The 54,817-nt window shown below is 69.4% G+C and carries 51 protein-coding genes and 1 pseudogene (2 of these 52 running past the window's edge); 29 read left to right on the top strand and 23 right to left on the bottom strand.

The genetic code is table 11. From position 1 onward, the window contains the following. The 5 genes from ACFSCU_RS02430 to ACFSCU_RS02450 form a co-directional block, all read left to right on the top strand. Position 1: a 1-nt sliver of a branched-chain amino acid ABC transporter permease gene (locus ACFSCU_RS02430; RefSeq protein WP_180549997.1), read on the top strand. 1,076 nt of this gene lie to the left of the window's left edge; just 1 of its 1,077 coding nucleotides falls inside the window; the start codon falls outside the window, past its left edge; the stop codon is cut by the window's left edge — 1 of its three bases falls inside, at position 1. A gap of 633 nt (positions 2 to 634) precedes the next feature. After that, complete coding sequence (locus ACFSCU_RS02435; RefSeq protein WP_377559795.1) at positions 635 to 1,450, top strand: ABC transporter ATP-binding protein; 816 nt, start codon at positions 635 to 637, stop codon at positions 1,448 to 1,450. Further along, positions 1,447 to 2,220: an ABC transporter ATP-binding protein gene (locus tag ACFSCU_RS02440; protein WP_180551716.1), complete on the top strand. Its 774-nt coding sequence runs from the start codon at positions 1,447 to 1,449 to the stop codon at positions 2,218 to 2,220. Before ACFSCU_RS02435 ends, ACFSCU_RS02440 begins: the two co-directional genes overlap by 4 nt. Before the next feature lie 2 nt (positions 2,221 to 2,222). Then, the gene (locus ACFSCU_RS02445) at positions 2,223 to 4,082 is read left to right on the top strand and encodes an AMP-dependent synthetase/ligase (protein WP_377559796.1); all 1,860 of its coding nucleotides are present in this window, start codon (positions 2,223 to 2,225) and stop codon (positions 4,080 to 4,082) included. A 91-nt stretch (positions 4,083 to 4,173) separates the two neighbouring features. Continuing rightward, positions 4,174 to 5,337 carry an ABC transporter substrate-binding protein gene (locus ACFSCU_RS02450; protein ID WP_180549998.1) on the top strand — a complete coding sequence of 388 codons (1,164 nt, stop codon included), beginning with the start codon at positions 4,174 to 4,176 and terminating at the stop codon, positions 5,335 to 5,337. Between the two features lie 61 nt (positions 5,338 to 5,398). Here the strand turns inward: ACFSCU_RS02450 and asd are convergent, their stop codons facing one another. The 4 genes from asd to ACFSCU_RS02470 all read right to left on the bottom strand — a co-directional run bounded on the left by asd (position 5,399) and on the right by ACFSCU_RS02470 (position 9,301). Next, a complete protein-coding gene (gene asd, locus ACFSCU_RS02455) occupies positions 5,399 to 6,247 on the bottom strand; it encodes an archaetidylserine decarboxylase (protein WP_377559797.1) in 849 nt (282 codons plus the stop codon). Between the two features lie 85 nt (positions 6,248 to 6,332). Beyond that, positions 6,333 to 7,316 (bottom strand): Bug family tripartite tricarboxylate transporter substrate binding protein, encoded by a 984-nt coding sequence (locus ACFSCU_RS02460; RefSeq protein WP_377559799.1) that lies wholly within the window; start codon positions 7,314 to 7,316, stop codon positions 6,333 to 6,335. Positions 7,317 to 7,407: 91 nt separating this feature from the next. Beyond that, positions 7,408 to 8,106 (bottom strand): fumarylacetoacetate hydrolase family protein, encoded by a 699-nt coding sequence (locus tag ACFSCU_RS02465; RefSeq protein WP_377559801.1) that lies wholly within the window; start codon positions 8,104 to 8,106, stop codon positions 7,408 to 7,410. Positions 8,107 to 8,227: 121 nt separating this feature from the next. Then, entirely contained in the window at positions 8,228 to 9,301 is a 1,074-nt protein-coding gene (locus ACFSCU_RS02470; protein ID WP_180549999.1) for a cupin domain-containing protein, read from the bottom strand. A 143-nt stretch (positions 9,302 to 9,444) separates the two neighbouring features. On the opposite strand from ACFSCU_RS02470, the gene ACFSCU_RS02475 reads away from it, so the two are divergent. The 11 genes from ACFSCU_RS02475 to ACFSCU_RS02525 all read left to right on the top strand — a co-directional run bounded on the left by ACFSCU_RS02475 (position 9,445) and on the right by ACFSCU_RS02525 (position 22,368). Beyond that, positions 9,445 to 10,392 carry an ATP-binding cassette domain-containing protein gene (locus tag ACFSCU_RS02475; RefSeq protein ID WP_180550000.1) on the top strand — a complete coding sequence of 316 codons (948 nt, stop codon included), beginning with the start codon at positions 9,445 to 9,447 and terminating at the stop codon, positions 10,390 to 10,392. 144 nt (positions 10,393 to 10,536) lie between these two features. Further along, positions 10,537 to 11,337 (top strand): ABC transporter permease, encoded by an 801-nt coding sequence (locus tag ACFSCU_RS02480; protein ID WP_180550001.1) that lies wholly within the window; start codon positions 10,537 to 10,539, stop codon positions 11,335 to 11,337. 299 nt (positions 11,338 to 11,636) lie between these two features. Further along, positions 11,637 to 12,026, top strand: a complete 390-nt coding sequence (locus tag ACFSCU_RS02485) for a hypothetical protein (RefSeq protein ID WP_180550002.1) — start codon at positions 11,637 to 11,639, stop codon at positions 12,024 to 12,026. A 23-nt stretch (positions 12,027 to 12,049) separates the two neighbouring features. After that, on the top strand, positions 12,050 to 12,829 hold the full coding sequence (locus ACFSCU_RS02490; RefSeq protein ID WP_377559802.1) for a hypothetical protein: 780 nt from the start codon (positions 12,050 to 12,052) through the stop codon (positions 12,827 to 12,829). Positions 12,830 to 12,949: 120 nt separating this feature from the next. Continuing rightward, positions 12,950 to 13,837, top strand: coding sequence for a hypothetical protein (locus ACFSCU_RS02495; RefSeq protein ID WP_377559803.1), 888 nt, complete (start codon positions 12,950 to 12,952; stop codon positions 13,835 to 13,837). Next, positions 13,834 to 16,446: a molybdopterin-dependent oxidoreductase gene (locus ACFSCU_RS02500; RefSeq protein WP_180550005.1), complete on the top strand. Its 2,613-nt coding sequence runs from the start codon at positions 13,834 to 13,836 to the stop codon at positions 16,444 to 16,446. The genes ACFSCU_RS02495 and ACFSCU_RS02500 overlap by 4 nt, the downstream gene beginning before the upstream one ends. A gap of 12 nt (positions 16,447 to 16,458) precedes the next feature. Continuing rightward, positions 16,459 to 17,196 carry a 4Fe-4S dicluster domain-containing protein gene (locus tag ACFSCU_RS02505; RefSeq protein WP_333705127.1) on the top strand — a complete coding sequence of 246 codons (738 nt, stop codon included), beginning with the start codon at positions 16,459 to 16,461 and terminating at the stop codon, positions 17,194 to 17,196. Between the two features lie 4 nt (positions 17,197 to 17,200). After that, a complete protein-coding gene (locus ACFSCU_RS02510; protein ID WP_333705128.1) occupies positions 17,201 to 17,902 on the top strand; it encodes a TorD/DmsD family molecular chaperone in 702 nt (233 codons plus the stop codon). A gap of 19 nt (positions 17,903 to 17,921) precedes the next feature. Then, positions 17,922 to 19,007, top strand: coding sequence for a 4Fe-4S binding protein (locus ACFSCU_RS02515; protein WP_180550008.1), 1,086 nt, complete (start codon positions 17,922 to 17,924; stop codon positions 19,005 to 19,007). Beyond that, positions 19,004 to 21,010 carry a sensor histidine kinase gene (locus tag ACFSCU_RS02520; protein ID WP_180550009.1) on the top strand — a complete coding sequence of 669 codons (2,007 nt, stop codon included), beginning with the start codon at positions 19,004 to 19,006 and terminating at the stop codon, positions 21,008 to 21,010. The genes ACFSCU_RS02515 and ACFSCU_RS02520 overlap by 4 nt, the downstream gene beginning before the upstream one ends. Beyond that, positions 21,007 to 22,368 (top strand): sigma-54-dependent transcriptional regulator, encoded by a 1,362-nt coding sequence (locus ACFSCU_RS02525; protein ID WP_180550010.1) that lies wholly within the window; start codon positions 21,007 to 21,009, stop codon positions 22,366 to 22,368. Before ACFSCU_RS02520 ends, ACFSCU_RS02525 begins: the two co-directional genes overlap by 4 nt. 96 nt (positions 22,369 to 22,464) lie before the next feature. Here ACFSCU_RS02525 and ACFSCU_RS02530 read toward each other — a convergent pair whose 3' ends face one another. Continuing rightward, positions 22,465 to 24,054: a GMC family oxidoreductase gene (locus ACFSCU_RS02530; RefSeq protein ID WP_180550011.1), complete on the bottom strand. Its 1,590-nt coding sequence runs from the start codon at positions 24,052 to 24,054 to the stop codon at positions 22,465 to 22,467. A gap of 137 nt (positions 24,055 to 24,191) precedes the next feature. Between ACFSCU_RS02530 and ACFSCU_RS02535 the strand changes: the two genes are divergently transcribed. The 3 genes from ACFSCU_RS02535 (at position 24,192) to ACFSCU_RS02545 (ending at position 26,452) form a co-directional block, all read left to right on the top strand. After that, positions 24,192 to 25,046, top strand: a complete 855-nt coding sequence (locus tag ACFSCU_RS02535) for a 3-hydroxybutyryl-CoA dehydrogenase (RefSeq protein ID WP_180550012.1) — start codon at positions 24,192 to 24,194, stop codon at positions 25,044 to 25,046. Between the two features lie 147 nt (positions 25,047 to 25,193). Continuing rightward, positions 25,194 to 25,931: a cytochrome c oxidase assembly protein gene (locus ACFSCU_RS02540; protein WP_377559804.1), complete on the top strand. Its 738-nt coding sequence runs from the start codon at positions 25,194 to 25,196 to the stop codon at positions 25,929 to 25,931. Next, positions 25,928 to 26,452 carry a CopD family protein gene (locus ACFSCU_RS02545; protein ID WP_180550014.1) on the top strand — a complete coding sequence of 175 codons (525 nt, stop codon included), beginning with the start codon at positions 25,928 to 25,930 and terminating at the stop codon, positions 26,450 to 26,452. The genes ACFSCU_RS02540 and ACFSCU_RS02545 overlap by 4 nt, the downstream gene beginning before the upstream one ends. On the opposite strand, the gene ACFSCU_RS02550 is transcribed toward ACFSCU_RS02545, so the two are convergent. Beyond that, a complete protein-coding gene (locus ACFSCU_RS02550) occupies positions 26,382 to 26,951 on the bottom strand; it encodes a DUF2231 domain-containing protein (RefSeq protein WP_180550015.1) in 570 nt (189 codons plus the stop codon). The two genes, ACFSCU_RS02545 and ACFSCU_RS02550, sit on opposite strands and share 71 nt — an antisense overlap. 33 nt (positions 26,952 to 26,984) lie before the next feature. Between ACFSCU_RS02550 and coxB the strand changes: the two genes are divergently transcribed. The 3 genes and pseudogenes from coxB to ACFSCU_RS18950 all read left to right on the top strand — a co-directional run bounded on the left by coxB (position 26,985) and on the right by ACFSCU_RS18950 (position 30,794). After that, positions 26,985 to 27,647, top strand: coding sequence for a cytochrome c oxidase subunit II (gene coxB / locus ACFSCU_RS02555; protein WP_180550016.1), 663 nt, complete (start codon positions 26,985 to 26,987; stop codon positions 27,645 to 27,647). Then, positions 27,644 to 29,260: pseudogene (ctaD, locus tag ACFSCU_RS02560) on the top strand (cytochrome c oxidase subunit I); the annotation flags it as partial. The gene coxB and the pseudogene ctaD, both read left to right, overlap by 4 nt. Before the next feature lie 235 nt (positions 29,261 to 29,495). Further along, on the top strand, positions 29,496 to 30,794 hold the full coding sequence (locus ACFSCU_RS18950; RefSeq protein WP_465264376.1) for an outer membrane protein assembly factor BamB family protein: 1,299 nt from the start codon (positions 29,496 to 29,498) through the stop codon (positions 30,792 to 30,794). A gap of 9 nt (positions 30,795 to 30,803) precedes the next feature. Here ACFSCU_RS18950 and ACFSCU_RS02570 read toward each other — a convergent pair whose 3' ends face one another. Continuing rightward, entirely contained in the window at positions 30,804 to 33,065 is a 2,262-nt protein-coding gene (locus ACFSCU_RS02570) for a protein-disulfide reductase DsbD family protein (protein WP_180550017.1), read from the bottom strand. Between the two features lie 215 nt (positions 33,066 to 33,280). Here ACFSCU_RS02570 and ACFSCU_RS02575 point away from each other — a divergent pair, with 215 nt between their 5' ends. After that, a complete protein-coding gene (locus ACFSCU_RS02575) occupies positions 33,281 to 34,531 on the top strand; it encodes a class I SAM-dependent methyltransferase (protein ID WP_377559806.1) in 1,251 nt (416 codons plus the stop codon). Between the two features lie 61 nt (positions 34,532 to 34,592). Here ACFSCU_RS02575 and ACFSCU_RS02580 read toward each other — a convergent pair whose 3' ends face one another. Continuing rightward, entirely contained in the window at positions 34,593 to 35,564 is a 972-nt protein-coding gene (locus ACFSCU_RS02580) for a Bug family tripartite tricarboxylate transporter substrate binding protein (protein ID WP_180550018.1), read from the bottom strand. Positions 35,565 to 35,652: 88 nt separating this feature from the next. Between ACFSCU_RS02580 and ACFSCU_RS02585 the strand changes: the two genes are divergently transcribed. After that, a complete protein-coding gene (locus ACFSCU_RS02585) occupies positions 35,653 to 36,474 on the top strand; it encodes an IclR family transcriptional regulator (protein WP_377559808.1) in 822 nt (273 codons plus the stop codon). A 349-nt stretch (positions 36,475 to 36,823) separates the two neighbouring features. Here ACFSCU_RS02585 and ACFSCU_RS02590 read toward each other — a convergent pair whose 3' ends face one another. From ACFSCU_RS02590 to ACFSCU_RS02605, 4 genes are all read right to left on the bottom strand, one after another. Then, the gene (locus tag ACFSCU_RS02590; protein ID WP_180550020.1) at positions 36,824 to 39,163 is read right to left on the bottom strand and encodes a cytochrome P450/oxidoreductase; all 2,340 of its coding nucleotides are present in this window, start codon (positions 39,161 to 39,163) and stop codon (positions 36,824 to 36,826) included. 430 nt (positions 39,164 to 39,593) lie between these two features. Continuing rightward, on the bottom strand, positions 39,594 to 39,887 hold the full coding sequence (locus tag ACFSCU_RS02595) for a hypothetical protein (RefSeq protein WP_377559810.1): 294 nt from the start codon (positions 39,885 to 39,887) through the stop codon (positions 39,594 to 39,596). 107 nt (positions 39,888 to 39,994) lie between these two features. Continuing rightward, positions 39,995 to 40,807, bottom strand: coding sequence for a universal stress protein (locus ACFSCU_RS02600; RefSeq protein WP_377559811.1), 813 nt, complete (start codon positions 40,805 to 40,807; stop codon positions 39,995 to 39,997). Between the two features lie 131 nt (positions 40,808 to 40,938). Further along, positions 40,939 to 41,421: a DUF411 domain-containing protein gene (locus ACFSCU_RS02605; RefSeq protein WP_180550023.1), complete on the bottom strand. Its 483-nt coding sequence runs from the start codon at positions 41,419 to 41,421 to the stop codon at positions 40,939 to 40,941. 99 nt (positions 41,422 to 41,520) lie between these two features. Between ACFSCU_RS02605 and ACFSCU_RS02610 the strand changes: the two genes are divergently transcribed. Next, the gene (locus tag ACFSCU_RS02610; RefSeq protein ID WP_377559812.1) at positions 41,521 to 42,135 is read left to right on the top strand and encodes a hypothetical protein; all 615 of its coding nucleotides are present in this window, start codon (positions 41,521 to 41,523) and stop codon (positions 42,133 to 42,135) included. A 49-nt stretch (positions 42,136 to 42,184) separates the two neighbouring features. Here ACFSCU_RS02610 and ACFSCU_RS02615 read toward each other — a convergent pair whose 3' ends face one another. Next, positions 42,185 to 42,949, bottom strand: coding sequence for an alanyl-tRNA editing protein (locus tag ACFSCU_RS02615; protein WP_333705148.1), 765 nt, complete (start codon positions 42,947 to 42,949; stop codon positions 42,185 to 42,187). Between the two features lie 56 nt (positions 42,950 to 43,005). On the opposite strand from ACFSCU_RS02615, the gene ACFSCU_RS02620 reads away from it, so the two are divergent. Continuing rightward, complete coding sequence (locus ACFSCU_RS02620; RefSeq protein WP_377559813.1) at positions 43,006 to 43,845, top strand: creatininase family protein; 840 nt, start codon at positions 43,006 to 43,008, stop codon at positions 43,843 to 43,845. A gap of 344 nt (positions 43,846 to 44,189) precedes the next feature. After that, complete coding sequence (locus ACFSCU_RS02625; RefSeq protein WP_333705150.1) at positions 44,190 to 45,161, top strand: Bug family tripartite tricarboxylate transporter substrate binding protein; 972 nt, start codon at positions 44,190 to 44,192, stop codon at positions 45,159 to 45,161. A 171-nt stretch (positions 45,162 to 45,332) separates the two neighbouring features. Here the strand turns inward: ACFSCU_RS02625 and ACFSCU_RS02630 are convergent, their stop codons facing one another. Then, positions 45,333 to 45,851, bottom strand: coding sequence for a LysR substrate-binding domain-containing protein (locus ACFSCU_RS02630; protein WP_180550025.1), 519 nt, complete (start codon positions 45,849 to 45,851; stop codon positions 45,333 to 45,335). Positions 45,852 to 45,871: 20 nt separating this feature from the next. Between ACFSCU_RS02630 and ACFSCU_RS02635 the strand changes: the two genes are divergently transcribed. Next, on the top strand, positions 45,872 to 46,033 hold the full coding sequence (locus ACFSCU_RS02635) for a hypothetical protein (protein ID WP_377559814.1): 162 nt from the start codon (positions 45,872 to 45,874) through the stop codon (positions 46,031 to 46,033). Positions 46,034 to 46,383: 350 nt separating this feature from the next. On the opposite strand, the gene ACFSCU_RS02640 is transcribed toward ACFSCU_RS02635, so the two are convergent. The 9 genes from ACFSCU_RS02640 to ACFSCU_RS02680 all read right to left on the bottom strand — a co-directional run bounded on the left by ACFSCU_RS02640 (position 46,384) and on the right by ACFSCU_RS02680 (position 53,612). Next, the gene (locus ACFSCU_RS02640; RefSeq protein WP_377559815.1) at positions 46,384 to 47,145 is read right to left on the bottom strand and encodes a histidine phosphatase family protein; all 762 of its coding nucleotides are present in this window, start codon (positions 47,143 to 47,145) and stop codon (positions 46,384 to 46,386) included. Between the two features lie 439 nt (positions 47,146 to 47,584). Next, positions 47,585 to 47,905 carry a pyridoxal-phosphate dependent enzyme gene (locus ACFSCU_RS02645; protein ID WP_180550027.1) on the bottom strand — a complete coding sequence of 107 codons (321 nt, stop codon included), beginning with the start codon at positions 47,903 to 47,905 and terminating at the stop codon, positions 47,585 to 47,587. A gap of 123 nt (positions 47,906 to 48,028) precedes the next feature. After that, positions 48,029 to 48,754, bottom strand: coding sequence for a VOC family protein (locus ACFSCU_RS02650; RefSeq protein WP_308645795.1), 726 nt, complete (start codon positions 48,752 to 48,754; stop codon positions 48,029 to 48,031). Then, positions 48,751 to 49,674, bottom strand: coding sequence for a PhzF family phenazine biosynthesis protein (locus ACFSCU_RS02655; protein ID WP_180550028.1), 924 nt, complete (start codon positions 49,672 to 49,674; stop codon positions 48,751 to 48,753). The genes ACFSCU_RS02650 and ACFSCU_RS02655 overlap by 4 nt, the downstream gene beginning before the upstream one ends. Positions 49,675 to 49,736: 62 nt before the next feature. After that, positions 49,737 to 50,960 (bottom strand): aminotransferase-like domain-containing protein, encoded by a 1,224-nt coding sequence (locus ACFSCU_RS02660; RefSeq protein ID WP_377559817.1) that lies wholly within the window; start codon positions 50,958 to 50,960, stop codon positions 49,737 to 49,739. Positions 50,961 to 50,982: 22 nt separating this feature from the next. Beyond that, entirely contained in the window at positions 50,983 to 51,423 is a 441-nt protein-coding gene (locus tag ACFSCU_RS02665; protein WP_333705156.1) for a DNA-binding protein, read from the bottom strand. Beyond that, a complete protein-coding gene (locus ACFSCU_RS02670; RefSeq protein WP_180550029.1) occupies positions 51,389 to 51,988 on the bottom strand; it encodes a MarR family transcriptional regulator in 600 nt (199 codons plus the stop codon). The genes ACFSCU_RS02665 and ACFSCU_RS02670 overlap by 35 nt, the downstream gene beginning before the upstream one ends. A gap of 29 nt (positions 51,989 to 52,017) precedes the next feature. Continuing rightward, the gene (locus ACFSCU_RS02675; RefSeq protein ID WP_377559819.1) at positions 52,018 to 52,938 is read right to left on the bottom strand and encodes a DMT family transporter; all 921 of its coding nucleotides are present in this window, start codon (positions 52,936 to 52,938) and stop codon (positions 52,018 to 52,020) included. Positions 52,939 to 52,943: 5 nt separating this feature from the next. Then, a complete protein-coding gene (locus ACFSCU_RS02680) occupies positions 52,944 to 53,612 on the bottom strand; it encodes a LysE family translocator (RefSeq protein ID WP_377559820.1) in 669 nt (222 codons plus the stop codon). 423 nt (positions 53,613 to 54,035) lie between these two features. On the opposite strand from ACFSCU_RS02680, the gene ACFSCU_RS02685 reads away from it, so the two are divergent. Further along, positions 54,036 to 54,817, top strand: partial view of an aminotransferase-like domain-containing protein gene (locus ACFSCU_RS02685; RefSeq protein WP_377559821.1) — the 5' portion only. The gene runs 688 nt beyond the window's last position; 782 of the gene's 1,470 nt are visible here — the first part of the coding sequence; its start codon is at positions 54,036 to 54,038; its stop codon lies off the right edge, out of view.

Consider the following 54,817-nt stretch of genomic DNA (forward strand, 5'->3'; position numbering starts at 1 on the left):
ATCCCCCCTGAGTCGCTGCACGCCCTCCCCCCTAAGGGGGGACGCACCCCATGGCCGGGGACGCCCCGTCCATGGGTGCATTGGCGTGGCGTGCTCCGCGGCCGGTCGAGGTGGGCGCCTGTGGACGAGCGGCGTTTCCGGGTCGAACGAAGCGTTGGCCCTCACCCCAACCCTTCCCGCCTGCGGGAGAGGGAGCAAGACAGCTCGCCGCGCGAAGCAGCGGCGCAGGCCAACCGAAGGCCGAGCGCAGCGATGGCCCGTGTGGACTTCACTTCCCCTCTGGCCGTGCCGAGAAGCGCAGGGCGTGGGGCGGGCGCGGCAGCGCAGCATGCCGCGCTTCGTGCTCTGACTTGCTGCGGATGTTTGAGCGGCGTGAGCGAAGCGAACAAAGCGAGTTCCGCAGCGCCGCCCCGCGCCCGAGCATCGCAGGTTGCCCGCAGCGAAGCGGAGGGACACGGCCAGCGGGGTCGCCTTTTCTTTGGTTACTTTCTTTTGGCGAGACAAAAGAAAGTGACTGCGCCGCCGGGCGCACATCCCGGCCAGCAGCGCCTCCAATCCATGCCCGACTCGCCGCGCCGCACCCAGCCCCTCACCCCAGCCCTCTCCCCAACGGGGAGAGGGAGAAAGCCCTGAAGTGACCCAGGAAGTGTTGCTTTCCGCCCGCAACCTCAGCGTCCGCTTCGGCGGCGTGCTGGCCGTGAACGACGTCAGCTTCGACGTGCGCCGGGGCGAGGTGTTCACCCTGATCGGCCCCAACGGCGCCGGCAAGACCACGGTGTTCAACCTCATCAGCCGCATCTACACGCCCACCACGGGCGAAATCGACTACGCTGGCCCCGACGGCATGCTGAAGCTGACCGCCCAGCCGGCGCACCGCGTGGCCGGCCTGGGCATTGCCCGCACCTTCCAGAACATCGAGCTGTTCGAGCACGCCACCGTGCTGCACAACCTGCTGATCGGCCGCCACACGCACCGCCAGACAGGGTTCTGGAGCGAGCTGTTCTTCACCCCCGCCACGCGCGCCGCCGAGCTGCAGGCGCGCGAGCGGGTCGAGCGCGTGATCGAGCTTCTGGACTTGCAGCACCACCGCGACGCGATGGTGGCCGGCCTGCCCTACGGCGTGCGCAAGGTGGTCGAGCTGGCGCGCGCGCTGTGCGCCGAACCGCGCCTGCTGCTGCTGGACGAGCCCTCGTCCGGCCTGAACGTGGAAGAGACCGAGGACATGGCGTTCTGGATCCAGGACATCGTGCAGGAGCTGGGCGTGACGGTGCTGATGGTGGAGCACGACATGAGCCTGGTGTCGCGCGTGTCCGACCGCGTGCTGGCCATGAACCAGGGCCAGGTGCTGGCCATGGGCACGCCGCGCGAGGTGCAGACCGACCCGGCCGTGGTCGAGGCCTACCTGGGTTCGGTCGACGATGTGGCGTCGCTGCGCAGGGAGAACGCATGAGCGACATCATGTTGAAGCTCCTCAACGTCGAGAGCAGCTACGGCCCCATCAAGGCCATCCGCGGCGTCAGCCTGCAGGTGGAACGCGGCCAGATCGCCACCGTGCTGGGCAGCAACGGCGCCGGCAAGAGCACCATCCTGAAGACCATCTCGGGCATCATCGACCCGCGCAAGGGCTCGGTCGAGTTCAAGGGCCAGGACATCACCGCGCGCGATCCGGCCCACATCGTGCAGCGCGGCCTGTCGCACGTGCCCGAGGGGCGCGAGGTGTTTCCGCTGCTGTCGGTGCGCGACAACCTGCTGATGGGCGCCTACACCCGCCGCGACCGCGACGGCGTGGCGCGCGACATGGAACAGGTGTATGCCTGCTTCCCGATCCTGAAGGAGCGCGCCGCGCAGAACGCCGGCCTGCTGTCGGGCGGCCAGCAGCAGATGCTGGCCATCAGCCGCGCGCTGATGGCCGCGCCCGAGCTGATCCTGCTGGACGAGCCCAGCCTGGGCCTGTCGCCCAAGCTGACCAAGGAAATCTTCGAGATCGTGGTGCGCATCAACCGCGAGCGCGGCACCACCATCCTGCTGGTGGAGCAGAACGCCAACATGGCCCTGAACGCCGCCGACTACGGCTACGTGCTCGAGAACGGCCGCATCGTGATGGAAGACAGCTGTGCCGCCCTGCGCGAGAAGGACGACATCAAGGAGTTCTATCTGGGCATGAAGGACGAAGGCGTGCGCGGCGAGCGGCGCTGGAAGAAGAAGAAGACCTGGAGATAGGCATGTCGAATCTTTGGGACCTCACCCACATCCAGCCCAGGTCGGGCAGCGTGCTCGACGGCGACACCATCGCCGCGATGTTCTGGAACGCCGTGGCGCAGCGCGGCGACAAGGTGTGGCTGCGCGAGAAGCACCTCGGCATCTGGCGCAGCTGGAGTTGGACGCAGGTGGGCGAGGCCGTGCGCGAGATCGCCGGCGGGCTGATGAGCCTGGGGCTGGCGCCCGGCGACACCGCGTCGATCCTCTCCAACACCGTGCTCGAATGGGTGCTGGCCGACCTGGCCGTGCTGTCGGCCGGCGGCGTGTCCAACGGCGTCTACCCCACCGACGCCGCCAGCCAGGTGCACTACCTGTGCGAAGACTCGCGCACCAGTGTGCTGTTCGTCGAAAACGACGAACAGCTCGACAAGGCCCTGGAAGTGCGCGAGCGCCTGCCGCTGCTGAGGAAGATCGTCGTCTTCGACATGGACGGCCTGCGCGGCCTGGACGAACCGGACGTGATCGGCCTGGACGCCCTGCGCGCGCTGGGCCGCGACTACAACGCCCAGCACCCCGATGCCGTGGCACAGCGCGTGGCCGCCTGCCGGCCCGAGGACCTGGCCATCCTGGTCTACACCTCGGGCACCACCGGCAAGCCCAAGGGCGCCATGCACACGCACGCCGGGCTGACCTACACGGTGCGCGGCTTCAACACCCTGATCGCCCGCAACGAGGACGACGAGGGCATGTGCTTTCTGCCCCTGTGCCACATCGCCGAGCGCATGGGCGGCGAATACTTCTCGCTCTACACCGGCGCGCGGCTCAACTTCGTCGAGAACCCCGACACCGTGCCCGAGAACGTGCGCGAGATCGCCCCCACGGTGTTCACCGCCGTGCCGCGCGTGTGGGAGAAGTTCTATTCGGGCGTGATGATCGCGCTGAAGGAAGGCACGCGCTTGCAGCAGGCGGTGTACGGCTGGGGCATCGGCGTGGGCCACCGCATTGCCGAGCTGGTGATGGCCGGCCAGCCGGTGCCGGCCCTGCTGAAGGCGCAGTTCAGGCTGGCGCGCTGGCTGGCGCTGGACAACGTGCGCAAGCTGATCGGCATTCACCGCGCGCGCTTTCTGGTCACCGGCGCGGCGCCGATCTCGCCCGAGCTGGTGAAGTGGTACCTGGCGCTGGGCGTGCCGATGCTGGAGGTGTGGGGCATGACCGAGACCTGCGGCGCCTCCACCGGCGTGCCCATCGACCGCATCAAGCCCGGCTCCATCGGCCCGGCGGCCAGCTTCAACCAGCTGCGGCTCGACCCCGAGACGGGCGAGTTGCAGGTCAAGGGCGCCAACGTGTTCGCCGGCTACCTGAACCTGCCCGAGAAGACCGCCGAGACCTTCACCGCCGACGGCTGGCTGCGCACCGGCGACGTGGGCACGGTGGACGCGGACGGCTTCTACCGCATCACCGACCGCATGAAGGACATCATCATCACCGCCGGCGGCAAGAACGTGACGCCGAGCGAGCTGGAGAACGAGCTCAAGTTCAGCCCCTACGTCACCGACGCGGTGGTCATCGGCGACCAGCGGCCCTACCTGGTGGTGATCATCATGATCGACCAGGAGAACGTCGAGAAGTACGCGCAGGACCACGACGTGCCCTTCTCCAACTACGCCAGCCTGACGCGCGCGCCGGAAGTGCAGGCGCTGATCCAGGGCGTGATCGACGAGGTGAACACCAAGTTCGCCCGCGTCGAGCAGATCAAGAAGTTCTTTTTGCTCGACACCCAGCTCAGCGCCGAGGACGAGGAGCTGACGCCCACCATGAAGCTCAAGCGCCAGCTGGTGCAGACCAAGTACGCGCCGCAGATCGAGGCCATGTACCGGACATGAGTCACGGGTTGTCAGGGTAATCACTGCGGCCGGCGGCTGAACCCGGTGGCCACAATTCCGGTCGCATTCCATCATTCACAAGGAGACACCCATGCAACTGAAGCACGCACTCGTGGCCCTGGCCTGCACCCTGGCCGCCAGCGGACCGGCTCTTGCGCAAAGCCAGGGCGTGAGCAAGGACACCATCACGCTCGGATCGATCCAGGACCTGTCCGGCCCGCTGGCCGGCTTCGGCAAGCAGATCCGCATGGGCATGCAACTGCGCGTGGACGAGATCAACGAGCAAGGCGGCATCAACGGCCGCAAGCTGGCGCTCAAGGTCGAAGACTCGGGCTACGACCCCAAGCGCGCCGTGCTGGCCGCGCAGAAGCTGGTCAACCAGGACAAGATCTTCGCCATGGTGGGCACCATCGGCACAGCACCCAACGTGGCGGCTTTTCCCGTCATGTTCGATAAGAATGTGCTGAGCTTCTTTCCGGTCACGGCGGCACGCGAGATGTACGAGCCACACCACCGCCTGAAGTATTCGTTCGCCTCCACCTACTACGACCAGGTTCGGCTGGCGGCGCCCAAGCTGGTGAAGGAGAAAGGCGCCAAGAAAGTGTGCACGATCTACCAGGACGACGAGTTCGGCCTGGAGGTGCTACGCGGCGCCGAGGCGGGCCTAAAGACCATCGGCGTCGAACTGGCCGAAAAGACCTCCTTCAAGCGCGGCGCCACCGACTTCTCCTCGCAGGTCGCACGCATGAAGGCGGCCGGTTGCGACTTCGTGGTGCTGGGCACCCTGATCCGTGAGACCATCGGCACCATCGGCGAGTCGCGCAAGATCGGCTTCAACCCCACCTTCCTGGGTTCAGCCGGCGCCTATACCGAACTGATCCACAAGCTCGGCGGCAAGGCAATGGACGGCCTGTATGCCGCCATGACGGTGCAGCAACCGTACCTCGACGAAGCCTCGCAGCCGATCCGCTTCTGGGCCAACAAGTACAAGACCAAGTTCAACGAAGACCCGGCCGTGTTCTCGGTCTACGGCTACAGCCTGATCGACACGTTCAGCAAGGCCGCACAGAAGGCCGGCGCCAACCTGACGACGGACAGCTTCATCAAGGCCATGGACAGCATGACGCTGGAGCCCGACATGTTCGGATCACCGACCATGACCTTCTCGGCGACCAAGCGTCTGGGCAATGAATCTTCACGCCTGTCCCAGATCCAGGATGGTCGATGGAAGGTGGTTTCCGACTACATGAAGTAAGGGTCAGCCAGCGCCCACATCAGGCCGCCCGCGAGGCGGCCTTTTTCTTGTGTGCATAGCTTCAGCCCAGCGCCTTGCCCATCATCTGCCCCACGCGCACCGCGCCGCCGGGCGCCCAGTCGGGGTTGAACTTCAGCGTGGCCCGGGGCCACAGCAGCACCACGGTGGAGCCGAGCAGAAAGCGCCCCATCTCGTCGCCCTGCTTCAGCTCGATGCTCTGATCTTGATAGTTCCAGCGCTTGATTTCGCCAAGGCGGGGCGGGTTGACGACGCCGTGCCACACGGTCGCCATGCTGCCGACGATGGTGGCGCCCACCAGCACCAGCACGAAGGGGCCGCGCGCGGTGTCGAACACGCAGACCACGCGCTCGTTGCGCGCGAACAGCCCCGGCACGCCGCGCGCGGTGGTGGGGTTGACGCTGAACAGCTCGCCCGGCACGTACACCATCTGCTGCAGCCGGCCGGCGCAGGGCATGTGGATGCGGTGGTAGTCCTTGGGCGACAGGTACAGCGTGGCGAACTGACCGTGCGCGAACTCGGCCGCCAGCCTGGCATCGCCCGCCAGCAGCGCGGTGGTGCTGTAGGCGTGGCCCTTGGCCTGGAAGATCCGGCCCTGCTCAATGGCGCCGAACTGGCTGATGGCACCATCCACCGGGCACACGTAATCCGCCGCTGCCAGCGGCCGCGCGCCGTCGCGCAGCGGGCGGGTGAAGAAGTCGTTGAAGCTGGCGTAGCTGGCGATGTCGGGGTTGGCGGCCTCGCGCATGTCGACGCCGTAGCGCGCCACGAAGCGGCGGATGGCGGCGTGCGTGGCATCGCCCAGCCGCGCATCGGCGGCGCGGCCGGCCAGTTGGGTGAGCAGCTTCTTGGGCAGCAGGTATTGCGGCAGGACAGCGAGGCGATCGGACATGGGGGGATTCTAGGGAGCGCGCTGCCGCGTGGCCCCACCCTCACCCCAACCCTCTCCGGCACGGCGGGAGAGGGAGCCAACACCTTCAATCCAGGCTGATGTTCTTGCGCGCGATCAGCTTGCCGTACATCTGGCCCTTGGTGTGGGCCTGCTTGACGATCTCGTCGAGCGACCAGTTCACGTATTCGAAGGCGAAGGTGTCCATGCGCGCCTTGATGTCCGGGTCCTGCATGACCTTGGCGACGTCGGCCGCGATCCTGTCGCGCACCGTGGGGGCGATGCCCTTGGGCGCGGCCAGCACCACGAAGCTGCTCTGCGCGAAGTCCTTCGGGCCGCCGGCCTCGGCCACGGTGGGCAGCTCGGGCATCTGCGGGATGCGCCTGGGCGTGGCCACGCCCAGATAGCGCACCTTGTTCGCCTTGTACACGCCCTGGCTCGACGGAATGGTGCCGAGCGCCCAGGCGATCTCGCCGCCGGCCAGCGCGGTGAACATCTGGCCCGAATCCTTGAACGGGATGTGCTGCATGGCGATGCCGGTGCCCAGCTCCAGCTGCTCGCCGCCCAGGTGCGCCGGGCTGCCGATGCCCCACGAGCCATACGTCACCTTGTCCGGCTGCGCCCTGGCGGCCGCCACCAGATCGCCCACGTTCTTCCACGGCGAATTCACCGGCACGGTGATGAGAAAAGGCGTGTTGTAGAGCGAGGCCACCATGTCGTAGACCTGCAGCGTCTGGAAGTTGCGCGCCTTGTACAGCAGCGGCAGCGCGGCGAGCTGTTCGCTGTCGAGCTGCACCAGCGTGTAGCCGTCGGCCGGCAGGCGGCGCGTGGCCTCGAACACCACGAAGCCGCCGGCGCCGGGGCGGTTCTGCACCAGCACGGGCTGCTTCCACAGCGCGCCGAGCTTGTCGGTGATGGCGCGCAGCAGCGCATCGGGCCCGCTGCCGGGCGGGAAGGGGGTGAAGATGTTGACCGGCTTGCCAGGGAAGTCGCTTTGCGCCAACGCGGGCGCGGCGGCGCAGAAGGCGGTGGCGGCCAGCAGGGCCAGGGTGGTGCGGCGCTGAAGGGGCATGTTGTCTCCGTGGTTGCTTTTAATTTGATAGCTTATTGCGCTTTTTGGACGGGCGCTGGAGGCCGATTTGGCTTGAAACGCTTGAGGTCGCCTATTCAGGCTGGCCGATGGTCAGCGCGATCTCGCCCACGCCGTCGATGCGGCCGGTGATCACGTCGCCCGGCTGCACCGGGCCCACGCCCTCGGGCGTGCCGGTGTAGATCAGGTCGCCCGGCTGCAGGTGGTAGTACTGCGACAGGTTGGCCACGATCTCGGGCACGCTCCAGATCAGGTCCTTCAGGTCGGCGTTCTGCTTCACGGTGCCGTTGACGCTCAGGCTGATGGCGCCGGACTTGGGGTGGCCGATGGCGCTGGCGGGCACCAGCGCGCTCATCACGGCCGAGTTCTCGAAGTCCTTGCCGAAGTCCCACGGCCGGCCCATCTCGCGCGACTTGATCTGCAGGTCGCGCCGCGTCATGTCCAGCCCGCAGGCGTAACCCCACACGCAGTCCAGCGCGTTCTCCACGCTCACGCGGAAGGCCGGCTGACCGAGGGCGATGACCAGTTCCATCTCGTAGTGGTAGTTCTGGCTGCCCAGCGGGTAGGGCACGGTGGCGCCGCTCATCACCAGGTCGGCGGGCGTCTTGTTGAAGTAGAACGGCGGCTCGCGGTCGGGGTCGAACCCCATTTCGCGCGCGTGCGCGGCGTAATTGCGGCCGACGCAGAAAATGCGCGTGACGGCGTATTGCTGTTGGCTGCCACGCACGGGCACGGCGGCTTGGGGGGCGGGCGGGAAGACGTAGCTGGTCATGGAACAGGTCCTTGGTTCAGGAAGAGACACGCATTGTGGGAGCGGCCTTGGCCGCGATGGCAGCCTCACGTGTGGCGATGCGCCCCATCGCGGCCAAGGCCGCTCCCACAGGAGAAAGAAATCAGAAATCCTCGTAGAAGCCGAGCGCGCGCTGCATCGGCGCGTCGTCCACGTGGAACAGGTAGGCGTCCTTGGCGCGCGCGCGGTGCGTCACCTCGGCATGCGTCGGAATCGCCAGCGTATCGCCCTCGCCCCACTGCAGCGTCACGCCGTCGATCACCGACTCGCCCTGCCCTTCGATGACGTGGATCACGCTGCTGGCCGAGCGCTTGCGCGGTGAAAAATCCTGCCCCGCGCGCAGCTGTTGCGCCGAAAACCCCAGCGTCGGCAGGCAGGGTTTTCCCGTTTCGGGATTCACATACGCCAGTTGCACCGCCTCGTCCTTGGGCGTGACGGTGGCGATGGCGCCCAGCGCCTCGCGCACTTCCTTCCACGGGTAGCGGATCTGCGGGTAGTCGGCGCGCTGCGCCTGCCCGAGCGAGGCGTAGGGCAGCAGGCCGGCGCGGCGGTAGGTGTTCTGCGAGGCGTCCAGCGCATCGTTCAGCGTCTGCGACGGCCCTTCGATGGCGTAGCTGGCCTCCATGGCGTAGATCATCGGCAGGTCCAGCGCATCCAGCCATACCACCGGGCCGCTGCCTCCGTGGCCGTGCTCGTGCCAGTTGAGTGCGGGCGTCAGGATCAGGTCGCCCTTTTCCATCGGGCATTTCTCGCTGTTCACGGTGGTGTAGCCGCCGCTGCCCTCGATGACGAAGCGCACCGCCGTCGGCGTGTGGCGGTGGTTGGGCGCCACCTCGCCCGGCAGGATGAGTTGCAGGCCGACGTAGATGGTGGGCGTGGCCACCAGCTTGTCGAGCCCGTGGCCGGGGTTGCACAGCACCAGCACGCGGCGCTCGGCCTTCTCGATCGGCGTCAGCTCGCCCGCGCGCAGCAGGTGCGGGCGGATGTCCTGGTAGCGCCACATGAAGGGCTGCGTGGCGCGCGCCGGCTTGCCGCGCGGCAGCAGGCCGCGCAGCTGCGGCCACAGCGGCGCGACGGAGAGGTCGTTGATCGCCTTGACGTAGTCGGCCGGCAGGTCTTCCAGCCGGCCCAGGCTGTCGGCGTGGCCGAGCGAATTCACGGCGTCGAGCGCGTTCATGCGGGTTGTCTCCTGTGATTGGACGTGGCGCATGGACGAGCCGCCAGACCATTTGATATGCGTGCTTATCAACAGTTTAGCGTCTGGATTCCGGTCATGTAAACGCCGCCATCGGCGCGGCGCGCGGGCACAATGGCCGCCTCATGACCGCTGCCCCGCCGCTGCTCGATGTGCGTGATCTCGCCAAGACCTATGGCGATGCGCGCGTGGTGGATGGCGTGTCGTTCAGCATCGTGCCGGGCGAATGCCTGGGTGTGATCGGCCCCAACGGCGCGGGCAAGACCACCACCATCCGCATGTGCCTGGGGCTGACGGCGCCGGATGCGGGCAGCATCCGCTACTTCGCGCGTGACGATGGCACGACGCTGGAGATGCCGCGCGATGGCCTGGCCATCAAGGCACGCCTCGGCGTGGTAGCGCAGTTCGATTCGCTCGACCCGGACTTCAGCTGCGCCGAGAACCTGTACGTGTTCGGCCGCTACTTCGGCCTGCGCCGCACGCAGATGGCCGAGCGGGTGCCGCAGTTGCTGGACTTCGCCGCGCTCGGCCACAAGGCGAGCGCCAAGCCGGCCGAGCTGTCGGGCGGCATGAAGCGCCGCCTGTCGCTGGCGCGTGCGCTGGTGAACAACCCCGATTTGCTGCTGCTTGACGAGCCGACCACCGGCCTCGATCCGCAGGCGCGCCACCTGATGTGGGAGCGCCTGCAGCGCCTGCTGGCCGAGGGCAAGTCGATCCTGTTGACCACGCACTTCATGGACGAGGCCGAGCGCCTGTGCCAGCGCCTGCTGGTGCTGGACCACGGCCGCAAGATCGCCGAGGGCCGCCCGCGCGAATTGATTGCCGAGCATCTGGAACCCGAGGTGGTCGAGGTCTACGGCCAGGGCGCGCTGGCGCTGGCCGATTCGCAGCTGGCCGCGCACACCGAGCGCGTGGAGAAGAGCGGCGAGACGGTGTTCTTCTACACCCGCCACGCGCGCCCCTTGCTGCAGGCGCTGGAAGCGCACCCGCAACTGCGCACGCTGCACCGGCCGGCGAACCTGGAGGACCTGTTCCTCAAGCTGACGGGCCGGCAGATCCGTGAAGATGGTTGACATGAACGACACGAGGCGCCCGCCAGCCCCTGAATGTGGGAGCGGCCTTGGCCGCGATGGAGCATTTCGCCCCACGCCACGCTGCATCGCGGCCAAGGCCGCTCCCACACAGACCGCGACGCGCCGCGCCGTGAACCGCCTGCCATGAACGAACCCTCCGTCTGGTCCCCACCGCGCCTGTCGATGCGCTGGTGGCCGGTGTTCCAGCGCAACCTGCTGGTGTGGCGCAAGCTGGCCATCCCGAGCCTGCTGGCCAATATCGGTGAACCGCTGCTGTGGCTGGTGGCCTTCGGCTACGGCCTGGGCGCCATGGTGGGGCGCGTGCCGACGCATGGGCAGGAGGTGCCCTACATCCTGTTCCTGGCCAGCGGCAGCATCTGCATGAGCGCGATGAACGCCGCCAGCTTCGAGGCGCTGTATTCGGCCTTCTCGCGCATGCACGTGCAGAAGACCTGGGACGGCATCCTGAACACGCCCGTGCAGCTCGACGACGTGGTGCTGGCCGAGATGCTGTGGGCCGGCTTCAAGGCGCTGTTCTCGGTCGTCGCCATCCTGGGCGTGATGCTGGCGCTGAAGATCAGCCTGTCTCCGAAACTCATCCTGGTGCCGCCCATCCTGCTGTTCGCCGGCGTCACCTTTGCCAGCATGGCGCTGGTGTTCAACGCCAAGGCCAGGAGCTACGACTTCTTCACCTACTACTTCGCGGTGCTGCTGTCGCCGATGATGTTCCTCTCCGGCGTATTCTTTCCACGCACGCAGCTGCCGGCGTTCGCACAGGCCATCACCGACTGGCTGCCGCTGACGGCGGCGGTGGAGCTGGTGCGGCCGCTGTTCCTGAACCAGTGGCCGGCCGAAGCCTGGCGGCATCTGGGCATCCTGGCGGTGTGGGCGGGCGTCAGCTTCTGGGTGGCGCTGGCGTTCACGCGGCAGCGGTTCAGGCGTTGAGACGCACGCGGGGCAAATGCGCTTGAAGCCGCGGCTTCGACCGCCCGCCCACCCGCTCATGCATGGCGAGTGATTGCGGCCCCAACACACGCCTGAACTTCGCCTGGCCACCCACCCAGCCGCCCGACAGATTGACATGACAGATTGACAGGCCGGCGCCCGGCGCGGCCTGTCAATCTGGCAGCCTGCTCGCCGCCGTCAGGCGCAAACCCAGGCGCGACAAGCACTTGCATCAGCCCATCGGGCTGGCAAGCAGCTTGCTTCATTCCATGCGAGCAACAAGCACTTATGGATGGAGCATGAAGCCGACCCTCGCATTGACCGCTTTATGGCTGGGCAGCGTTGTGGCCGCGCAGGCACAGGAGCCCGCGGCATCGGCGCCCGCATCGGCCACCGCCGCAGCGCAGCCGGCCGGCGTGCCGGTGGCGGGCCTGCGCCCTTACGAGCGGCCCGAAGGCGCGCCGCGCCAGACAGAGCCGCCGGCCACGCCCGAGCAGATGGGTCGCTGGCTGCGTGGCGTGTCGCAGCCGCACCCCGGCAACGTCGAATCCATAGCGGGCACAGGCCACTGGTGGGTGCCATTGCGGGGGCCGGGCATGACCCCGCCGTACGACCCGCGCGGCTGGCATGGCGAAGCGCCATCCTCCGCACCCGCGACCCAGGCGCCCGCCAGCACCGCGTCCCGTTGAGTCAAGACGAGTTTCCGCCGTCCATGACCCGCACCCAGAACATGTCTGCCCCGCGCGCCTCGGCGCATGCGGCGTGCGGACTCCCCGAATCGCCGCAGCCGTGCAAGGCGGCGCGTCGATGCTGCCGACAGGCAGGGGCCGCAAGGCCCGATTGTTTTCCTTGTTTTTTTGCATCGAAGGAGATCTCCATGAAACTGGTTCGTCAAGCACTTGGCCTGTCGGTGATGGCGGCTGCACTGGCCGCATTGCCCGCCATGGCACAGCAATCCGGCATGAGCGGCATGTCGGGCATGAGCGGTCAGAAAGGCATGAGCGGCATGTCTGGCCAGCAAGGCATGTCGGGTATGTCTGGCATGAGCGGCAACAAGCCCGCCGCTGGCGAGCAGAACCCCGGCATGGGTGGCATGTCGGGCATGAGCGGCATGAGCGGTATGTCCGGCATGTCGGGCCAGCAGGGCATGTCGGGAATGTCGGGCATGAGCGGCCAGCAAGGCATGTCGGGCATGAGCGGCATGTCCGGCCAGCAGGGCATGAGCGGCATGTCGGGAATGTCCGGCAACAAGGCCAAGGCCCCCGCCAAGAAGAAAAAGAAAGCCACCACCAAGAAGCGCCGCACCCAGCGTCAGCAGGGCATGAGCGGCATGTCGGGTATGAGTGGGATGTCCGGCATGAGCGGCATGTCCGGTATGTCGGGCCAACAAGGCATGAGCGGCATGTCGGGGATGTCCGGCATGAGCGGCCAGCAAGGCATGTCGGGCATGTCCGGCCAGCAGGGCATGGGCGGCATGTCCGGCAACAAGTAATCCGATAGGACGGTCCTGCCAGCCGGGCTTTGGCCTGGCTGGCCTTGCCGGGGCTTTCCGCGTGGACTGCCCCCGGCCTTTTCCGACAAGACGCTGTATCCCTTTTTCGTGGAGCACGCGATGAACGCGCCCCGATTCAGACTCCTCCTCTGGTTGTCGGCCTGCCTGACCACCGCCGCGTTGCTCGGCGCCTGCAAGGACGCAAGCCCGCCCACCGCCGCCCCAGCGACCCCCGCCGCCAGCGCAGCGGCCCCCGCGCCTGTTGCCGCAGCCGCCACGGCCAAGCCGGCGAGCTACCACGCGGCCAGGTACGACCCCATCCATTTCAAGCCCGCCATCGACAAGGCCACCAACGAGCAGTGCCTGGCCTGTCACGCCGAAGTGCTCAAGCCGAGCGTGCGCAAGACGTCGCCGGCCGGTTTGTCCAGCGGCACCGCCAAGGCCTGGTATCAGCAGACGTCCACCTACCAGGGCGAGCAGGACACCTTCCACCGCCGCCACATCAGCACCGACTTCGCCAGGCAGGTGATGACGATGCGCTGCACCACCTGCCATGAAGGCAACGACCCGCGCGAGGAAGCGCCGGGAAGTTCGGCCACCGACTTCGGCCAGCAGACCCTGCGCAAGATGGTCAACCCCGAGACCGTGTGCCTGAAGTGTCACGGCAAGATGAACCATGCGGTCATGGGCCTGCCGGGGCCGTGGGAACAGTCGAAGGCCATGTTCCAGAACAACTGCCTGCTGTGCCATTCCAACATCCGCACCAGCCGGCACAACGTCAACTACCTGAACGCCAAGGCCATCGAGGAACTGGCCGCCAAGCCGGACGGCGGCGACACCTGCTACGGCTGCCACGGCGGCCGCGCCTGGTACCGCACGCACTACCCCTATCCGCGTCACGCCTGGCCGGGCATGGACCCGACGGTGCCGGACTGGGCCAAGGGCCGCCCCACCGAAAGCGAAGTGCGCTTCATCGCCGCCGCCGTGACGTCTGGAGAGAAGAAATGAAGAACAACGACCTGCCGCGTGACGCCGTGCGCTTTCCCAGCGTGAACGATTCCATCGACCGCCACGGCAATGGCTACCGGCGGCGCGACTTCCTGAAGATCATCGGCACCGCGGCCGGTGCCGCCGGGCTGGTCAGCGTCGGTGTGTCGGTGGCGCCCGAGAAGGCGCAGGCCTTCGCCTACGAGCCCTACTACACCGACGATCAGCTCACCACCGTGGTCACCTCGTGCGCCCACAACTGCGGCTCGCGACACGTGCTGGTGGCGCACAAGAAAGGCGACGTGATCGTGCGCCTGTCGACCGACAACGGCGAATACCAGGCCGGCGGCGCCTACGGCAAGGACACCTTCGAGGAGCCGCAGCTGCGCGCCTGCCTGCGCGGGCGCAGCTACCGCGCGCGCCTGTACTCGCCCGAGCGCCTGCTCTACCCCATGAAGCGCGTCGGCGCGCGCGGCGAGCACAAGTTCAAGCGCATCACCTGGGACGAGGCCCTCAACGAGATCGCCCAGAAGATGGTGCAGCTGAAAAAGGACTTCGGCCCCACCGCCATCCTCGACCAGAGCTACGCCGGCGCCAGCTACGGCGTGCTGCACAAGAGTGATCAGATCGAAGGGCTGCTGGGCCGCTTCCTGGGCATGTTCGGCTGCCGCACCAACTCGTGGAGCGTGCCGAGCTACCAGGGCACCACGTTCTCCAGCCGCATGACCTTCGGCACCATCCAGGACGGCAACGAGGACGACGCGTTCGCGCACAGCAAGCTGATCATCATGTGGGGCTGGAACCCGGCCTACACCTTCCACGGCGGCAACACCTTCTACTACATGCGCATGGCCAAGCAGCGCGGCTGCAAGTTCGTGCTGGTCGATCCGCAGTACACCGACTCGGCCGCCGTGTACGACGCCTGGTGGATCCCCATCAAGCCCAACACCGACGCGGCCATGATGGCCGCCATGGCCTACCACATCTTCACCAACAACTGGCAGGACCAGAAGTTCATCAACAAGTTCGTGCTGGGCATGGACGCCGGCACGCTGCCCAAGGAGTTCGCGGGCAAGGAGAACTTCAAGGACTACATCCTCGGCACCTACGACAAGCAGCCCAAGACGCCCGAATGGGCCGAGCCGATCTGCGGCGTGAAGGCCGACGACATCAAGAAGCTGGCCGAGATGTACGCCAGGACCAAGCCCGCCGCGCTGAAGGCGTCCTGGTCGCCTGGCCGCGCCAGCTACGGCGAGCAGTACAACCGCATGGCCGCTGCACTGCAGGCCATGACCGGCAACATCGGCATCCTGGGCGGCTGTGCCGAGGGCGTGGGCAAGGCCTGGCACAGCGAGAGCGTGGCCTACCCCTACGACGAGAACGCCAACCTGTGGTGGGCATCGATCAAGAGCGACCGCTGGGCCCACTGCGTGCTGAACTACCCGAACGTGAAGAGGGAAGAAGTGGGCCTCTGGCCGCGCGAGGACAACCTGGATGGCCAGATTCCCAACATCAAGGCGATCTTCTGGCAGGGCAGCGACTGGTTCAACCAGCTCACCAACATAAACAAGGAAATCAAGGCCATCGACAAGCTGGAACTGGTGGTGTGCATGGACTCGACCATCACGCCCTCGGGCATCTGGGCCGACTACCTGCTGCCGATCGCCACGCACTTCGAGCGGCACGACGTGGCGCTGCCCTGGTACAAGGGCCACTATTACATCCACCGTCCGAAGGTGATCGAGCCACTGGGCGAGAGCAAGACCGACTTCCAGGTGTTCACCGAGATGTGCTACCGGCTGGAGCAGATCGACCCGAGCCTGAAGAACCTGGGCCAGCGCTACAACCCGCGCGCCCAACGCGACTACTTCCAGAACCCCGATGCGGTGGACGAGGCCTACCTGAAGGCCTGGTGGGACGGCAGCGTGCAGCACCACCAGCATGTCACCATGAGCTGGGACGAGTTCAAGCAGCACGGCACCTACAAGTTCAAGCTCAGCGAACCGCATGTCGCCTTCCGCGACCAGGTGACCAAGGGCGTGCCGTTCGAGACGGCCTCGGGCAAGATCGAGATTTTCTCGACCTATCTGGCCGGCATCGAGGACTGGACGAAGACGCAGTTCGGTTACGAGATCCCCTACATCCCGAAGTGGATCGAACCCTTCGAGTCGCTGAACCACCCGATCACCAAGGACTACCCGTTCCACCTGATCAGCCCGCACCCGCGCTGGCGCACGCACTCGATCTTCAACAACATCCCCTGGCTGCGCGAGACCTACGAGCAGGAGGTGACGATCAACGCCAGCGATGCGAAGAAGCTCGGCATCCTGACCGGCGACACCGTCGAGGTGTGGAACGAGCGCGGCAAGTGCGTGGTGCCCGCCTACGTCACCGAGCGCCTGCTGCCCGGCGTGCTGGTGCTGTTCGAAGGCGCCTGGATGGACCCGGACAAGGACGGCGTGGACCGCGCCGGCAACCCCGACTTCCTGACGCTCGACAACCCGAGCCCCGCAGGCGCCTTCGCCTACAACAACGCCATGGTGCAGATCAGGAAGACCGACCTGGTGCACCGGCCGGGCTGGGACGACCTGGCGGTGGCCCGCTCGTCGGTGTTCCGCCGCGACATGTAAGGAGCCGATGCCATGGCCGAGAAACAAGTCATCAACAAGCTGGGCGTCGACGCCAAGGCGCGCGTGAAATACGCGCAGGAACGGCGTGACGCGACAACCTACGAACCGGTCAAGCCCGAACAGCAGTGGGGCTTCATCCACAACAACATGGACTGCATCGGCTGCCGCGCCTGCGAGATCGCGTGCAAGGACAAGAACGGCCTGCCGCCCGGCCCGCGCTTCCGCCGCGTGATGTACATCGAGGGCGGCAGCTTCCCCGACGTGTTCGCCTACAAAGTCAACATGTCGTGCAACCACTGTGCCGAACCGGCCTGCCTGCCGGCCTGCCCCACCGGCGCGATCTGGAAGCGTGCCGACAACGGCGTGGTCGACATCGACAGCAGCCTGTGCATCGGTTGCCGCCGCTGCGAGGCCACCTGCCCGTTCGGCGCGCCGCAGTATGACCCGACCGACAACACCGTCAAGAAGTGCAACCTGTGCATCGACGAGCTGGAAGCCGGCCGCAAGCCTTACTGCGTGTCGGCCTGCATGATGCGCGTGCTCGACATCGGCCCCATCGACCAGCTGCGTGCCGGCACCTGGGACACCAAGGCCATGGTCAAGGGTGTCGACCAGCCGGTGCGCCAGGTGCAGCACATGGCCAACCCGGAGCTGACCAACCCGTCGATCGTGTTCATCGCCCACCCCAAGGGCAAGGTCGAGCCGCAGGCCGAGGCCCCCGCGGCGCCAGCCAGCAAGGCATCGTCCTGACGCCATGAGCACCACCGCGACATCGCCATCCGACTGGCACGTTCTGGCCGCCGAGGACCTGCGCGCGCTGGCGTGGCTGCACGCCGGCGAACGCAGTCCCGAGGTGCTGGCCGCGCTGCACGCCAGCGGCTTCCCCGACACGCTGACGCTGGTGGCCGCCGAGGCGCCAGCGGCGCAAGCCATGTCGGCTGCGCTGAGCGCCCTGGCCGAGCAGCGCCGCGCCAGACAGGACGACATGGCGCTACCCGCCTCCAGCGTGGACGAGCTGGCCGCCGACTACGCGGCCATCTACCTAACGCATGCACTGCGCGCCTCGCCGCACGAATCGGTGTGGCGCGACGACGATCACCTGATGCTGCAGGGCCCGACCTTCGCCGTGCGCGCCTTCTACCGCCGCCACGGCGTGCAGGTGCCGGACTGGCGAGCGCGTGCCGACGACCACATCAGCCACGAACTGGACTTCGTCGCCTTGCTGCTGGAGCGCGGCAACGAGCGCGAGGCGGCGCGCTTTCTCAAGACCCACCTGCTGGCCTGGCTGCCCGACTTCGCCCGCCGCGTGGCGCAACGCGCCGCCACGCCGTTCTATGCCGCGCTGGCCGCCCTGACGCTGGCCGCCTGCGAAGGCTGCCAGCAGCGCCTGCCGACGGTAGCGGTGCTGCCGCAACCGGTGGTGGAAGGGCCGCGGCCGGGCGGCTGCGGCGGCTGACCGGCGAGGGCATGCACCGGTGACCGGCGCGCTGGAGGCCCGGACCGAGTTGGCCATCCATGCCGAGCGCTGCGTGCACCAGCGCGTGCGCGGCGCGGCCTGCCGCGCCTGCGTGGACGCCTGCCCCACTGCGGCCTGGCAGATGTCGGACGACGGTCTGGCCTTCGACCCGGAGGCCTGCGATGCCTGCGGCCTGTGCGTGGCTGCCTGCCCAACCGAGGCGCTGGAGCTGCCTGCGCCACAACCCCTGCTGCAACGCTGCGAGCAGATGCCACCCGCCGCCTGGTGGCGTTGCGAGCGCGCCGGCCTGCCCGGCCGCCCCAGCACCGCGTGCCTGCTGGCCCTGAGCCCGGCGTGGCTGCACTTGGCGAGCCGCCGGCTGGGCGTGCACGACCATGTCTTCGTGCCGGGCGCCTGCAGCCGCTGCGAACGCGGTGCCGGTCTGGCTGAATGGCAGCGCCAGTGGCGCGGCCAGGCGGCGCTGGCCGCCAGCCAGGGCTTCGCATTGCGGCTGCGCCTGGCGCCGGCGGCGGACTGGCCCGCCGCGCACGACACTGGCGCACCTGCCGACGCCAGCCGCCGCCGCTTCTTTGCCCGCGCCGCCACGCCCGCCGCGCCGCGCGTGGCCGGCGCGCTGAACAGCGCGCGCGAGGACGTGTGGACCGACGCACCCGCCACGTCGCCCGCCCAGCCCGCGCCACCGCTGTGGCGAGTGGACTTCGAGCGCGCGCGCTGCACGCTGTGCCTGGCCTGTACCCGCGTGTGCCCCGTGAATGCTATCTTTTTCGAAGCTGAAGGCGCAGATTCGACGGCGACTGGGTTCGGATTCGACCTGCAACGCTGCACCGGCTGCGGCCTGTGCAGCGCGGTGTGCGAGGACGGCGCCCTGTCGCAGCCCGCCGCCGGCCAGCAGCCCGACGCACCGCCCCTGGACGTTCCGGCGCACTGGCCGGTCGTCACCCGCCGCTGTCCGCACTGCCGGATTGACTTCCGTCAATTCGTGGAGTCCGGCGACGCCTCAAACTCGGTCACAACCTGCCCGACCTGCAGCCAGGGACGTCCGTTTCACGCCGACCGCATCGTGCAGGCCGATTCCAGCACATGACCGATCACACCACGCCGCTGCGCGGCGAAGCTGCGCGCACTGCGTCATCGCCGCCGGCCGAAGCGCCCCGCTTCGTGGCCGCCGTGCCGCACTGGCTGCGCGTGTCGCTGGCACGCCGGCTCATGCTGGGGCTGGCGGTGGCGCTGCTGGCGTCTGCCGCACTGCTGGTGGTGCTGGCGCTGGCCATCGGCCGCGACAGCCTGCGCCGCCAGCATGAAGCCGCTGCCCAGCGCGTGGCGCACCTGTTCGAGGCCAGCCTGCAGAACGCCATGCTCAAGCGCGACCTGGACGGCATGGCGGGCATCCTGGCCAGCCTGGGCCAGTCGTCCGGCGTCACGCAGGCGCGGCTGCTGGCGCCGAACGGCGCGGTGCGCTTCGCCTCGCAACCGCAGGCGGTGGGCACCAATGCCTGGTCGCAGATCGACGGGCTGTGCCTGCACGCCGGCTGCGCCGCCCCGCCGCCACGCCTGCAATGGCGGCCGCTGCCGCAGGGCGAGCAGTTGCAGATCGCGTACCCGATCCACAACCAGCCGCGCTGCGCGCAGTGCCACGGCGTGGCCAGCGCGCACCCGGTGAACGGCGTGCTGCTGGTGGACTTCGAGCCGCTGCCGGCGCTCAACCCGGTGAGCGCACCGGGCCTGATGCTGGTCGGCGCGGGGCTGGCCACGCTGGCGCTGTTCGCCACCATCATGGGGCTGACGCTGCGCCGCCAGGTCACTGAACCGCTGGCCCGCCTGGCCACCACCACCGACCGCCTGGCCGCGGGTGCGCTGGATGCGCGCCTGGGCCAAGGCGCGCACGGCCCCGACGAACTGGGCCGCGTGGCTGACGGCTTCGACCACATGGCCGACCGCGTGCAGACCATGGTGGGCGACCTGGCCGAGCAGCACCGCTTCCTGCAGACCCTGATCGACGCCATTCCCGACCCCGTGCTGGTGATCGGCCCCGACTTCCGCATCCGCCTGGCCAACAGCGCCTACACCGCACTTGTGGGGCAGCAGCCGCAGGCCGTCATCGGGCAGTGCTGCCACCGCGCCAGCCGGGGACTGGACGAACCCTGCCCCAGCACGCTGCTGCACTGCCCCGTGGCCGAGATGCGTGCCCGACCGCAGCGCCTGCGCAGCATGATGAGCGTGCGCCGCGCCGATGGCAGCGCGGTGGAAGTCGACATCGAGGCCGCACCGCTCATCACTCGCGATGGCGAGACGCTGGTGGTCGAGGTGATGCGCCCGCTCGACCGTGCGGTGCGCTTCTCGCAGGAGCAGCGCCTGTCCACCATCGGCCTGCTGGCCAACGGCGTGGCGCACGAGATCCACAACCCGCTGGCCTCCATCCGCCTGGCGCTGCAGGCCAGCCTGCGCGGCCTGCGTGCCGGCGACATGGGGCGCGAGGAACTGACCGACTACCTGCAACTGGTGGACCGCGAGATCGACCGCTGCGTGGCCACCACACAGCGCCTGCTGCAGATGAGCCAGGCGCCCGGCCAGACGCTGCAGCCGGTGGCCGTGGCGACCGCCGTCGACGACGTGCTGGCGCTGCTGGGCGAGGAGTGCCGCAGCCGCGGCGTGCAGGTGCAGGTGGTCATCGACCCACCCGGCGCGCGCGTGCTGGCCGACGAGGCCGAATTGCGCCAGGTGCTGGTCAACCTGATCCACAACGCGCTGCACGCCATGGCCGGGGGCGGTGGCATCGACATCACGGGCCGTCCCACGCCAGCCCCGGATGGCGATGCACCCCGGATGGGCTACGAACTGAGCGTGCGCGACACCGGGCGCGGCATCGCGGCGGACGAGCAGTCGCTGATCTTCCTGCCCTTCTTCAGCCGCCGCGCCGATGGCCAGCGCGGCACCGGCCTGGGCCTGGCCATCTGCAAGGCGGCCGTCGAGCGCTTCGGCGGCCGCATCACGGTGCGCAGCGAGCCAGGCGCAGGCGCCTGCTTCACGCTGCACCTGCAGACGCCGCCGGAACCCGGCGACACGGCCCATGGGGAGGACCGCGCATGAACCCGTCGGTGCTGGTGGTCGAGGACGATCCGACGCTCAATCGCCTGCTGGTCAAGGAACTGCGCAAGGCGGGCTACGAGCTGGACAGCGCCAGCTCGTGGCAGGAGGCGCGCGAGCGCATCGCCGCCTTCGCACCCAACCTGGTGCTGCTGGACGTGAACCTGCCGGACGCCACCGGCTTCGGCCCGCTGAGCGAGATCGCCGGCACGCGCCCGGTGGTCATGCTGACGGCCTACGGCAGCGTGCACCAGGCGGTGGAGGCCATGCGCCTGGGCGCCGCCGACTACCTGGTCAAGCCGGTCAATCTGGACGAGCTGGAGCTGGTCATCCGCGGCGCGCTGGAACGCTCTCGCCTGCAGGCGCAGAGCGCGCTGGCGCGCGGCGACGCCGGCCTGGCCATGATCGGTGAAAGCGCCGCCATGCAGATGCTGCGCCAGACCATCCGCGAGGTGGGCGCCAGCGACGTCACGGTGCTGATCCAGGGCGAAAGCGGCTCGGGCAAGGAGTTGGTGGCGCAGGCGCTGCACAGCGCCAGCCGGCGCCGGGGCGAAAGCTTCGTGGCCGTCGACTGCTGCACGCTGCAGGAGGCGCTGTTCGAGTCCGAACTGTTCGGTCACGAGCGCGGCGCCTTCACCGGCGCCGATCGCCGCAAGGCCGGGCTGATCGAGGCTGCCGCGCACGGCACGCTGTTCCTCGACGAGATCGGCGAAGCCGGCCCCGCCATCCAGGCCAAGCTGCTGCGCGTGCTGGAGACCGGGCGCTTTCGCCACGTGGGCGCCACCACCGACCTGCGCAGCGACGCGCGCATCGTCGCCGCCACCAACCGCAACCTGCAACAGCGGTCGCGCGATGGCCAGTTCCGCGAGGACCTGTACTACCGCCTGTCGGCCTTCGTCATTCAGGTGCCGCCACTGCGCGACCGGCGCGACGACATCGACCTGCTGGCGGCGCACTTCATCGCCAGCCGTCGTCAGGCGCAGGGGCTTTCGCCGGCCTGGCTGATGCCCGATGCCCTGGCGCGCCTCGTGGCCTACGACTGGCCAGGCAACGTGCGCGAGCTGCGCAACGTCATCGAGCGCGCGCTGATCCTGTTGGGGCCTGGCGAGGCCATCGGCCCGGCGCACATCGGCACGCTCGACAGCGGCAGCGCACCCGCCGTCCCCGTCGCCCCACCGGCCACGCAAGGCGCGACCGACGCGTTGATGCTGCAGGGCGAGCCCACGCTGGAGAGCATCGAGCGCGAATACCTGGGCAGCCTTCTCAAGAAATACGGCGGCAACCGCCGCAAGGTGGCCGAGGTGATGGGCGTGTCGGAGCGCACCGCCTACCGCATGATGGATCGGCATGGCTACAAGTAGAGAACTTCAATAACGATAGCTGCTAGCTCCCGCCCTGCAAAGCTTTCAGCCACTTTTCTCCAATAAAACTGATCTGGCGCCGTTGAAGACGGTTCGTCATCCCTGGCGCAACCAGCGCGCCGCCTGCTCGGCAATCATGATCGTCGGCGCGTTGGTGTTGCCCGCCACCACGCTGGGCATGATGGAGGCATCGACCACGCGCAGCCGCTCGATGCCACGCACGCGCAGGCGCTCGTCCACCACGTCCATCGGCCCCTGGCCCATGCGGCAGCTGCCGACGGGGTGATAGATGGTGTCGGCATGCTGGCGAATGAAGGCTTCGATCTCGGCATCGCTTTTGGCCGCCGCCGAGCGCTCCACCCCGCCGTGGCGCGCCAGCGCGGGCTGGCTGAGCAGCTCGCGCATGCGCCTGAAGCCGGCCACCAGGCGGCGCGTGTCGTCGCCGTGCTGCAGAAAGGCCGGGTCGATCAGCGGCGGCGCCAGCGGGTCGCCGCTGGCCAGGCGCAGGCTGCCGCGGCTGCGCGGGCGCAGCACGCACACGTGGCACGAAAAGCCATGGCCCCACACCGTGGCGCGCCCGTGGTTCACCAGCTTGCCGACGACGAAGTGCAGTTGCAGATCGGGCAGGGGTTCGGCCGGCTCGCTCTTGATGAAGCCGCCGGCCTCGGCGAAGTTGGTGGTGAGCATGCCGCGCCGCGCCCTGCGCCATTGACGGATGGCGCGCGCGGTGCGCCAGCTGCCCTGCAGCGACAGGCCGAACAGGTCGTACGCCTTGTCGACATCCCACACCTGCACCACGTCGGGGTGGTCGTGCAGGTGCGCGCCCACGCCGGGCAGATCGTGCCGCACGTCGATGCCGTGCGCGCGCAGGTGGTCGGCCGGGCCGATGCCCGAGAGCATCAGCAACTGCGGCGATTGCAGCGCGCCGGCGCTCAGCACCACCTCGCGTTCGGCGCGCACGGTGTGTTCGCACCCATCCTTCACATAGGCCACGCCCACGGCGCGGCCGTGCTCCAGCAGCACGCGCGTGGCGTGCGCGCCGGTGACCACGTGCAGGTTGGGCCGCGCGCGGTTCGGCGCCAGATACGCCTTGGCGGCCGAAAAGCGCTCGCCGCCCTTGTGCGTGACCTGGTACAGGCCCACGCCCTCCTGCGTGGCGCCGTTGAAGTCGCGGTTGTGCACGTGCCCGGCCTGCACGCCGGCCTCGACGAAGGCGTGCGAGAACGGGTTGGGGTCGCACAGGTCCATCACGTTCAGCGGCCCGCCGGTGCCGTGAAAGGCGTCGGAGCCGCGCTCGTTGTGCTCTGCCGCCTTGAACACGGGCAGCACGTCGGCCCAGCCCCAGCCGGGGTTGCCCTCGGCCGCCCAGGCGTCGTAGTCCTCGGGCACGCCGCGCGTATAGATCATGGCGTTGATCGAGCTGGAGCCGCCCAGCACCTTGCCGCGCGGCTGGTAGCCACGGCGGCCGTTCAGGCCCGGCTGCGGCACGGTCTGAAAGGCCCAGTTGAAGGCATGGCGCGCGGTGGGCGAACGCGCCATCACGCCCAGCCCGGCCGGGCAGTGAATCAGCACGCTGGTGTCGGGCGGGCCGGCCTCCAGCAGCGTCACCTGCACGGCGGGGTCTTCGCTCAGCCGTGCGGCCAGCACGCAGCCGGCCGAGCCGGCGCCCACGATCACGACATCCATGCACTCGCTCCTCGTTTTGTGCCGCCATTGTGATCCGTGACAAGGGCTTGACACAGGCAGCGGCTAACATGGTTGGTTGTGCGCGGCCGAGCCCGGCTGGACCGCCTTCGTCTACCCCCATCCACAGGAGAAAACACATGAGCATCACCACCGTTGGCATCGTCGGCGCCGGCACCATGGGCAATGGCATCGCGCAGGCCTGCGCCGTCAAGGGCATCGACGTCGTCATGGTCGACATCGCCCAGGCCGCGGTCGACAAAGGCATCGCCACCGTCGGCAAGAGCCTGGACCGCCTGCTGCAGAAGGAAAAGATCACCGAGGCCGACCGCGATGCCGCGCTGGGTCGCATCAAGGGCTCGACCAGCTACGACGACCTGAAGAAAGCCCAGCTGGTGATCGAGGCCGCCACCGAGAACCACGAGCTGAAGAACAAGATCCTCAAGCAACTGGATGAGCTGCTGGACCCCGAGGTGATCATCGCAACCAACACCTCGTCGATCTCGATCACGCAGCTGGCCGCCGTCACCAAGCGCCCGGACAAGTTCGTCGGCATGCACTTCTTCAACCCGGTGCCGATGATGGCGCTGGTGGAGATCATCCGCGGCCTGCAGACTTCCGACGCCACGCACGACGCGGTGAAGGCGCTGGCCGAGGCACTGGGCAAGTCGCCCATCACGGTGAAGAACGCGCCCGGCTTCGTGGTCAACCGCATCCTGGTGCCGATGATCAACGAGGCCTTCTTCGTGCTGGCCGAGGGCCTGGCCACGCCGGAAGACATCGACGCCGGCATGAAGCTGGGCTGCAACCACCCCATCGGCCCGCTGGCGCTGGCCGACATGGTGGGCCTGGACGTGTGCCTGGCGGTGATGGAGGTGTACCTGGAGCAGTTCGGCGACAGCAAGTACCGCCCCTGCCAGCTGCTGCGCGAATACGTGGCCGCCGGCCGCCTGGGCCGCAAGACGGGCATGGGCGTGTACAGCTACGCCAAATAAGCCTCTAGCGCCCACCAGCCAAGCGCTGGCAGCTACTGATTTGGAAGCAAACAAGAGCCGCCTCCGGGCGGCTTTTGCGTGGGCCGTCGGCGCGCCGCCATGACGCGCGTCCTGCACCGTGTCGCCGGTGCTTGTTAGGATGGGCCGATGCCCCTGAGCCTGCCCCCCATCGTTTACTGCGGCGAGATCGCCGATCCGGCGCGCTGGTGGCTGGTGTGGAACGACGCCGCGCCGATCTGGGCCGCCCTGCTGGCCTGGGCCGCGCTGACGGCGCGCCACGCACCGCGCAGCCGCCCGGCGTGGGCCGCCTGGGCGCTGGCGCTGCTGCTGTATCTGTCGCCGCTGTGCGCGCTCAGCGCCACGCTGTTTTCGGTGCGCGTGCTGCACCACCTGCTGCTGGTGGGCGCGGTGGCGCCCCTGCTGGCGCTGGCGGCCGGGCCGGCGCGCGCGGGCCAGCGGCGCGCCCGTTCGCCGGCCGGGGCGGCGCTGGTGTTCGGGCTGGTGCTGTGGCTGTGGCACGCGCCGCAGGCCTATGCCTGGGGCCTGACCTCGGTGGCCGGCTACTGGCTGATGCAGGCGTCGCTGCTGCGCACGGCCTGGTGGTTCTGGCGCGCCGTGCTGCGGTCCGACCAGCCCTGGGGCGGCGCGGTGCTGGCGCTGTTCGCCACCGTGGCGCACATGGGCCTGCTGGGCGCGCTGATCGTGTTCGCCGGCCAGCTGCTGTACCCGGTGCACGTGGCCGGCACGCTGGCCTGGGGCGCGGCGCCGCTGGCCGACCAGCAGCTGGGCGGGCTGCTGATGTGGGTGCCGGCCATCGTGCCCTTCATGGCGGCGGCGCTGTGGCGGCTGGCGCAGGGCCTGCGCCGCGCGGAGGCCGCCGCGTGACGTGGTGGATGGCGCTGCTGAAGTTCGTGCACGTGGGCGCCATCGCGTTGTGGGCCGGCGGCCTGCTGGTGCTGCCGCTGCTGCTGGCGCGGCGCGCGCGGCTGGCCTCGCACGACGCGGTGCAGGGCCTGCACGCGCTGACGCGGCGGCTGGTGCTGTGGTTCATGTCGCCGGGCGCGTTCGTGGCGGTGGGCACGGGCACGGCGCTGATCTTTCTGCGACCCACGCAGGCGCCCTGGTTCAGCGCCAAGCTGGCGGCGGTGGGCCTGATGGCCGCGCTGCACGTAGCGCAGAGCACGCTGGTGCTGCGGCTGTTCCACCCAGGCGAGCGGGTGGCGGCGTGGCGCCTGGGGGCGGCCGGGCTGGCCAACGCGGCGGTGGTGCTGCTGATCCTGCTGCTGGTGCTGGCCAAGCCGGGCTGGTCGCTGTCCGGCTGGGGCGGCGACTGGTTCAGCCCAGGTGCGTTGGGTGAGCTGCTGGGTCGCTGGCTGGACCCGCTTCTGGCTCGGGTGAGAGGTTAGTGCCGATGCCGTGCTCGAACACCAGCTTGCCGCCATGGAAGCCCGCGAACCCGGCGAACACGGCGCCCAGCAGCGACAGGGCCAGCGCATGAGGCAGCACGTCGTCGGGCACCAGCACGCGCAGCCGCCAGTTGGCGGCGGTGACGGCCAGCATGGTCATGGCCGCCACGGCGTGCGACCAGCTGGCCACGCGGCCACGGATGCCCGCCGCGCCCAGCAGTTCGATGGTGCCGATGGCGGCGGCCAGCAGGCCCGACCAGAAGGTGGCGCCCGCCGCCCACACGCCGGCGCGCTGCCAGAAGCCGTCGCCCGTGTACCAGTACAGCAGGTCGCAGCCGAGCGTGGCGAACACCAGCGCGATCGGAAAGTGCACCAGCATGGTGTGCAGCGGGTGGCCGATGATGGCGACGGTGGAGCTGGTGTCCAGCGCCAGCACGTCCCGGATGATGCGCGGGTGGCGGCTGGCGGCGGATTCGGACGAGGTTTCGAGGCGGGCCATGGCGTAGCGTGCGGTGGTCGGAGGCGGTGGACCATGGTAGCGCCTGGCGCCGTGCTGGGAGGTCTGGTCGGATGCCAGGGCCACCTGTCGGCGCTGGCGCCCGCCGCCGCGCCGGCGCAGGCGGTGTCGGGCCTGTGGTGGGCCATGCTGGCCGGCAGCGGCGTGCTGTTCGCGCTGGTGCTGGCCCTGTTCGTGTGGGCGGCGCGGCCCAGCGAGCGCCCGCGCAGTGCCCACGGGCGGCGCTGGATCTTCTGGGGCGCGGTGGTGCTGCCGGCGCTGGTGCTGCCGCCGCTGGTGGCCTGGGGCCTGTGGGTGGGCGAGCAGCGCGCCACGCCGCGCGCCGACGCGCTGGTGGTGCGCGTGACGGCGCGCCAGTGGCACTGGGAATTCGCCTACCCGCAGCTGCAGCCGGGCCGCGCGCACCGCGTGCTGCACCTGCCGGCCGGGCGCCCGGTGCGGCTGGAAATCACGAGCGCCGACGTGATCCATTCCTTCTGGGTGCCGCGGCTGGCGGGCAAGCTCGATGCGCTGCCCGGCCACGTGAACGTGATGCACCTCGACCGGCTGCCCGCCGGCCGCTTCAGCGGCCAGTGCGCAGAGTTCTGCGGCACCGACCACACCACCATGCGCTTCGACACCGTGGTGCATGCGCCGGCCGCGTTCGAGGCCGCGCTGGCGGCGGAGGTCGCGCCATGAACCCGCGCCACGACGCGCTGCCCTACGACGACGATGCCCGCGCCGTCAGCCCGCTGCGGCGCCACGCGGCGCTGTCGCGCGTGTGGGCCACCGGGCGCGGCTGGCGCACGCTGGCCTCGGTCAACCACAACCAGCTCGGCATCCGCTTCCTGGTGGCGTCGTTCGTGTTCTTCGCCATCGGCGGGCTGCTGGCGATGCTGATCCGCGCGCAACTGGCCACGCCGGGCGCGGCCTTCCTGGGGCCGGACATCTACAACCAGGTGTTCACCATGCACGGCACGGTGATGATGTTCCTGTTCTCCATTCCGGTGCTGGAGGGGCTGGCCATCTACCTGCTGCCCAAGCTGCTGGGCGCGCGCGACATGGCGTTTCCGCGCCTGACGGCGTTCGGCTTCTGGTGCTACATCCTGGGCGGCACCATCATCGTCGGCTCGATGCTGTTCGCCGCCGCGCCGGACAGCGGCTGGTTCATGTACACGCCGCTGTCGTCCAACGCGCATTCGCCCGGCATCCACTCCGACGTGTGGCTGCTCGGCGTGACCTTCGTCGAGATCTCGGCCGTGAGCTTCGCGGTGGAGACGCTGACCTCGATCCTCAAGCTGCGCGCGCCCGGCATGTCGCTGGAGCGCATGCCGATCCTGGCCTGGTACATCCTGGGCGCGGCGGCGATGATGCTGGTGGGCTTTCCGCCGCTGATCCTGGGCTCGATCCTGCTGGAGCTGGAGCGCGCCGCCGGCCTGCCCTTCTTCGATCCGGCGCGCGGCGGCGACGCGCTGCTGTGGCAGCACCTGTTCTGGCTGTTCGGCCACCCCGAGGTCTACATCATCCTGCTGCCGGCGGCGGGCTGCCTGTCGACCATCATCCCGGTGTTCGCGCGGCGGCCGCTGGTGGGCTACGTGGCGGTGATCGTGGCCATCGTCGGCATGGTGTTCCTCAGCATGGGCATCTGGGTGCACCACATGTTCACGGTGGGCATTCCGCACCTGGCGCTGGCGTTCTTCTCGCTGGCCAGCGTGGCGGTGGCGGTGCCCACGGCGGTGCAGGTGTTCGCCTGGCTGGGCACGCTGGCCAGCGGCACGCCGCGCTGGCGGCTGCCGATGCTGTTCGTCAGCGGCTTCTTCATCGTCTTCGTGTGTGGCGGCCTCACCGGCGTGATGCTGGCCATCGTGCCCTTCAACACGCAGGCGCACGACAGCTACTTCGTGGTGGCACACCTGCACTACGTGCTGACGGGCGGGCTGATCTTTCCGCTGCTGGCCGGCATCTACTACTGGCTGCCGCACCGCACCGGGCGCCTGCCGGGCCAGGGGCTGGCGGTGGCCGGGTTCTGGACGCTGGTGACGGGTTTCACCGCCACCTTCTTCCTCATGCACCTCACCGGGCTGCTGGGCATGCCGAGGCGCATCTACACCTACCGCGACGGCGACGGCTGGACGGCGCTGAACCTGCTGTCGTCGGTGGGCGGCTTCGTGCTCACCATCGGCTTCGCCATCATCGCCATCGACATCATCCTGCAGCTGCGCGGCGGCCGCCGCTACCGGCGCGACCCATGGGACGCCGGCACGCTGGAATGGGCCACGCCCACGCCGCCGCCGCTGTACACCTTCGGTTCTCTGCCGCAGGTGGACCGCCGCGCCGACCAGCTTCAGCCCGCCACGCTGGGGCCGCAACTGGCGGCCGGCCAGGGCTACCTGGGCGGCACGCGCCACGGCTGGCAGGAAACGCTGGGCGTGGAGATGGCGTCCGGCCGCATCGACCAGTTCATCGTGCTGCCGCGCAGCACCTGGGTGCCGCTGTGGCAGGCGCTGCTGGTGTGCGCGGTGGTGCTGTGCCTGCTGTTCAAGCTGTATGCGGCGGCCGGTGTCCTGGCCCTGGCGGCGGCGGCCGGCTTCGTGTGGGGCGCGCGCGACGCCGGCCTGCCGCACGACCACGGCGCGCTGCCCATCGGCCGCGGGCAGCACGCGCTGCCGCACACCGAGGCCGCGCAGCCGCCGCCGCAACGCCGCCGCCGACCAGTACGGCGGCGACCGCACGGCGGCCGAGGACGCCTTCACCTCGGCCGTGGTGGCGCTCGACATGCACACCGGCAACACGCGCTGGCACGTCAACACCGTGCACCACGACCTGTGGGACTACGACCTGGGCGCGCAGCCCCTGGTGACCGACATCGACGTCGACGGCACGCCACGCCGCGTGGTGGTGCAGGGCACCAAGACCGGCTCGGTGTTCGTGCTGGACGCGCGCACCGGCGAGGCCGTCAAGCCGGTGCAGGAGCGCCCGGTGCCCGCCGGCACGCTGCCGGGCGAGCGCTACGCGCCGACGCAGCCGCAATCGGTCGGCATGCCCAACTTCGCCGGCATGCCCGGCCCCGAGCCCGAGGTGCTGACCGAGGCCAACAGCTTCGGCCTGACGCCCATCGACGCCGCGCTGTGCCGCATCGCCTTCCGCCAGATGGAGTACGAGGGCATGTACACGCCGCCGAGCGAGAACCCGGGCGGCATCCTGCTGTTTCCCGGCATCGTGGGCGGCATGAACTGGGGCGGGCTGGCGGTCGATCCCCAGGCGCAGCTGCTCATCACCAACCACAGCCGCCTGCCGAACCGCATCACGCTGACGCCGCGCGCGCAGGTGGAGGACCGGGCGCTGGGCGACGGCGGCGCGCGCGCCGACCAGCGCATTGCGCCGCAGGCCGGCACGCCCTATGGCGTGGCGCGGCCCAACTGGATGTCGCCGCTGCAGGTGCCCTGCATCGACCGGCCCTGGGGCTTTCTGTCGGCCACCGACGTGCGCAGCGGCCGGCTGCTGTGGTCGCGCCCCCTGGGCACCGGCTTCGACACCGGGCCGCTGGGCATCCCGACGCGGCTGAAGATCAGCATCGGCACGCCCAACCTCGGCGGCGCGGTGGTGACGCGCTCGGGCCTCACCTTCATCGCCGCCGCGCAGGACAACTACCTGCGCGCCTTCGACACCCGAAGCGGCGAGCTGCTGTGGGAAGGGCGCCTGCCCGCCGGCGCCCAGGCATCGGCCATGACCTACATGCACCAGGGGCGGCAGTACGTGGCCATTGCCGCCGGCGGCCACGCGCGCTTTGAAACCAAGCTGGGCGACAGCCTGGTGGTGTTCGCCCTGCCCCAAGGCGGCCGCTGACGCCTACCGCTACAGCTGGCCCAGCGCCGCCTTCACGTCGGCCACGCTGAGGATTTCGCTCAGCACGATGGGCGGCTTGCCGGGCGCCTGCAGCACGTACACCGGCACGCCGCTGCGGCCGAGCTTGTTCAGTTCGGCGGTGATGGTGGCGTCGCGCCGCGTCCAGTCGGCGCGGAAGGTCTGCACCTTGGCAGCGTCGAACGCGTTCAGCACCTCGTCGTTGGCCAGCGTGGTCTTCTTGTTGTACTGGCAGGTCACGCACCAGGCGGCGGTGAAGTCGACGAACACCGGCTGGCCGGTGCCCAGCACGGCCTGCACGCGCTCGCGCGACCAGGGTTGCCAGCGCTCGCCCGCCGCCGCTGCGGCCTGCGCTGCGGGCAGCGCCGTGTGGATGACGTTCGGGCCGATGGTGGCCAGCAGGAAAGCGCCGAACGCTACCGAAAGCGAAGCAATCAGCAGGCGCGTGCGGCCCTGCAGGCCGAACGCCCACAGCACCAGCGCCAGCGTCACCAGCAGCGCCAGCAGCGCGCCCGCGCCGTCGATGCCGGTCTGCTGGCCCAGCACCCACAGCAGCCACACCGCGGTGCCGAACATCGGGAAGGCCATGAACTTCTTGAACGTGTCCATCCACGCGCCGGGCCGCGGCAGCAGGCGCGCCACCGCCGGCCACCAGCTGGCCGCCAGGTAAGGCAAGGCCATGCCGAAACCGAGCGCGGCGAACACCGCCAGCGCCTGCCACGCCGGCAGCGCCACCGCCAGCCCCAGCGAGGCGCCCATGAACGGCGCCGTACAGGGCGAGGCCACGGCCACCGCCAGCACGCCGGAAAGCAGCGAATCGGCCACCGGGTGCCGCGCCTGCAGCGAGGCCACGCTGCTGGGCAGGAAGTGGCCGAACTCGAACACGCCCGCCAGGTTCAGCCCGATCACGGTGAACAGCACGGTGAGGCCCGCCACCACGCCCGGCGACTGCAACTGGAAGCCCCAGCCCAGCTGCTGCCCGGCCGCGCGCAGCGCCAGCATCAGCGCCCCCAGCGCCAGGAACGACAGCACCACGCCCGCCGTGTAGGCCAGCCCGCTGATGCGGTGGGCACGCCGGTCGTCGGCATGGCGGGTGAAGCCAAGCACCTTGATCGCCAGCACCGGGAACACGCAGGGCATCAGGTTCAGCACCATGCCGCCGATGACGGCGCCCAGGAGCGCGAGCAGGAAGGTGACCGTGGGCACCGACGTGTTGGCAGCAGACGCAGGCACCGCGGCTGTGCCCGCGGCGCTGGCATTGGCATTGGCATTGGCATTGGCCGCCAGCGCGGCCTCCAGCGCGGGCGACACCACCGCCACCGGCGCCACGGCGGGCCAGGCGCCCTTGACCGGCGCGTCGGCGCGCCAGCCCTGCGCCTGGTCGGCCGTCACCAGCACCAGCGGCATGGTCTCGGGCGCATCGGCGCGGTCGGGCGATACCGGAATGTCGGCCGTCCACACCGCGCCGTCCCAGTGCTGGCTCCACGTCCTGGGGCCGACCGGCTCGCCCGGCCTGGCGGGCGTGGCGGCCGTGACCACGATGTTGGGCGTCTCCGGGAAGAACTCCAGCGTCTGCCCCTGCACGCTGGCGGGCAGGCCGGCCACGCGCACCGCCAGGCGCTGGCCGCCGTCGGTCAGCTCGATCTGGTGCTCACCGGTCACGCTGGTCGGCTGGGCCTTCAGCGCCGCGTCGAATGCCGCGCCGTGCAGCGCGGTGGAACTGCGCAGCGGCAGCTGCAGCGCGAATTCGCCGTCCTGCGGAATGCACTCCTGCCGGCACACCAGCCAGCTGGCCTTCAGCTTGACTTCCAGCGCGTCGGCCAGCGGCGAGGGCTTGTATTCGGGCGTGATGATCAGCGGCACCGGCAGCAGCACCGTGCCGTCGTAGCCGTAGTTGGCCAGGTGGCCGATGGGGAACTTGGCCGGCAGCGGCCAGGCCACATCGCCCGCCATCACGCCGGGCGGCAGCGTCCAGTGCAGCTCGGTCGGCATGCCGGAATCGCCGGCGTTCTTCCAGTAGGTGTGCCAGTCCTTGGCGTGCGTCAGCTGCAGGCCCACCCACACCGGCTGGCCGGCGGCCGCCTCGGGCGTCTGGCCGATGGGCACGCCCTGCGGCGCATGGGCCAGCAGCGTGGCCACCACCTGGTCGGTGCGCACCTCGGATTTGGGAAGATTCTGGGCCTGAGCCGGCGCCCACAGGGCGCCAACAGCTATCAATAAGGAAGCATAGAAGCGGGAGACCAGAGCGCGCATCGAATTCATCAGGGCAAACACAGGCAACAGGTTGGGAGCCGCCACGGGGCCGGAAGTTCCGCCGTCCGACAACCGGAGCGGGCGATGTCCTACAGGCCCGGGGCAGCGCGAACGCCGCCGATGTGGTATTTTTGCGGTTTCACCGAAGTTCTGGTTCGACCATCACGGCAGCCCGCAGGCGGTGCTGCCGCACCGCCTGGAAGGAGACGCCAGCGATGCGATTGTCCACCACACCCCTGGACGCCGCCCTGTCCCCCTGGGCCGAGCGCCTGCGCCAGCGCCTGAACCTGCCGCTGCTGGTGCGCTGGAGCGGCGGCAGCGGCTTGCGCCTGGGCGATTTCGAGCAGCCGCGTGTCGTCGTGGACGTGCGCGACGCGGCCGGCGCGGCGGCGCTGCTCACCCCCTCGCTCGACCACCTGGGCCGCGCCTACGTCGAAGGCCACATCGACGTGAGCGGCACCGCGCACGACATCATGGACATGGCGCACCGCTTGGCCGTGGCTGGCAGCAGTGCCGACGGCCAGCCCGGCTGGGTGCAGCGCATTGCCCACCGCGTGGCCGACGCCGTGAGCCACACGCGCGCCGAAGACCGCGCCGCCATCCAGTACCACTACGACGTCTCCAACGCCTTCTACGCCGAGTGGCTGGACCCGGCGATGGTGTATTCCTGCGCCTACTTCGAGCGGGGCGACGAGACGCTGGCCGCCGCGCAGCAGCAGAAGATCGACCACATCCTGACCAAGCTGCGCCTGCAGCCGGGCCAGACGCTGCTGGACATCGGCTGCGGCTGGGGTGCGCTGGTGCTGCGGGCGGCTCAAGCGTTCGGCGCGCGCTGCGTCGGCATCACGCTGTCGCAGAACCAGTTCGAGCTGGCCACCGAGCGCGTGCGCGCCGCCGGACTGGGCGACCGCATCGACATCCGCCTGCAGGACTACCGCGACGTGCGCGGCCCGTTCGACCGCATCAGCAGCGTCGGCATGTTCGAGCACGTGGGGCTGAAGAACCTGGCCAGCTACTTCCGCATCGTCCGCAACCTGCTGGCACCCGACGGCTGGGCGCTGAACCACGGCATCACCTCCAGCGACGCGCACAACGGCGAGACCCGCTACGGCGGTGGCCAGTTCATCGGCCGCTACGTGTTCCCGCAGGGCGAGCTGCCGCACATCGGCACCGTGATGACGGCGCTGCAGGAAGGCGGGCTGGAGCCGTTCGACGCCGAAAGCCTGCGCCGCCACTACGCGCGCACCCTGCAGTGCTGGAGCGAGGCCTTCGAAGCGAAAACCGAGCGCCTGAAAGCCCTGGTGCCCGAGAAGACCTGGCGCATCTGGCGCATGTACCTGGTGGGCTGCCAGTGGGCTTTCGAACACGACGAGCTGTCGCTGTTCCAGGTGCTGTGCCGGCGCGCCGGTCAGCCGGCGGCCACGCTGCCCTGGTCGCGGCGCTGGGTGTACGGCGGCGCGCGCTGACCGCCCCCACCAACGACAAGGCGGCCCGCGGGCCGCCTTGTCGCCGAGCGCATCGATCGACTCAATCCAGCGTGATCTTCAGGTCCTTGATCAGCTTGTGCCAGCGCGTGACTTCGGACTTCAGCAGCGCGCCATATTCGGCCGGCGTGCTGCCCACGGGCTCGACGCCGAACTCGATCAGCTTCTGCTTCACGGCCGGCTGGTCGATGGCCGCCTTGACCTGCTTCTGCAGCGCACTCACCACGTCGGCCGGCACGCCCGCGGGCGCCACCAGGCCGACCAGCGCGGCGGCCTCAACGCCCTTGAAGCCCAGCTCGGCAAACGTCGGCACGTCGGGCAGCTGCGGCAGGCGCTTGTCGTTGGCCACGGCCAGCGCGCGCACCTTGCCGGACTTGATGAAGCCCGCACCGGCAGCCAGGTCGACCATCATGGCCGGGATCTGCCCGCCCGCCAGATCGCCCAGCGCCGGCGCGGCGCCGCGGTAGGGGATGTGCACCATGTGCAGCCCGGCCTGCGTCTTGAGCAGTTCCATGGCCAGGTGGTGCGGGCTGCCGGCGCCGGCCGAGCCGTAGCTGAGCTTGCCGGGCGCCGCCTTGGCCTTGGCGATGAAGTCCTTGGCGTCCCTGGCGTCCGAGTTGGGGCCGACCACCAGGATCATCGGAAAGCGGCCCATCAGCGTGACGGGGGTCAGGTCCTTGTCGGGGTTGTAGGTGAGCTTGCTGTACAGCGCCGAGTTGAACACCATGGTGCCGTTGTCGGCCGACAGCACGGTGTAGCCGTCGGGCGCCGCGCGCGCCACGTCGGACGCGGCGATGGCCGTGTTGCCGCCCGGCTTGTTCTCGATGGTGACGGGCTGGCCGATGTGGGTGGACAGCTGCTGGCCGATGGTGCGGGCCAGGAAGTCGGAGCCGCCGCCGGCCGGATACGGCACCAGCCAGCGGATGGGCTTGGACGGATAGGTCTGCGCGGCAGCGGTGGTGGCACCCAGTGCCAGGGGCAGCGCGACGAGGGCGGCGGAGAGCAAAGACTTCATGGTGAAAGGTTGATGCGGATCAAAACGCGTAATACTACTTCCCATTGCGCAATCGCTTCTCCGGATTTCTACCGATACGCTCCACCCCATGACGACCGCCCGAAAACGCCCCGCCCCGCCCCCCGCCGAACCGCGCCGCCGCCGCGTGCAGTCTGCCGAGATGGGCATGAGCATCCTGAAGGCGCTGGCCCGGCTGGGCGGCGCGGCCAGCCTGACGGCCGTGGCGCAGGCGGTGGATGAAAGCACGGCCAAGGTGCACCGCTACATGGCCAGCCTGGTGGAGGAAGGCCTGGTGGCGCAGGACGCGGCCACGCAGCGCTACTTTCTGGGCCAGGAGGCCATCCACATCGGCCTGGCCGCGCTGCGCCAGTGCGACCCGGTGCGTGCCGGCGAGCCGGCGCTGGCGCGCCTGCGCGACGAGCTGGGCGTGACCTGCTTCATCGCCGTGATGGGCAACCAGGGCCCGACCATCCTGCGCATCGAGGAGCCGGCCCTGCCGGTGGTGGTGAACGTGCGCGCCGGCTCGGTGCTGCCGCTGCTGTGGTCGGCCACGGGGCAGGCGTTTCTGGCGTGGTCGGAGGGCGCGCAGATCGACACGCAGGCGCGGCGCGACTGGGACGGCGCCACGCCGGTGCAGCGCGCGCAGCTCAAGGGCAAGGACCCGGTCGCGGGCCTGCGGGCGCGGGTGCGCGCGCAGGGCCTGTCGTCGGTCGAGGGCCTGCTGTCGCCCGGCATCAGCGCCGTGGCGGCACCGATCCGGCTGCACACCGGGCAGGTGGCGGCGGTGCTGACGGCGCTGGGCGCCGCAGGCGGCTTCGACGCCGCGCCGGAAGGCCGCATCGCCACGCGCGTGCGGCAGGAGGCGGATGCGATCAGCGCGGCGCTGGGGTTTGACGGGGAGCGGGGCTGATACCGTTTTGCATTCGAAACAATGACAAATGACCGCGGCTGGCGCCGCATGACCAATGACGAATGCGCCATTGGTCATTGAAGCGCAGCGAAGTCATTGGTCATTCGTCATTCTTGAAAGCGATTTCGTAGGAGGCGCTTTCAGGTCGACAGCGCTGTGGGAGCGGGCTGGCCCGCGATGGGGCGTGATGGTGAGATAAGGCGCTGCATCGCGGGCAAGCCGCTCCCACCAACGGCGTAACCCGAAAAACATGGGAGTATATGCCTGCAGCACCCGTCAGACGGGCGCTGCAGACGACCTATAGGGGGAGTATAGGCCGCGCAGCACCCCACCCCACCGCCTGCAACGCCTACAGCTCCAGCACCAGCTTGTCGCCCGCCGCGCGCGAGCAGCACACCATCATGCGGTCCTGCGCGTCGCGCTCGCCGCGCGTCAGCACCACGTCGCGGTGGTCCACGGCGCCGCTCAGCACGCGCGTCTCGCACGAGCCGCACAGGCCTTCGCAGCAGTCGCTCTGCACGTCGATGTTGGCGCCCTTCAGCGCCGACAGGATGGTCTGGTCGGCGCGCACCTGCAGGGTGATGCCGGAGTCCTTCAGCTCGATCTCGAAGGCATGCTCCTTGCTCGGATCGAGCGTGGGCGGCTCGGTCTGGAAGTGCTCGATGCGCAGTGCGTCGTCGGGCCAGTGCGCGGTGCAGGCTTCGAGCGCGCTCAGCATGCGCTCGGGGCCACAGGCGTAGATGCGCACGCCGTCGTGCGGTGTTGCCAGCAGCGCCGTGAGGTCGGCACGCTGGCCTTCGTCCTTGGCGTAGACGTGCAGGCGCTCGCCGTGCTCGGCGACCAGCGCCTCCAGCAATGGCATCAACGCGCGGCCGCGGCCGCTGTAGTGGATCTCGTAGTCCATGCCCAGCAGCCGCGCGCGGCGCGCCATGGCGGCGATGGGCGTGATGCCGATGCCGCCGGCGATGAAGATGGCACGCTTCGCCGTCTCGTCGAAGCGGAAATGGTTGCGCGGGCCGCGGATGCGCACGGTGTCGCCGGCCTTCAACTGGTCGTGCACCCAGGTCGAGCCGCCGCGGCTTTCGGGGTCGCGCAGCACGGCGATCTCGTAGGCGCTCAGGTCGGCCGGATCGCTGCACAGCGAGTACTGGCGCGACAGCTCCGTGTCGCCGCATTCGATGTCGATGTGCGCGCCGGGCTGCCACTTCGGCAGCGGCTGGCCGTTGGCCGCCACCAGGCGCAGCAGCACCGTGTCGTCGGTGATGCGCGTCACGCGCTCCACCACCATGGGCCGCGTCACCGTCTGCTTCGACGGCTCGCCCAGGCGCACCGGCAGTTGCTGCTGCAGGATGGCGGGGTTGGCGCGCTCGGGGTTGTGCGCCGGGTCCCATTCCACCCACAGGTGCTTGGGGCCGCGAAACGACGTGTTGGGCACGTAGTCGAAGCGCTGCTCGGCCAGGCGCATGTGCGGCAGGCGCTTGGTGAACTCTTCCAGGAACACCTGCAGCTCCAGCCGCGCCAGGTTCTTGCCCATGCACTGGTGCGAGCCGTAGCCGAAGGTCAGGTGGTCGCTGGCGTTGTCGCGGCGGATGTCCAGCCGGTCGGCATCGGCGAAGTGGCGTTCGTCGTGGTTGCCCGAGGCCATCACGATCAGCAGTTTGCTGCCAGCCGGAATGTGCACGCCGCCCACCGTGGCGTCGCGCATGGCGATGCGGCGCCACGCCGCCACCGAGCCGTTGTGGCGAATGCACTCCTCCACCGCGCTGGGGATCAGGCTCGGGTCGTCACACAGCTCCTGCCACACCGCCGGGTGCTGCAACAGCAGCTTGAGCGCATTGGCGATGCCGTTGGACGTGGTTTCGTGCGAGGCCACGATGCCGGCCATCATCATCGAGTGCAGGTAGGAGTCGGTGACGACCTCGGGGTACTCCTTCTGCTTGCGGATGCCGTACTGCATCCAGCCCGGCTCGTCGGGGTTCTGGCGCATCTTCTCCAGAATCTTGCCCGAGAGCTGCCAGAAGTTGCCCACCGCGTGCGCCACCGCCACCTGCTCTTCCGGCTTGGGCCGGCCCCAGGTGTTGACGGTGTGCGCGATCGAATACTGGCGCAACTGGGCCATGTCCTCCTCGGGCACGCCGAGGAAGTGCAGGCCGATGGTGAGCGGCGCCTCCCACAGCATCTGGTCGACCAGATCCGCCTTGCCGTCGTTGATGAAGCGGTCCACATACTCGCGCGCCACGCGGCGCACCATGGGTTCGTGCTCCACCAGCGCCTCGGGCGTGAAGGGCTGGATCAGCACGCGGCGGCGCGCCATGTGGGCCGGCTCTTCCTCGTTCACCAGCGTGCGGTTCATGGCGTAGTCGTAGCTGGCCAGCACGGCGTTGGCCTCGTCGCCCGTCGGCGTGATCTTCTCCAGCGCGATCGAAGCGCTGAAGGTTTCGTGGTCGCGGAACACGGCCTTGATGTCGTCGTAGCGCGTGACCACCCAGTAGCCCAGTTGGGGCGAGAAGAACACCGGCTCCTGCTCGCGCGACCAGCGCACGTAGTCGGGCGGGCTTTGCTGGTAGCCGTCGGCGAAGGGGTCGAACTCGGCCGCGCCGGCGCTGATGGGGCAGCCGGTGGGGCCGGTCTGGCCCGTCAGGGCGGCGTGGTCGATGGGGCAGCGGGCGGTGGTGGATGCGAGGGACATGGCGCGGCAGCCTGATGAAAGATCAAACGCGTAATTTAACTACGCAAAGCGAAATTTCGCAAGCCGGCGGCGCTGGCGCACAGCGCTTGATACCGTTCTGCATTCAAAACCGATGACAAATGACCGCGGCTGGCGCCGCATGACCAATGACGAATGCGCCATTGGTCATTGAAGCGCAGCGAAGTCATTTGTCATTCGTCATTCGTCATTTCTTGAAGCGACGAATTTGTATCAGGCACTGCCGCTGGGGTACGGCCCGTCACCGGTGTGGGAGTGGGCTTGCCCGCGATTCGGCGCTGCACGCAACGATGCGCTGCATCGCGGGCAAGCCCGCTCCCACACAGCGGATGAGCTTCGTGCAGCCGCCCTTTACTTCTGAATTGATAGCTGAAAGCACCCTATGGACGGGCGCTGAAGGCCGATTCGGCTCTTAATCTGACTGCCGTGGATCGGCGTTCGGCGAGCGCTGCAGTTGGGGTGCGCTGGAGGTGTCGGGCCGGCCCTTGACGGCGTCGTCGTAGGCCGTGCGCGCCTCCTGGGTCTTGTCCTGGCCGGCGGCGGGGGCCTGGCTGCCGGGGGTTTGCTCGCGTTCGGTGGGCAGCAACTGGGCGTCGGTCGGCGCGGCCTCGGTCAGGTCGACGGTCTCGCGCGTGCCGGTGGCGGGCTGCAGCGGCGTGGTGGTCTCGATGGGCTCGGTGGGTGGGGTGGGTTGGCTCTGGCTCATGGGCACAGTCTGGCCCGCGCGGCGGCCGGCGCTTGTGGGACGAGGCCCCCTGTGCGCTTCAGCCGGCGCGCCCCGTGGGCGCGGGGCCAGGCCCGCGCCGCGTCACGTCAGGGCATGCGGGTGTAGACCGGCACGCCGCCCTCGCGCAGGGCGGCGGCCGTCACGCTGCCCAGCAGCGCCGACTGCACCGCGCTGCGGCCGCGCGTGGTCATGGCCAGCATGGCGTTGGGCAGGCTGCGCACGAACTGCGGAATGGCCTCCTGCGGATCGCCGTGCAGCACCTCCCAGCCCACGTGCATGCCGTGGTCGCGCTGGATGTTGCTGGCCTGGCGGTGCACGTAGGCGGATTCCATCACGTCGCTGCCGGCCACGATGCCGGCCGAGCGCGTGGCCTCGGGGTCGATCACCGACACCACCACCAGCCGCGCCTTCAGCCACTTGGCCAGTTGCACGGCCTCGGGGATGATGGATTCGGACAGCGGGCTGCCGTCCAGCGGCATCACGATGTGCTGGATGGCGGCCGCCGCGCCGGTCGCGGGGTGGCGCTCGTCGGGGCGGTACACCAGGATCGGCTTGCCGCCGGCGCGCAGCACGTTCAGCGCCGTGCTGCCCAGCACCGCGCGCATCACGCCCGAGCGGCCATGCGAGGTGATGGCCACCAGCGTGCCGGGCACGCGGTCGGCCTCCTGGCGGATCGCGTCGGCCACGTCGCCGTGCACCTCGGCAGCCACGGCCTGCGCGCCGTGCTGGCCGGCCACGGCCTGCAGCTCACGTTCGACGTCGGCCAGCTTGTCGCTTTTCTCGACCGCGCGGTACAGCGCCAGCTGCGCCCCCGTGGTCTGGGCGATGGCGCCGACCAGCGGCAGCATCTGGTTCGAGAAGGAAGAGCCATCGACCGGGACAAGGATTCGGGTGTACATGCGAGAAGAGCTCCTTCAGGGTTGGACGGTAGGAACGGCCAGGCTTGGCCGGGCACCAGCGCGCCGCGCGGCACCTGCCAAGTGTGTCAGGAAAATACCGCGCGCCGTGCTGGCCTGCGCCATGCGGTGGCTCAGGCGTGGCGCCTGAACACGCGCGTGCTGCCATCGCGCAGCACCAGCAGCGTGTCGTAGGCGTCGCGCCGGCCGCCGTACACCGGGCCGTCCATGCCGGGCGAGCCGATGGGCATGCCGGGCACCGCCAGCCCCAGCGCCGCCGGCTTGTCGCGCAGCAGGCGGTGCACTTCGTCGGCGTGCACATGGCCTTCGACCAGGTAGCCGCCCACCAGCGCGGTGTGGCACGAGCCCAGCCTGGCCGGCAACCCCAGCCGCGCGCGCACGGCGTTGTTGCCGGTGTCGTGCGTGGTCACCTTGAAGCCGTTCTGCTCCATGTGCGCGATCCAGTCGCCACAGCAGCCGCAGCTGGCGTCCTTCCACACCTCCACGGCGATGGGTTCGGCGCGCTTCTGCGCCCAGGCCCACGGCGCGGCGCCGGCCAGGGCGCCCAGGGCCAGCGCCCGCAGTGCGTGGCGGCGACGTTGCTGTGACTTTTGCATGGTGAATCTCCTGGTTCAGGCGCCAATCATCCACCCCGCGCCGGGTTCCACCGGCGACACGGGCACACTGGCGCGCATGTGCACCATTGTCCTGCCGACTTGAAGACCCTGAACGACACGCGCCCACCGCCGTCGGCCACGCGCCTGGCGCTGTGGCTGACGGCCGCCTGCACGCTGGCGCTGGCGCTGCTGGCGGCGGTGAGCCTGCTGGCGCTGAACCTGCATTTCGAATCGCGCGACCGCGAGCGCCTGCACGCGCACCTGGCCGAGGCGCGCGCCCTGCTGGCGCGGGTCGACCAGACCGCCGCGCTGACCAGCCTGCCGGCGCAGCTGCGCGCGCACTTCGGCGACGAAGCCGACCTGGCCGTGCGCGTGCAAGATCCCTTGGGCCAGCCGCTGTACCAGCAAGGCCCCGACACCGACCTGCCCGAGGCGCTGCTGGCCCGCCCCAGCGCCGCCGCGCAGCCCGCGCCGCTGGTCACCTGGCGCCAGGACGGCCACGCCTGGCGCGGCAGCGCCATGCTGATCCGCATGCCGCTCGACGGCGCCGCGCCGCTGACGGTGGCCATGGCGCTGGACATCGCGCCGCAGGCCACCTTCCTCACCAGCTTCGGCTGGGTGCTGGCCGGCTACGTGCTGCTGGCCGCGCTGGGCCTGGCGCTGCTGGCGCGCTGGCTGGTGGGGCGCGCGCTGGGGCCGCCCGATAATTCCTGATTTGATAGCTTCTTGCGCTTGTCTGGCGGGCGCTGGCGGCCAATTTGGCTTATGAAGCGCCGTCACCCCACCCCAGCACCACGCGCCGGCTGTGGGCGCTCTTCTTCTCGATCTTGGTCACCACCACGGGGCCGATCTCGGCCGTGCTGGCCACGTGCGTGCCGCCGCAGGGCTGCAGGTCGACCAGCGCATCGCCCGCGCCCGCGCCGCTGATGCGGATGGTGCGCACCACGCCGCTGCCGCGCGGGGGCTGCACGCTCATGCTTTTCACCAGCTGCGGGTTGGCGTCCAGCTCGGCCTCGGTCACGCTGCCCACCGTCACCGGCAGCGCGGCGGCCACCAGCCGCGCCAGCTGCTCGGTCAGCGCGGCCTTGTCTAGCGGCTCGGTCATGTGGAAGTCGATGCGCGCGTAGTCCGGCGTGATCGAGCAGCCGTTGACCGGCTGCCCGACGATGTGGCACAGCAGGTGCGAGGCGGTGTGAAAGCGCATCAGGCGCTGGCGGCGCGGCGCGTCGATGCGCGCGGTGACGGCATCACCTTGCTTTATTTTCGATAGCTGCTCGCGCTGGTCCGGCGCCACCAGATGGCTGATACGGCCCGTGGGCAGGCCGTCCTCGCCGGTTTCCTTGCGCGTGTCCGCCACCGCCAGCTCGGTGCCGTCGGCCAGTCGCAGCCAACCCGTGTCGCCGGCTTGGCCGCCGCCCAGGGGGTAGAACACGGTGCGGTCGAGCACCACAGCCTGCTCGCCCACGGCCACCACGGTGGCGGGGCATTCGGTCAGCGTCGCGTCGTGGCGGAAGAGTTCTTCGGTCATGGCCGCATGGTAGCGGCGTCATGCTTTGGTGTGCATGCTGGGAATAAGATCGCGCCATGAGCACCCGCCCGCCCCTGCCGCCCCGCACCCGCCAGTGGTCCGACCTGGTGACGACGGATTTCGCCTCGCTCGACCTCGGCCGCGCCATCGCGGTGCTGCCGCTGGGCGCCACCGAGCAGCACGGCCCGCACCTGCCGCTGTCGGTGGATGCCAACCTGGCGCACAGCATGGTGCAGGCCGCCACGCCGCACCTGCCGGCCGACCTGCCGGTGCTCTTCCTGCCGGTGCAGCGCATCGGCTACAGCCCGGAGCACGCGGCCTTCGCCGGCACCATCAGCCTGAAGGCCGACACCGTTATGCGCCTGTGGACCGACATCGCCGAAAGCGTGTCGGCCAGCGGCGTGAACAAGCTGGTGCTGTTCAACACCCACGGCGGCAACATGGGCCTGATGGACGTGGTGGGGCGCGAGCTGCGCACCCGGCTGGGCATGCTGGTGTACAGCGTGAGCTGGTTCAACCTGCCGCTGCACGGGCCCGACGGCGAGGACATCCTGGCGCGCTTCTCGCCCGAAGAGCGGCGCTTCGGTGTGCACGCGGGGCAGATGGAGACGGCCATGATGCTGGCGCTCAAGCCCCGGCTGGTGCGCCAGTCGAAGATGCAGGCGTTCGAATCCAGCTCGCAGGCGCGCGCGGCGGCGCACCGCATCCTGGGCAACGGCAAAAGCGCCAAGCTGGCCTGGGCCGCGCAAGACCTGAACCACGAAGGCGCCGCCGGCAACGCCGCCGCCGCCAACGTGGACGACGGCATGGCCCTTCTGGACGCCGCCGGCCGCGCCCTGGCCGATCTGCTGAAGGAAATCGACCGCCTGCCGGCGGACACGCTGAAAGCCGGGTAGCCCGCTTCGCGCGCGACGCTCGCGCAGGCCGCGCAGAAGGCGCGGAAGAATCATTCCATTTCCAATTCAATGCGTGAATCACTGTCATCCCGGCGAAGGCCGGGATCCATGGCTCTCCGCACACGCCGTCTGGATTCCGGCCCCGTATCGCGGTACGGGGCAGGCTTTGCGCCGGAATGACGAGCTATGGCAGCTTTGATCTGGAACTGGAATCAGCCGTCTTCAGCCGCCGCTCCTCTGCGTTTTATTGCCAAGCCTCGGCGACTTCTGCGTTCAATCCTTCAAGTCAGCGGCAGGCCCCTCCCTAAAATCAGGCGCTTCGCAGTTCATCCGGGAGAGTCTTCATGACCAGTCGTCGCCGTTTCGCCGCCACCCTGCTCAGCGCCGCCGCCGTGGCCGCCGCGCCCTCAGCCTGGGCCGCCAACGACACGCCCATCCACATCCTGGTGGGCTTTCCGGCCGGCGGCGGCTCCGACGTCATCGCGCGCCTGCTGGCCGAGCGGCTTGAAAAGGAACTGGGCCGCACCGTGCTGGTGGACAACCGCCCCGGCGCCGGCGGCCAGATCGCCGCGCAGCAGCTCAAGGCCGCGCGCGCCGACGGCACCACCGTGTTCCTCTCGCACGACCACAGCATCTCCATCCTGCCGCAGGTAGTGAAGAAGCCGGGCTACGCGCCGCAGCAGGACTTCACGCCGCTGGGCGGCTTCGCCACCTTCGTCAACGGCATCGCGGTGTCGCCCGGCACACCGGTCAAGACCGTGCCCGAGTACGTGGAATGGGTGAAGGCCCAGGGCGGCAAGAGCGCCGTCGGCATCCCGGCGCCGGCCTCGACGCCCGAGTTTCTGGTGCAGCTCATCGCCCAGCGCTGGGGGCTCGACCTGGTGGCCGTGCCCTACAAGGGCAGCGCGCCCATGATGGCCGACATGCTGGGCAACCAGATCGCCGCCGGCGTCGGCTCGGTGCAGGACTTCATCGAATACCAGCGCGCCGGCAAGCTGCGCATGATCGGCGTGCTGGGCGGCCAGCGCCAGGCCGCCATGCCCGACGTGCCCACCTTCAGCGAACTGGGCGTGAAGGGCCTGGAAGATACGCCCTTCTACGGCATCTGGGCGCCCAAGGGCACGCCGCGCACCTTCGTCGACCGCTTCAGCCGCGCGCTGCAGCAGGTGGTGGCGCAACCCGACGTGCGCGCCAGGCTCGTCGACCTGGGCCTGACGGTGGAATACATGAGCCCGCGCCAGCTCGACCAGCGCGAGCGCGCCTACACCAAGGTGTGGTCGCGCATCATTGCGGAGAGCGGGTTCGAGCCGAGGTGAGCGGGTAGCGCGGGCAGGGATCGCCGAGGGCCGCCGAGGTTGGCGTCCGGCTAGGAACAGCCGCTCAACACCTTTCAGCCAGCTTGAGTTCTAGGCTGATTGAGGGCGATGAACAGAAGCGGGCAAAAGCCTGCTCCACCATCGAAAGCCGCCGCTGCAAAGGATCCGATGTCAGATTGATTGCGCCCAATCTCCGTCTGCTGAGAGCCGGTGGCGCTCAAATGAGACGAGCAGAAAATCCACCAATGCGCGCGTCTTGGCCGGTAAATGCGTTCGAGAAGGAAACACGGCATAGATGTCTGCGGGAGGCAAAGCCCATGCCGCGAGAACACGTCGAAGCTTCCCAGACTTCAGCAGTGGAGCCACCTCCCAAAGTGACCGCATCAGAATCCCGTGTTCTTCCAAACCCCACCTCAGAACACATTCGCCATCGTTGGAGGCCAACGGGCCTCTGACCTTCACGGTCTCGTTCTTGCTGCCATGACGCAAGTGCCAACTACCGAACGTCTCGTCGTTTTCTCGAATGAACAGGCAGGCGTGATGAGTGAGATCGCGTGGCGACGCAGGCCAGCCCGCCCGCTTCAAATAGCTTGGCGAGGCGCACAATACCGTCTGGTTGTGTGCGAGCAGGCGGGCAGTCAACCTGGAGTCTGGCAACTCGCCAAGGCACTCCTGTGCCGGTTGTCTCAAAGCTCAACGAGTTGCTCAAGATGAGCCTGAAAGATCCGGAGTTCCAGAAGCGTCAGGCTGACCTGGGTGCGGTCGTTGTCACCGATGAGCGCACCGGCCGAGAGGCCCATCGAAGATTCATGACACAGGAGATGCAGCGCTGGAAGCCGGTCTTGGCTGCGGCGGGCGAAACCTTGGACTGATGGCTACCCGATGCACGCGCGGCAAACGAGCACTCGGAGGAGAGTTCTACGGCTTTTCTTGTCCATTCCAAGTAGGACTTATCGATCAATAGCAGGGTTTGTGCCCGTCAGAACGATGGAAGGGCTGGTAGCAGTCACTTGAATCTGTATGGCGAATGACCGCAATTGTTCAAAGAGTTGCCGGTCCCACAACGCATTTGAACGAATGCAATCGCTGCAGACCCGCCATACGCGCATCAGCGTCGTATGTCCGCTTCGGGTCGATTCCGGCCAAAGCCCGCCCGACGGCTGTCGACAACCAGCCCCCCCCCCGGCACAACTCCGCCGCCGCAAGCCTGCGCCACGCAGCTTCAGGCGTAGGTCACCCAGTCCCTGAAAGCCGCCGCGTCCAGGTGCGGCAGGGTGTTGTAGGTCACCAGATGGTGCCGCTTGGGGTTGAAGGCGAATTCGGTGACTGCCGTGTTGCGGATGCGCAGGTTCAGCTCGATGCTGGTGGCGGCGGGCGCGTCCAGGATGTGGGCCACGGCGGTGGCGATGGGGCCGCCGCTGGAGACGATGAGCACGTTGCCCTCGTAGTGCTCGCGCACGTGGTCGAGCGCGCCGACCACGCCGGCGCGGAAGTCCACATAACTGGGCATGCCCACGGGCTGCAGGCGCCCGTCCATCCACGCGGCCAGGCCGTCGCGCAGCAGGCGGAAGTGCTGGCGGTACAGCTCGGGCGTGTCGGGCTTGGGCAGGGGCTGGGGGTGGATGGCGGCGATGACGGCGTGGCTGTCGTATTCGTTCAGGCCGGGCCACAGAATGTGCGCCCCCACGCTTCGCGCTGGCGTGTCGGCGCTGCCCCCCGAGGGAGCGCTCGCCGCCTGGGGCGGCCCGGCGCGGCGCGGTGCTGGCGCCTCGATGCCGCCGCCTTCGGCGATGCCCTGCCAGGTGCCAAGCTGGCGCCGCAGGGTGCCGGTGAGCACGGCGTCGAAGTGCAGGGCATCACCAAGGCGCTCGCGCAGGTACTGGCCCAGGCGCACGCTCTGGCGCTGGCCCAGCTCGCTCAATTGGTCGTAGTCGTCGGCGCCGAAGCTGGCCTGGCCGTGGCGCACGAGGTAGAGGGTTCCCATGCGCGGATTGTGGCGGCGCGGGCGGCCGTGTGATGCGCTGGCCGGTCGTGCACGTGACAGGCGCGGCCCATTCCTGTGTTTTGCACTTTTTTGTGTGGACGGCCTTGGCCGCGATGGGGTGGTGATGGCGTGGGTGCGCTGCCATCGCGGGCAAGCCCGCTCGCACAAGGCGCTGATACTTTTTCGCGTTCAAAAAGACAGCTGTTCGCGCGCGATGCGATGACGAAAATGACCTCGCTGCGCTTCGATGACGGCGGCTGCGCCGCCATGACGCCAGCCAAGTGCGAGGCATTTTGCGCAGCACGGACGTCATTTCGTCATCACGCCGCGCAGCGGCGAAGTCATGGCGTCATCCGTCAAAAAGCCGACGTCTGGAACGCGAAACGGCATGACAAGCAATTGCCCTGCCCCACGGAGTGCGGGCGGCGTGGGTGACGGGCTATGCCTGCTGCAGCACGCGGGCCAGCACGGCCGCGTCCACGTTGGCGCCGGTCAGGCTCACGCCGACGCATTGGCCGCGCAGGCGGTCGCGCTGCTGCAGCGCGGCGGCGAAGGCGGCGGCGCCGGCGCCTTCGGCGACGTTGTGGGTGTCGTTGTAGAGGGCGCGCATGGCGTGGGCCGCCTCGTCGTCGCTGACCTGCACCACGTGGTCGAGGTGCGCCTGCAGCAGCGCCCAGCGGTACTGCGGCGTGGGCGCGAAGGCGCGGTACACCACCTGCGCGGCGGCTTCAATCTCGGCCAGCGTGGGCAGCGTGGGCATGCGGGGAGTTTCCTCTCACCCAAAATGTGGGGGAGTATATGCTTTTTGCGCCCTCCCATCGGGCGCCGGGAGATATATATAAGGGGAGTATCACGCCGCATCGGCCCCGAAGGATGAGGGGACTCAGGGGCGGGGCTGACCGATGGACGACAGCGTGACCACGCCGCGCGGCGTGGCCAGCACGGCTTCGATGGCCGGCTGCGGTGCGGGCTCGATGGCGGTGTCGCCCAGGCCAGCCGCCTTGCAGGCTTCGGCCAGCGCGGCGGCGCGCGGGTGCTTCAGCCTCAGGGCGTGCAAGGTCACGCCGCTGGGCGGCAGGCGCGCGGCCGGGTGCGTGGCACCCCACTCGATTAGCGTGGGCAGGCAGCCGTCGAACAGGCGGCGGCCGTCGGGGCGCACGGTGATCTGCCATTGCAGCAGGCCGGCCGGCGTGTCGCGGCTGGCGTGCAGCAGCTCGCCGCGGTCAATCTCCAGCATGGCCAGGCGCGCGGCGGCCTCCTGCAGGTCGGGCACACGCGCCACCCAGTGGATGAGGCGCGGGCCGTGCGCGCGCACCTGCTCGCGCAGGGCCGCGTCGTCCATGTCGAACCAGCGCTTCAGGCCTGCAGCGCCCGTCTGGCGGTCGCCAGTTGCTTCTGGATTGATAGCGATGATCTCCAGGTATGCCAGCGGAAACGCCGGCGATTCGATGGTCAGCAGGCGGTTGTGGGTGCCGAACAGCGGGTGCTCGCCGCCCGGCGCGGCCGCCACGCCCAGCGTGGCTTCGCACCACGCGGCGCCTTGCGCCAGCGTGTCGGCCATCACCACCAGATGGTCGAGGCGCGGGCGGTCGTGCAGCGGCGCGGTCACAGCAGCACCTCGCCCTGGACCATGCGCACGCAGTCGCCGCCCACCCACACCTGGCCGTCCGCGTCGCGCTCGACATGCACGCGGCCGGCACGGCCCAGCGCCGTGCCCTGCGCGGCGATGTAGCTGGCGGGCAGTTCGCCCGCCGCGATCAGCCACTGCGCCAGGCTGGCGTTCAGGCTGCCGGTGACCGGGTCTTCGGTCACGCCGATGGGCGCGGCGAATGCGCGCACCTCGATCAGCGGCGCCGCCTCGCGCCCGGCCGCGGCGGTGAAGGCACGCGCCTCGCGGCTCGACCGCGCTATCAAGGGCAGAGCACCCTGCGCTTGGTGGATGCCGACCACGCCCACTTTTTGCCCCAGCCTGGCCAGTTGCGCTTGGTCGGGCTCGAGCGCCAGCACGGTATCGGCGTTGTCGAGCTGCAGCGTCAGCCAGGCGGGGCCGTTGTCGAGCAGCTGCGCGCGCTGCACCTGCGCCGCGGGCACGCCCAGCGCCTGCGCCACCTGGGCCAGCACCACCGGCGACGGATCGCTGCGCGTGCTGGGCGGCGCGGCAAAGGCCAGGTGCTCGCGCCCATCCACGGCCTGGCGCCGGATCGGCACCAGCCCCTTGGCGCACTGCTGCACGATCACGTCGCCGCGCTGCGGCTGCCCGCCCGCCGCCAGCCAGGCAAAGCACGAGCCCAGCGTGGGGTGGCCGGCGAAGGGCAGCTCGCCGCCGGGCGTGAAGATGCGCAGGGCGTAGTCCGCCGCGGGCTCGGTGGGCGGCAGGACGAAGGTCGTTTCCGACAGGTTGGTCCAGCGCGCGAAGCGCTGCATGGCGGCGTCGTCAAGGCCACTGCCATCCAGCACCACGGCCACCGGGTTGCCGTAGCCGGGGGTGTCGGTGAAGACGTCGATCTGGGCGAAGGGGCGAGGGGTCATGGTGTGATAGCTATAGAATCAGGAGCTGCTTGCGCTTTCTGGTCAAGGTCTGGAGGCCGATTTCACCTTGAAAGCGCCTGCCGCACCACCTGCCCCAGCGCGGCCATGCCGCGGTCGATCTCGGCCGGCGTGGAGGTGACGAAGGACAGGCGCAGCGTGCGCGTGTCGGGCTGCTGGGCGTAGAACGGCGCGCCGGGCACGAAAGCCATGCCGGCGTCGACGGCGGCGGGCAGCAGCGTCTGGGCGTTCAGGCCCTCGGGCAATTTCACCCACACGAACATGCCGCCGGCGGGGCGCGTCCACTTGGCGCCGGTGGGGCCCAGTTCGCACTCCAGCGCGGCCAGCATGGCGTCGCGCTGCGCGTGGTAGCGCGCGCGGATGGTGGGCACGTGGCGGTCGAGAAAACCATCGCGAATCACCTCGGCCACCACGCGCTGGTTGAAGCCGGGCGTGTGCAAATCGGCCGCCTGCTTGGCCTGCAGCAGCTTGGGATACAGCGCGGGCGGCGCGATGAGGTAGCCCAGGCGCAGGCCGGGCGCCAGGATTTTGCTGAACGAGCCCAGGTACACCACGCCCTCGGGCCAGCGCGCCAGCAGGGGCGCAGGCGGCGTCTGCTCGAACCACAGCTCGCCATAGGGGTTGTCCTCGACGATGGGCAGGCCGAACTCGCGGCAGACGGCGATCACCTGCTGGCGGCGCGTTTCGTCCATGGTGCGGCCGGTGGGGTTCTGGAAGTTGGGCAGCAGGTAGATGAAGCGCGGGCGCTCGCCTTTTTGAAGCGCCTCGCGCAATGCCTGCGGCGACACGCCGCCATCGTCGCTGGCCACGTTCTCGGGCACCGGCTGCATGGGCGTGAAGGCCTGCAGCGCGCCCAGGTAGGTGGGCGACTCGACCAGCAGGCGGCAGCACTTGTCGAGCAGCACCTTGGCGATCAGGTCCAGCCCCTGCTGGCTGCCGGTGGTGATGAGCACCTGCTCGGGCGACACGGTGGCGCCGTGCTTGCCCATTTCATCGGCCACCCACTGGCGCAGCTCGGGCAGGCCTTCGCTCGACGCGTATTGCAGCGACGGCTTGGCGATGGCGCTGTCCTTGCCCAGCACGGTGGCGCAGGCATCGCGCATGGCGTCGACGGGAAAGGTCTCGGGCGACGGCAGGCCGCCGGCGAAGTTGAGGATGCCGGGGCGCTCGGTCACCTTCAGGATTTCGCGGATGGCGGAGGGGTTCATGGCCTCGGCGCGCTCGGCCAGGTGCCAGGGGGTGGTGGGTTGCAGGTCGTTGGGGTTCATGGGGTTTCTCCTGTTGTTCGGGTCAGGGCATCAATTCGGGGTGGTGCGCACGCAGCCAGTCGCGCACGTGTTGCTGCAGCATCCGGGCCGACTGCAGGCAGGCTGCCGCCGCGGATTCGGGCACGGTGTCGCCGGAATAGTCGGCCAGATGGCGCTGTTTGCGCAGTGCGTCCAACGGCCACACCGCTTCGGGGGCCAGCCCCACGCTGAGGGGCAGGGTTTGCAGGGCTGTCTGGTGGTGGCCCGGCTTGCTGGTCAGCGTGCGGTAGCCGTTGGCATGCAGGCCCGCCATGGCCAGTTGCATGACGGCCTTGTAGGCGGCGTCAAAGCGGTTTTCGCAACTCAGGCCCGCCAGTTGGGCGTCGGCGATGTTGCGGCGGGCCGCGGCCAGCAGGTGGGCCACCTGCGCCTTGTCGGGCGTGATGACATCAAGGCTGACGCCGACCAAGTTCTTCAAGCTCACGCTCGTCTCCCAGCAGGAATATCTTGGGCTTGCCCAGCACGTCGCGCAGGAAAGGCCCGTCGGCGGCGCTGGCAAACTCTGCCGCGCTGAACACCTTGGGGTTGATCTCGCGGCCCAGTTGCGCTTGCGCCGGATGCAGCAACTGCACCGCGCGCGCGAAGTCGAGCTCGCCGATCAGCATCAGGTCGATGTCGCTGCCCGCCGTCTCCTCGCCCCGCGCCACCGAGCCGAAGACGAAGGCCGCGCGCAGCTGGTCCGCCACCGGCGCCAGTGCGTCGATCAGCACGTCGGCCAGGCCCGAGGTCTTGCGCAGGATGCTGGCCAGTTCGGCAAAGATGGGGTGGGCCTTGTTGGCGCTGTAGATCTGCTGGTTGCCACGCCGCTCGCGTTGCAGCAGGCCGGCGTCGGCCAGCTTGACCAACTCGCGCGTGACGGTGCCCGCCGGCAGGCCCGCCCGCCGGGCGATCTCGCGGCCGTGCAGTGCGTCGTCGGGGTGCAGCAACAGCAGGCCCAGCACGCGTCGGCGGTATTCGGGCAGCAGGACGGAGATGGCAGAGGGTTGCATTTTTGGCGTCAATTGTCGCCTTATTTGCATCAATTGGCCACCGGCCGCGCCAGTCGGCGGCTGAGGAACACGGTGGCCACCACGGCCAGGGCGAAGCCGATGGACATCGCGTCCAGCCGCTCGCCCAGCAGCGGCACGGCGAACAGCATCGACAAAAAGGGCTGCAGCAGCTGCACCTGGCTGACGCGCAGGGCGCCGCCCCAGTCCAGCCCGCGGTACCAGGCGAAGAAACCGGCCCACATCGAGAACACGCCGACGTAGACGAAGCCGGCCCAGGCAGCGGGGCGGATGGCGCCGACATCGGCCGGCCACAGCCACCACGCCGCCGGCAGGCTGAGCGGCAGTGCCAGCGCGCAGATCCAGCAAATCGTCTGCTCGGCCCCCAGCACCGGGCTGACCTGCGCGCCCGCCACGTAGCCGACGGACGCGGCGATGACGGCGCCAATCAACAGCGCATCGGCCCAGGCCAGCCCGAAGCCGCCCGCGCCCTGCGCGCGCAGCCAGGCGAACAGCATCACCAGCGCACTGCCGGCCACCGCACAGGCCCAGAAGGCGGGGCGCGCGCGCTGCCCCATCATCAGCGCCACGGCCACCGCGGTGGCCAGCGGCCCCAGCGCCATGATGACCGCCGCGTGCGTGGCGGTGACGCTGCGCAGCGCCAGCGCCAGCAGCACCGGAAAGCCGATCACGTTGCCCGCCACCGCCAGCCCCAGCAGGCGCCAGTGCGCGCGCTGCGGCCAGGCCGCGCGCGTGAGCAGCAGGAACGCGGCCGACAGCAGCCCCGCCAGCGCCGCGCGCCCGGCGGTGACGAAGGCGGGCGAGAGCTGCGGCGCCGCGTCGGTGCCGGTGGCCAGACGCGTGGCGGGCAGCGTGATGGCGAAGATCAGCACGCCCAGCACACCCAGCCAGAAGCCGGCCAGCAGCCGCGCATCGCCCTGCAGGGTGTTCATGCCGATCAGCCTTGCGCGTCGATCGGGCGGGCGCCGGCCGCTGCGTTTTCAGGAGCAGTCGAGGGCGCGGCCAGCGCGCTCCACACCATCCACGCCGACGTGGCCACCAGCGCCGCGGCCATCACGCGGTTGAACCACAGCAGCCGCTGCCCCTGCGCCAGCCAGCCGCGCAGCAGCGAGCCGATGAGCGCGTAGGTGAAGTTGCTGGCAAAGCCGAAGAACAGCATCACCGGCAGCACCATCAGCAGGCGCGCCACCCAGTCGGGCCGGCCGGCCACCCAGCCGGCGACGATGGACAGCGCCAGCATCCACGCCTTGATGTTGAGGAACTGCAGGCCCACGCCTTCGGCAAAGCTGACCTGCAAGCGCCGCTCGTCGGCCTGCGACAGGGTGCGGCTGCCGGCCAGCCGCCAGGCCAGCCACAGCATGTAGCCCACGCCCACCGCCAGAATGCCCCAGCGCAGCACCGGCACCGCCATCACCAGCGCGCCCACGCCCAGCGCGCACAGCACGAACAGGCCCGCCCAGCCGGTGGGCACCGCGCAGACGAAGCGCATGGCGCCGCGCAGGCCGCGGTTGGCCGCGATGGCGGTGGACAGCGTGGTGTTGGGGCCGGGGGTGAAGCTGCTGGCGGTGGCCAGCACCAGCAGGGCACTGAATTCAGCGGCGGTCATGCACTGCAATGTAGCGCGGCGCAGCCGTACAGATTCAATACAGTTGACGAGGTCAGTGGCTGAACTGTATGGTTTGCGGCGACGCTACAGCGGTGCCAGCGGATCGGCGGCCATTTACAAGAACACTTGGTTGGCAGCCAGTTGCAGACTGCGTTGTGGGAGCGGGCTTGCCCGCGATCAAGCGTTGGCTGCGACGAGGCGCCTCATCGCGGGCAAGCCCGCTCCCACACCGCGGAGGTGATCCGCGCGGCATCAGAGACTTCTTGACAATCAATCAAAAACAATAGCTTCTCGCGCCCGTCATTGCTTTGTTTCAGATGTTTTTCTCTTGAAATCCAATCAGGACAAGCGCAAGCCACTATCAAAAAGTGACTTCCCGATGTTCACGCTGAACGCCCAGCGCCCAACGCTCCACCTCTGCACATGCTGCTGCGCACCCCCACCCAGTCACTGACCGACCAGCTGGCCGAGCGCTTTGCCGAGCGCATCCGCGACAAGCTGCTGGCGCCCGGCTCGCGCCTGCCCAGCGTGCGGCAGTGCGCGGCGCTGCACCGGGTCAGCCCGTCCACCGTGGTGGCCGCCTACGACCAGCTGCTGGCGCAGGGCCTGGTGGAGGCGCGGCCGCAGCGCGGCTTCTTCGTGCGCCACCCGGTGGCGCGGCCGGCCGCAGCGCCCCAGCGCAAGGCGCGCGCAGCCATCGAATCCGAAGCATTCAGCGACCCGGCCGACGCCCGCCGCCTGAACGCGCCGATCAGCGCCGCCACGCTGATGCGCGGCATGTTCCACGCCGCCGACGCGCGCCCGCAGCCCGGCATGGGCGTGCTGCCGCCCGACTGGCTGGGCGCCGACTTCATGGCCGCCGCCGTGCGCAAGGTCAGCACGCCGGCGCAGCTGCTCGACGCCACCGTGCGCTATGGCGAGCCGCAGGGCGACGCCGGCCTGCGCCGCGTGCTGGCCGCGCGGCTGGCCAGCCAGGGCATCGACGCCGACGCGGCGCAGATCGTCACCACCGTGGGTGCCACGCAGGCGCTGGACATCGTCAGCCGCACCCTGCTGCGCCCCGGCGACACGGTGCTGGTGGAGGAGCCCGGCTGGTCGGTCGAGTTCGCGCGGCTGGCCTCGCTGGGCATGCGCATGCTGCCGGTGCCGCGCGGCCCCGACGGGCCCGACCTGGCGGTGATGGCGCGCTACTGCGAGGCACACGC

The sequence above is a fragment of the Ottowia beijingensis genome (assembly GCF_042680925.1).
Lineage (GTDB): Bacteria > Pseudomonadota > Gammaproteobacteria > Burkholderiales > Burkholderiaceae_C > Ottowia > Ottowia beijingensis.

What these genes read in the sequence shown, in the direction of transcription:
- ACFSCU_RS02440 (WP_180551716.1), top strand. Translation starts at nt 1,447, where the DNA reads ATGAGCGACATCATGTTGAAGCTCCTCAACGTCGAGAGCAGCTACGGC.
- ACFSCU_RS02445 (WP_377559796.1), top strand. Translation starts at nt 2,223, where the DNA reads ATGTCGAATCTTTGGGACCTCACCCACATCCAGCCCAGGTCGGGCAGC.
- ACFSCU_RS02450 (WP_180549998.1), top strand. Translation starts at nt 4,174, where the DNA reads ATGCAACTGAAGCACGCACTCGTGGCCCTGGCCTGCACCCTGGCCGCC.
- asd (WP_377559797.1), bottom strand. Translation starts at nt 6,247, where the DNA reads ATGTCCGATCGCCTCGCTGTCCTGCCGCAATACCTGCTGCCCAAGAAG.
- ACFSCU_RS02460 (WP_377559799.1), bottom strand. Translation starts at nt 7,316, where the DNA reads ATGCCCCTTCAGCGCCGCACCACCCTGGCCCTGCTGGCCGCCACCGCC.
- ACFSCU_RS02465 (WP_377559801.1), bottom strand. Translation starts at nt 8,106, where the DNA reads ATGACCAGCTACGTCTTCCCGCCCGCCCCCCAAGCCGCCGTGCCCGTG.
- ACFSCU_RS02470 (WP_180549999.1), bottom strand. Translation starts at nt 9,301, where the DNA reads ATGAACGCGCTCGACGCCGTGAATTCGCTCGGCCACGCCGACAGCCTG.
- ACFSCU_RS02475 (WP_180550000.1), top strand. Translation starts at nt 9,445, where the DNA reads ATGACCGCTGCCCCGCCGCTGCTCGATGTGCGTGATCTCGCCAAGACC.
- ACFSCU_RS02480 (WP_180550001.1), top strand. Translation starts at nt 10,537, where the DNA reads ATGAACGAACCCTCCGTCTGGTCCCCACCGCGCCTGTCGATGCGCTGG.
- ACFSCU_RS02485 (WP_180550002.1), top strand. Translation starts at nt 11,637, where the DNA reads ATGAAGCCGACCCTCGCATTGACCGCTTTATGGCTGGGCAGCGTTGTG.
- ACFSCU_RS02490 (WP_377559802.1), top strand. Translation starts at nt 12,050, where the DNA reads ATGACCCGCACCCAGAACATGTCTGCCCCGCGCGCCTCGGCGCATGCG.
- ACFSCU_RS02495 (WP_377559803.1), top strand. Translation starts at nt 12,950, where the DNA reads ATGAACGCGCCCCGATTCAGACTCCTCCTCTGGTTGTCGGCCTGCCTG.
- ACFSCU_RS02500 (WP_180550005.1), top strand. Translation starts at nt 13,834, where the DNA reads ATGAAGAACAACGACCTGCCGCGTGACGCCGTGCGCTTTCCCAGCGTG.
- ACFSCU_RS02505 (WP_333705127.1), top strand. Translation starts at nt 16,459, where the DNA reads ATGGCCGAGAAACAAGTCATCAACAAGCTGGGCGTCGACGCCAAGGCG.
- ACFSCU_RS02510 (WP_333705128.1), top strand. Translation starts at nt 17,201, where the DNA reads ATGAGCACCACCGCGACATCGCCATCCGACTGGCACGTTCTGGCCGCC.
- ACFSCU_RS02520 (WP_180550009.1), top strand. Translation starts at nt 19,004, where the DNA reads ATGACCGATCACACCACGCCGCTGCGCGGCGAAGCTGCGCGCACTGCG.
- ACFSCU_RS02525 (WP_180550010.1), top strand. Translation starts at nt 21,007, where the DNA reads ATGAACCCGTCGGTGCTGGTGGTCGAGGACGATCCGACGCTCAATCGC.
- ACFSCU_RS02530 (WP_180550011.1), bottom strand. Translation starts at nt 24,054, where the DNA reads ATGGATGTCGTGATCGTGGGCGCCGGCTCGGCCGGCTGCGTGCTGGCC.
- ACFSCU_RS02535 (WP_180550012.1), top strand. Translation starts at nt 24,192, where the DNA reads ATGAGCATCACCACCGTTGGCATCGTCGGCGCCGGCACCATGGGCAAT.
- ACFSCU_RS02540 (WP_377559804.1), top strand. Translation starts at nt 25,194, where the DNA reads ATGCCCCTGAGCCTGCCCCCCATCGTTTACTGCGGCGAGATCGCCGAT.
- ACFSCU_RS02550 (WP_180550015.1), bottom strand. Translation starts at nt 26,951, where the DNA reads ATGGCCCGCCTCGAAACCTCGTCCGAATCCGCCGCCAGCCGCCACCCG.
- coxB (WP_180550016.1), top strand. Translation starts at nt 26,985, where the DNA reads ATGGTAGCGCCTGGCGCCGTGCTGGGAGGTCTGGTCGGATGCCAGGGC.
- ACFSCU_RS18950 (WP_465264376.1), top strand. Translation starts at nt 29,496, where the DNA reads ATGCGGCGGCCGGTGTCCTGGCCCTGGCGGCGGCGGCCGGCTTCGTGT.
- ACFSCU_RS02570 (WP_180550017.1), bottom strand. Translation starts at nt 33,065, where the DNA reads ATGCGCGCTCTGGTCTCCCGCTTCTATGCTTCCTTATTGATAGCTGTT.
- ACFSCU_RS02575 (WP_377559806.1), top strand. Translation starts at nt 33,281, where the DNA reads ATGCGATTGTCCACCACACCCCTGGACGCCGCCCTGTCCCCCTGGGCC.
- ACFSCU_RS02580 (WP_180550018.1), bottom strand. Translation starts at nt 35,564, where the DNA reads ATGAAGTCTTTGCTCTCCGCCGCCCTCGTCGCGCTGCCCCTGGCACTG.
- ACFSCU_RS02585 (WP_377559808.1), top strand. Translation starts at nt 35,653, where the DNA reads ATGACGACCGCCCGAAAACGCCCCGCCCCGCCCCCCGCCGAACCGCGC.
- ACFSCU_RS02590 (WP_180550020.1), bottom strand. Translation starts at nt 39,163, where the DNA reads ATGTCCCTCGCATCCACCACCGCCCGCTGCCCCATCGACCACGCCGCC.
- ACFSCU_RS02595 (WP_377559810.1), bottom strand. Translation starts at nt 39,887, where the DNA reads ATGAGCCAGAGCCAACCCACCCCACCCACCGAGCCCATCGAGACCACC.
- ACFSCU_RS02600 (WP_377559811.1), bottom strand. Translation starts at nt 40,807, where the DNA reads ATGTACACCCGAATCCTTGTCCCGGTCGATGGCTCTTCCTTCTCGAAC.
- ACFSCU_RS02605 (WP_180550023.1), bottom strand. Translation starts at nt 41,421, where the DNA reads ATGCAAAAGTCACAGCAACGTCGCCGCCACGCACTGCGGGCGCTGGCC.
- ACFSCU_RS02615 (WP_333705148.1), bottom strand. Translation starts at nt 42,949, where the DNA reads ATGACCGAAGAACTCTTCCGCCACGACGCGACGCTGACCGAATGCCCC.
- ACFSCU_RS02620 (WP_377559813.1), top strand. Translation starts at nt 43,006, where the DNA reads ATGAGCACCCGCCCGCCCCTGCCGCCCCGCACCCGCCAGTGGTCCGAC.
- ACFSCU_RS02625 (WP_333705150.1), top strand. Translation starts at nt 44,190, where the DNA reads ATGACCAGTCGTCGCCGTTTCGCCGCCACCCTGCTCAGCGCCGCCGCC.
- ACFSCU_RS02635 (WP_377559814.1), top strand. Translation starts at nt 45,872, where the DNA reads ATGAGCCTGAAAGATCCGGAGTTCCAGAAGCGTCAGGCTGACCTGGGT.
- ACFSCU_RS02640 (WP_377559815.1), bottom strand. Translation starts at nt 47,145, where the DNA reads ATGGGAACCCTCTACCTCGTGCGCCACGGCCAGGCCAGCTTCGGCGCC.
- ACFSCU_RS02645 (WP_180550027.1), bottom strand. Translation starts at nt 47,905, where the DNA reads ATGCCCACGCTGCCCACGCTGGCCGAGATTGAAGCCGCCGCGCAGGTG.
- ACFSCU_RS02655 (WP_180550028.1), bottom strand. Translation starts at nt 49,674, where the DNA reads ATGACCCCTCGCCCCTTCGCCCAGATCGACGTCTTCACCGACACCCCC.
- ACFSCU_RS02660 (WP_377559817.1), bottom strand. Translation starts at nt 50,960, where the DNA reads ATGAACCCCAACGACCTGCAACCCACCACCCCCTGGCACCTGGCCGAG.
- ACFSCU_RS02670 (WP_180550029.1), bottom strand. Translation starts at nt 51,988, where the DNA reads ATGCAACCCTCTGCCATCTCCGTCCTGCTGCCCGAATACCGCCGACGC.
- ACFSCU_RS02675 (WP_377559819.1), bottom strand. Translation starts at nt 52,938, where the DNA reads ATGAACACCCTGCAGGGCGATGCGCGGCTGCTGGCCGGCTTCTGGCTG.
- ACFSCU_RS02680 (WP_377559820.1), bottom strand. Translation starts at nt 53,612, where the DNA reads ATGACCGCCGCTGAATTCAGTGCCCTGCTGGTGCTGGCCACCGCCAGC.